Source organism: Myceligenerans indicum, from assembly GCF_016742955.1.
GTDB classification, from domain to species: domain Bacteria; phylum Actinomycetota; class Actinomycetes; order Actinomycetales; family Cellulomonadaceae; genus Myceligenerans; species Myceligenerans indicum.
This window is the reverse complement of sequence record NZ_JABBYC010000001.1, coordinates 230,686-286,882: the sequence shown is the minus strand read 5'-3', so window position 1 is coordinate 286,882 and position 56,197 is coordinate 230,686. Positions and strand designations below refer to the sequence as shown.

General features: G+C 72.4%; 51 protein-coding genes and 1 tRNA gene (1 of these 52 cut by a window edge). 23 read left to right on the top strand and 29 right to left on the bottom strand.

Annotation, left to right across the window (positions count from 1 at the left end):
• The first annotated feature begins 153 nt into the window (after positions 1-153).
• A tRNA-Arg gene (locus tag HGK34_RS01185) sits at positions 154-226 on the top strand.
• Between the two features lie 215 nt (positions 227-441).
• On the opposite strand, the gene HGK34_RS01180 is transcribed toward HGK34_RS01185, so the two are convergent.
• Entirely contained in the window at positions 442-1,122 is a 681-nt protein-coding gene (locus tag HGK34_RS01180; RefSeq protein ID WP_201844716.1) for a hypothetical protein, read from the bottom strand.
• A gap of 135 nt (positions 1,123-1,257) precedes the next feature.
• A complete protein-coding gene (locus HGK34_RS01175; protein WP_201844715.1) occupies positions 1,258-4,029 on the bottom strand; it encodes a winged helix-turn-helix domain-containing protein in 2,772 nt (923 codons plus the stop codon).
• Between the two features lie 293 nt (positions 4,030-4,322).
• Between HGK34_RS01175 and HGK34_RS01170 the strand changes: the two genes are divergently transcribed.
• Together HGK34_RS01170 and HGK34_RS01165 are read left to right on the top strand one after the other, a co-directional pair.
• Positions 4,323-4,922 carry an STM3941 family protein gene (locus tag HGK34_RS01170; protein ID WP_201844714.1) on the top strand — a complete coding sequence of 200 codons (600 nt, stop codon included), beginning with the start codon at positions 4,323-4,325 and terminating at the stop codon, positions 4,920-4,922.
• Between the two features lie 107 nt (positions 4,923-5,029).
• Positions 5,030-5,695, top strand: coding sequence for a CYTH domain-containing protein (locus HGK34_RS01165; protein ID WP_201844713.1), 666 nt, complete (start codon positions 5,030-5,032; stop codon positions 5,693-5,695).
• 105 nt (positions 5,696-5,800) lie between these two features.
• Here HGK34_RS01165 and HGK34_RS01160 read toward each other — a convergent pair whose 3' ends face one another.
• The 3 genes from HGK34_RS01160 to HGK34_RS01150 form a co-directional block, all read right to left on the bottom strand.
• Positions 5,801-6,664 (bottom strand): M15 family metallopeptidase, encoded by an 864-nt coding sequence (locus HGK34_RS01160; protein WP_307815630.1) that lies wholly within the window; start codon positions 6,662-6,664, stop codon positions 5,801-5,803.
• Between the two features lie 148 nt (positions 6,665-6,812).
• Positions 6,813-7,898, bottom strand: a complete 1,086-nt coding sequence (locus tag HGK34_RS01155) for a hemolysin family protein (protein ID WP_201844712.1) — start codon at positions 7,896-7,898, stop codon at positions 6,813-6,815.
• On the bottom strand, positions 7,895-9,307 hold the full coding sequence (locus HGK34_RS01150) for a hemolysin family protein (RefSeq protein WP_201844711.1): 1,413 nt from the start codon (positions 9,305-9,307) through the stop codon (positions 7,895-7,897). The genes HGK34_RS01155 and HGK34_RS01150 overlap by 4 nt, the downstream gene beginning before the upstream one ends.
• 164 nt (positions 9,308-9,471) lie before the next feature.
• Here HGK34_RS01150 and HGK34_RS01145 point away from each other — a divergent pair, with 164 nt between their 5' ends.
• The 3 genes from HGK34_RS01145 to HGK34_RS01135 all read left to right on the top strand — a co-directional run bounded on the left by HGK34_RS01145 (position 9,472) and on the right by HGK34_RS01135 (position 15,579).
• Positions 9,472-10,245: a response regulator transcription factor gene (locus HGK34_RS01145; RefSeq protein WP_244666257.1), complete on the top strand. Its 774-nt coding sequence runs from the start codon at positions 9,472-9,474 to the stop codon at positions 10,243-10,245.
• Positions 10,246-10,249: 4 nt separating this feature from the next.
• Positions 10,250-11,401, top strand: coding sequence for a sensor histidine kinase (locus HGK34_RS01140; RefSeq protein ID WP_201844710.1), 1,152 nt, complete (start codon positions 10,250-10,252; stop codon positions 11,399-11,401).
• Positions 11,402-11,841: 440 nt separating this feature from the next.
• Positions 11,842-15,579, top strand: coding sequence for a multifunctional oxoglutarate decarboxylase/oxoglutarate dehydrogenase thiamine pyrophosphate-binding subunit/dihydrolipoyllysine-residue succinyltransferase subunit (locus HGK34_RS01135; RefSeq protein WP_307815629.1), 3,738 nt, complete (start codon positions 11,842-11,844; stop codon positions 15,577-15,579).
• Positions 15,580-15,664: 85 nt separating this feature from the next.
• Here HGK34_RS01135 and HGK34_RS01130 read toward each other — a convergent pair whose 3' ends face one another.
• Both HGK34_RS01130 and HGK34_RS01125 read right to left on the bottom strand, forming a co-directional pair.
• Positions 15,665-16,267, bottom strand: a complete 603-nt coding sequence (locus tag HGK34_RS01130; protein WP_307815627.1) for a GDSL-type esterase/lipase family protein — start codon at positions 16,265-16,267, stop codon at positions 15,665-15,667.
• 179 nt (positions 16,268-16,446) lie between these two features.
• Positions 16,447-17,385 (bottom strand): aldose 1-epimerase family protein, encoded by a 939-nt coding sequence (locus HGK34_RS01125; RefSeq protein ID WP_201844709.1) that lies wholly within the window; start codon positions 17,383-17,385, stop codon positions 16,447-16,449.
• 173 nt (positions 17,386-17,558) lie between these two features.
• On the opposite strand from HGK34_RS01125, the gene HGK34_RS01120 reads away from it, so the two are divergent.
• Positions 17,559-18,554 carry an aldo/keto reductase gene (locus HGK34_RS01120; protein ID WP_201844708.1) on the top strand — a complete coding sequence of 332 codons (996 nt, stop codon included), beginning with the start codon at positions 17,559-17,561 and terminating at the stop codon, positions 18,552-18,554.
• A gap of 62 nt (positions 18,555-18,616) precedes the next feature.
• On the opposite strand, the gene HGK34_RS01115 is transcribed toward HGK34_RS01120, so the two are convergent.
• From HGK34_RS01115 to HGK34_RS01105, 3 genes are read right to left on the bottom strand one after another with little or no spacing between them, the layout of a single operon-like run.
• A complete protein-coding gene (locus tag HGK34_RS01115; protein ID WP_201844707.1) occupies positions 18,617-19,420 on the bottom strand; it encodes a DUF4097 family beta strand repeat-containing protein in 804 nt (267 codons plus the stop codon).
• Positions 19,417-20,154 carry a PadR family transcriptional regulator gene (locus HGK34_RS01110; protein ID WP_201844706.1) on the bottom strand — a complete coding sequence of 246 codons (738 nt, stop codon included), beginning with the start codon at positions 20,152-20,154 and terminating at the stop codon, positions 19,417-19,419. Before HGK34_RS01110 ends, HGK34_RS01115 begins: the two co-directional genes overlap by 4 nt.
• Positions 20,154-21,032 (bottom strand): DUF4097 family beta strand repeat-containing protein, encoded by an 879-nt coding sequence (locus tag HGK34_RS01105; protein ID WP_201844705.1) that lies wholly within the window; start codon positions 21,030-21,032, stop codon positions 20,154-20,156. Before HGK34_RS01105 ends, HGK34_RS01110 begins: the two co-directional genes overlap by 1 nt.
• 180 nt (positions 21,033-21,212) lie before the next feature.
• Here HGK34_RS01105 and HGK34_RS23700 point away from each other — a divergent pair, with 180 nt between their 5' ends.
• A complete protein-coding gene (locus HGK34_RS23700; protein ID WP_372433060.1) occupies positions 21,213-21,290 on the top strand; it encodes a 50S ribosomal protein bL37 in 78 nt (25 codons plus the stop codon).
• A gap of 158 nt (positions 21,291-21,448) precedes the next feature.
• Here HGK34_RS23700 and HGK34_RS01100 read toward each other — a convergent pair whose 3' ends face one another.
• Positions 21,449-22,003 (bottom strand): ferritin, encoded by a 555-nt coding sequence (locus HGK34_RS01100; protein ID WP_201844704.1) that lies wholly within the window; start codon positions 22,001-22,003, stop codon positions 21,449-21,451.
• Positions 22,004-22,094: 91 nt separating this feature from the next.
• On the opposite strand from HGK34_RS01100, the gene HGK34_RS01095 reads away from it, so the two are divergent.
• From HGK34_RS01095 to HGK34_RS01085, 3 genes are all read left to right on the top strand, one after another.
• A complete protein-coding gene (locus tag HGK34_RS01095; protein ID WP_280517828.1) occupies positions 22,095-22,922 on the top strand; it encodes a sigma-70 family RNA polymerase sigma factor in 828 nt (275 codons plus the stop codon).
• A 29-nt stretch (positions 22,923-22,951) separates the two neighbouring features.
• Complete coding sequence (gene rsrA / locus HGK34_RS01090; protein ID WP_201844702.1) at positions 22,952-23,209, top strand: mycothiol system anti-sigma-R factor; 258 nt, start codon at positions 22,952-22,954, stop codon at positions 23,207-23,209.
• A 122-nt stretch (positions 23,210-23,331) separates the two neighbouring features.
• The gene (locus HGK34_RS01085) at positions 23,332-23,814 is read left to right on the top strand and encodes a DoxX family protein (protein ID WP_201844701.1); all 483 of its coding nucleotides are present in this window, start codon (positions 23,332-23,334) and stop codon (positions 23,812-23,814) included.
• Between the two features lie 66 nt (positions 23,815-23,880).
• Here the strand turns inward: HGK34_RS01085 and rsgA are convergent, their stop codons facing one another.
• Together rsgA and aroA are read right to left on the bottom strand one after the other, a co-directional pair.
• Entirely contained in the window at positions 23,881-24,996 is a 1,116-nt protein-coding gene (gene rsgA, locus HGK34_RS01080) for a ribosome small subunit-dependent GTPase A (protein WP_201844700.1), read from the bottom strand.
• Between the two features lie 16 nt (positions 24,997-25,012).
• Positions 25,013-26,320, bottom strand: a complete 1,308-nt coding sequence (gene aroA / locus HGK34_RS01075; RefSeq protein ID WP_201844699.1) for a 3-phosphoshikimate 1-carboxyvinyltransferase — start codon at positions 26,318-26,320, stop codon at positions 25,013-25,015.
• Between the two features lie 168 nt (positions 26,321-26,488).
• Here aroA and hisN point away from each other — a divergent pair, with 168 nt between their 5' ends.
• Positions 26,489-27,283 (top strand): histidinol-phosphatase, encoded by a 795-nt coding sequence (gene hisN / locus HGK34_RS01070; RefSeq protein WP_372433059.1) that lies wholly within the window; start codon positions 26,489-26,491, stop codon positions 27,281-27,283.
• A gap of 31 nt (positions 27,284-27,314) precedes the next feature.
• Positions 27,315-27,821, top strand: a complete 507-nt coding sequence (locus HGK34_RS01065) for a DUF6912 family protein (protein ID WP_201844697.1) — start codon at positions 27,315-27,317, stop codon at positions 27,819-27,821.
• 62 nt (positions 27,822-27,883) lie between these two features.
• Here HGK34_RS01065 and HGK34_RS01060 read toward each other — a convergent pair whose 3' ends face one another.
• Positions 27,884-29,269 (bottom strand): CpaE/TadZ family protein, encoded by a 1,386-nt coding sequence (locus HGK34_RS01060; RefSeq protein ID WP_201844696.1) that lies wholly within the window; start codon positions 29,267-29,269, stop codon positions 27,884-27,886.
• Positions 29,266-30,045 (bottom strand): CpaB family protein, encoded by a 780-nt coding sequence (locus HGK34_RS01055; RefSeq protein ID WP_244666256.1) that lies wholly within the window; start codon positions 30,043-30,045, stop codon positions 29,266-29,268. Before HGK34_RS01055 ends, HGK34_RS01060 begins: the two co-directional genes overlap by 4 nt.
• A 58-nt stretch (positions 30,046-30,103) precedes the next feature.
• On the opposite strand from HGK34_RS01055, the gene HGK34_RS01050 reads away from it, so the two are divergent.
• Positions 30,104-30,313, top strand: a complete 210-nt coding sequence (locus HGK34_RS01050; RefSeq protein ID WP_123815499.1) for a helix-turn-helix transcriptional regulator — start codon at positions 30,104-30,106, stop codon at positions 30,311-30,313.
• Between the two features lie 170 nt (positions 30,314-30,483).
• Here HGK34_RS01050 and HGK34_RS01045 read toward each other — a convergent pair whose 3' ends face one another.
• Positions 30,484-31,041 (bottom strand): hypothetical protein, encoded by a 558-nt coding sequence (locus HGK34_RS01045; RefSeq protein WP_201844695.1) that lies wholly within the window; start codon positions 31,039-31,041, stop codon positions 30,484-30,486.
• A gap of 142 nt (positions 31,042-31,183) precedes the next feature.
• Here HGK34_RS01045 and HGK34_RS01040 point away from each other — a divergent pair, with 142 nt between their 5' ends.
• The gene (locus HGK34_RS01040; RefSeq protein ID WP_201844694.1) at positions 31,184-32,077 is read left to right on the top strand and encodes a LysM peptidoglycan-binding domain-containing protein; all 894 of its coding nucleotides are present in this window, start codon (positions 31,184-31,186) and stop codon (positions 32,075-32,077) included.
• A 104-nt stretch (positions 32,078-32,181) separates the two neighbouring features.
• Positions 32,182-32,607, top strand: a complete 426-nt coding sequence (locus HGK34_RS01035) for an Rv3235 family protein (RefSeq protein WP_307815676.1) — start codon at positions 32,182-32,184, stop codon at positions 32,605-32,607.
• A 47-nt stretch (positions 32,608-32,654) separates the two neighbouring features.
• On the opposite strand, the gene HGK34_RS23400 is transcribed toward HGK34_RS01035, so the two are convergent.
• Positions 32,655-34,322, bottom strand: a complete 1,668-nt coding sequence (locus tag HGK34_RS23400; RefSeq protein WP_307815625.1) for a nucleoside/nucleotide kinase family protein — start codon at positions 34,320-34,322, stop codon at positions 32,655-32,657.
• Positions 34,323-34,445: 123 nt separating this feature from the next.
• Here HGK34_RS23400 and HGK34_RS01020 point away from each other — a divergent pair, with 123 nt between their 5' ends.
• Both HGK34_RS01020 and HGK34_RS01015 read left to right on the top strand, forming a co-directional pair.
• Positions 34,446-34,874, top strand: a complete 429-nt coding sequence (locus HGK34_RS01020) for a hypothetical protein (protein ID WP_201844693.1) — start codon at positions 34,446-34,448, stop codon at positions 34,872-34,874.
• 245 nt (positions 34,875-35,119) lie between these two features.
• Positions 35,120-37,183, top strand: a complete 2,064-nt coding sequence (locus tag HGK34_RS01015; RefSeq protein WP_201844692.1) for a chorismate-binding protein — start codon at positions 35,120-35,122, stop codon at positions 37,181-37,183.
• 25 nt (positions 37,184-37,208) lie between these two features.
• Here the strand turns inward: HGK34_RS01015 and HGK34_RS01010 are convergent, their stop codons facing one another.
• From HGK34_RS01010 to eda, 5 genes are all read right to left on the bottom strand, one after another.
• Complete coding sequence (locus tag HGK34_RS01010) at positions 37,209-38,849, bottom strand: vWA domain-containing protein (protein ID WP_201844691.1); 1,641 nt, start codon at positions 38,847-38,849, stop codon at positions 37,209-37,211.
• A gap of 131 nt (positions 38,850-38,980) precedes the next feature.
• Positions 38,981-39,586: a hypothetical protein gene (locus tag HGK34_RS01005; protein WP_201844690.1), complete on the bottom strand. Its 606-nt coding sequence runs from the start codon at positions 39,584-39,586 to the stop codon at positions 38,981-38,983.
• 203 nt (positions 39,587-39,789) lie between these two features.
• Complete coding sequence (locus HGK34_RS01000) at positions 39,790-41,907, bottom strand: HelD family protein (RefSeq protein ID WP_307815624.1); 2,118 nt, start codon at positions 41,905-41,907, stop codon at positions 39,790-39,792.
• Between the two features lie 134 nt (positions 41,908-42,041).
• Positions 42,042-43,148: a sugar kinase gene (locus HGK34_RS00995; RefSeq protein ID WP_201844689.1), complete on the bottom strand. Its 1,107-nt coding sequence runs from the start codon at positions 43,146-43,148 to the stop codon at positions 42,042-42,044.
• Between the two features lie 97 nt (positions 43,149-43,245).
• On the bottom strand, positions 43,246-43,938 hold the full coding sequence (gene eda / locus HGK34_RS00990; protein WP_307815623.1) for a bifunctional 4-hydroxy-2-oxoglutarate aldolase/2-dehydro-3-deoxy-phosphogluconate aldolase: 693 nt from the start codon (positions 43,936-43,938) through the stop codon (positions 43,246-43,248).
• A 271-nt stretch (positions 43,939-44,209) separates the two neighbouring features.
• Here eda and HGK34_RS00985 point away from each other — a divergent pair, with 271 nt between their 5' ends.
• Together HGK34_RS00985 and HGK34_RS00980 are read left to right on the top strand one after the other, a co-directional pair.
• Positions 44,210-44,581: a universal stress protein gene (locus tag HGK34_RS00985; protein ID WP_307815621.1), complete on the top strand. Its 372-nt coding sequence runs from the start codon at positions 44,210-44,212 to the stop codon at positions 44,579-44,581.
• Positions 44,582-44,711: 130 nt separating this feature from the next.
• Positions 44,712-45,932, top strand: coding sequence for a GTP 3',8-cyclase MoaA (locus tag HGK34_RS00980; protein ID WP_201844687.1), 1,221 nt, complete (start codon positions 44,712-44,714; stop codon positions 45,930-45,932).
• 86 nt (positions 45,933-46,018) lie between these two features.
• Here HGK34_RS00980 and HGK34_RS00975 read toward each other — a convergent pair whose 3' ends face one another.
• Positions 46,019-46,438 carry a molybdenum cofactor biosynthesis protein MoaE gene (locus HGK34_RS00975; protein WP_201844686.1) on the bottom strand — a complete coding sequence of 140 codons (420 nt, stop codon included), beginning with the start codon at positions 46,436-46,438 and terminating at the stop codon, positions 46,019-46,021.
• A 146-nt stretch (positions 46,439-46,584) separates the two neighbouring features.
• Between HGK34_RS00975 and HGK34_RS00970 the strand changes: the two genes are divergently transcribed.
• Positions 46,585-47,361 carry a DUF899 family protein gene (locus tag HGK34_RS00970; RefSeq protein WP_201844685.1) on the top strand — a complete coding sequence of 259 codons (777 nt, stop codon included), beginning with the start codon at positions 46,585-46,587 and terminating at the stop codon, positions 47,359-47,361.
• A 34-nt stretch (positions 47,362-47,395) separates the two neighbouring features.
• Here the strand turns inward: HGK34_RS00970 and HGK34_RS00965 are convergent, their stop codons facing one another.
• The 4 genes from HGK34_RS00965 to HGK34_RS00950 all read right to left on the bottom strand — a co-directional run bounded on the left by HGK34_RS00965 (position 47,396) and on the right by HGK34_RS00950 (position 51,698).
• A complete protein-coding gene (locus HGK34_RS00965) occupies positions 47,396-48,811 on the bottom strand; it encodes a molybdopterin molybdotransferase MoeA (protein ID WP_307815620.1) in 1,416 nt (471 codons plus the stop codon).
• 102 nt (positions 48,812-48,913) lie between these two features.
• Positions 48,914-49,399: a dsRBD fold-containing protein gene (locus HGK34_RS00960; RefSeq protein ID WP_201844683.1), complete on the bottom strand. Its 486-nt coding sequence runs from the start codon at positions 49,397-49,399 to the stop codon at positions 48,914-48,916.
• 67 nt (positions 49,400-49,466) lie between these two features.
• The gene (locus tag HGK34_RS00955) at positions 49,467-50,630 is read right to left on the bottom strand and encodes a glycosyltransferase (protein ID WP_201844911.1); all 1,164 of its coding nucleotides are present in this window, start codon (positions 50,628-50,630) and stop codon (positions 49,467-49,469) included.
• 138 nt (positions 50,631-50,768) lie between these two features.
• A complete protein-coding gene (locus tag HGK34_RS00950) occupies positions 50,769-51,698 on the bottom strand; it encodes a hypothetical protein (RefSeq protein ID WP_201844682.1) in 930 nt (309 codons plus the stop codon).
• Between the two features lie 146 nt (positions 51,699-51,844).
• On the opposite strand from HGK34_RS00950, the gene HGK34_RS00945 reads away from it, so the two are divergent.
• Complete coding sequence (locus tag HGK34_RS00945) at positions 51,845-52,870, top strand: alpha/beta fold hydrolase (protein ID WP_201844681.1); 1,026 nt, start codon at positions 51,845-51,847, stop codon at positions 52,868-52,870.
• Positions 52,867-53,997: a glycosyltransferase family 4 protein gene (locus HGK34_RS00940; protein ID WP_201844680.1), complete on the top strand. Its 1,131-nt coding sequence runs from the start codon at positions 52,867-52,869 to the stop codon at positions 53,995-53,997. The genes HGK34_RS00945 and HGK34_RS00940 overlap by 4 nt, the downstream gene beginning before the upstream one ends.
• Here HGK34_RS00940 and HGK34_RS00935 read toward each other — a convergent pair.
• Entirely contained in the window at positions 53,994-55,223 is a 1,230-nt protein-coding gene (locus HGK34_RS00935; RefSeq protein WP_201844679.1) for a dihydrolipoamide acetyltransferase family protein, read from the bottom strand. The two genes, HGK34_RS00940 and HGK34_RS00935, sit on opposite strands and share 4 nt — an antisense overlap.
• 70 nt (positions 55,224-55,293) lie before the next feature.
• A protein-coding gene (locus tag HGK34_RS00930) for an alpha-ketoacid dehydrogenase subunit beta (RefSeq protein ID WP_201844678.1) crosses the window boundary here: on the bottom strand, positions 55,294-56,197 show its 3' portion. It continues 80 nt past the right edge of the window; the window shows 904 of its 984 coding nt (coding positions 81-984); its start codon lies beyond the right edge, outside the window; it ends in the stop codon at positions 55,294-55,296.

Genomic DNA, 56,197 nt, shown 5'->3' with positions numbered 1-56,197 from the left:
GAGGGAGCGTCGCCGTCACAGCCGGCCACGTGGACGACGACGGAGGCCGCCGTCGGGCTCGTCACAACTATCGATGCACGCCCGGGGCCTGTCACCTGGTAGTCTCATTCCGGCCGTTGCGGTTGCGAGGAATCGCCACCGACCCGCGGTCCCGCGCCTGTAGCTCAGTGGATAGAGCGTCTGCCTCCGGAGCAGAAGGTCGGGGGTTCGAATCCCTTCAGGCGCACCCGAGAAAACAGGCCGTGACCAGCGATTTCGCCGGTCACGGCCTGTTGCCTTGCCCGCTGGACGGCAGCTTCGGGGGCCTCTGCTGGGCCAACTGCTGGGTGATGCCCACGCCTTGGCGGCCCGAACTCGGAGTCGATCGCGGGCCGGCGACCGAGACATGTGGATGGTTGCGGGCGTGTCGTGGTCAGCGTAAGCGTCCGCCCCGTCCCGGGCTCACGACAAGGCAGCCCCGGCGTGGGCGTGCGGCTCCGCCGAGCCCGCCGCCCGCTCTGCCGGGCTGCGCCACAGCGAGACGCCCAGGGCGATGAGCGCCAGCCCGATCGGCACCGCCATCGGGCGGTTGAAGGACTCCGGCAGCACCGCGAGCGCCCCGGTACCGAGTACGCCGAGTCCCAGCAGCACCGACGCCCAGCGCCACAGCACCCCGGTGCGCACGAGCGCGATCGCGAGGATCAGCCCGCCGAGCAGGTACAACATGCCTGACAGTGCCAGGTAGGGCTCGAGGAGGCCGATGTCCGTCGCAGGGGTGCCACCCGCGGCGGTGACGAGCACCGCGTCGACATACGCGGGGTTCGTCCCTGCCAGCACGGGCAGGACCGTCAGCGCGATGACCTCGGTCGCCATGATCATGAGATACCCGACGGCGAAGGTCACGTACCCGACGAGCCCCAGCACACCCGCCTCGCGGTGCTGGCGCAGGTACATGCCGGTCAGCCCGAACACGGCGAGGGCGCCCATGAGCGCCTTGGCGGTGCTGCGCATCGCCCAGTCGAGAGTCTCGGTCGTTTCCGCGGTCATCGGCGGGTGGTTGATCTGGACCGCGACGAAGATCGCTCCTGCGGTCGCCGTGGCGACGGCTGCCGCCTTGGTCAGTCCGGTGGCGGTGATGGCCATGTCTGCTCCTGGGGTTCCGGCCGGAACCGTTCCGACCGCAGCGCGACGGTAGGAGGGGACATGGTGAGCGCGCCTCACACGATGATGTGACTGTGCGCGGATGTGACGGTGCGCGGCGCTTTCGGTGCGCGGATGTCAGAGCAGTCCGAGTTCGCGGGCGCGGGCGACCGCCGCGCGCCGCGTGGTGACCCCGAGCTTCAGGAAGGTGCTCTTGGTGTGCGTGCGGAACGTGTTGATCGAGACGTACAGCTCTTTCGAGATCTCCGGGCCGGACAGCTCCGAGTCCAGCAGTCGCAGCACCTCGCGCTCGCGCTCGCTCAGCGGCTCGATCGGCCCCTGCGGGGTCCGCCCCGGCGACCGTGGTGGCAGAGCCGAGCCCTGCCGGGCGACTGCGTGGAGTGCGAGGATCTCCCGGGCGCGTTTGCCGGCGGGGCCGCCGCGCTCGGCGACAGCGGCCAGGAGAGCCTGCATCGGCGGGCCGTCGTCCAGGAATGCGCGTGCGCTGCCGCCCGATGCGCTCCACAGCACAGCGGGCTCGAGGCGGTCGACGGCCGACTCCCGCGCCCCGCGGGCGTCCTCGGCGAGCGCCGCTGCGATCGCCGCGTCGATGCGGCCACGACCGCGCGAGGTGCCGTCGAGCTGCTCGGCGGCAGCCGCCAGCCAAGCGGCGAGCGCGGTGAGCGCGTGGTCGCCACTGTGTCGCTCCCGGATCTCCAGACGCGCCCAGGTGAGCATGTCGTATTCGGATGCGTAGTCCGGGAGGCCGTCGGCCGGCGGACCGGCGATGCTCTTCTGCCGCGCCCATTCACTCGCCTCGTCCAGTCTGCCCGCCGCGATCAGGACGCGGGCGCGGACGGCGGGGAGCGGCTGCACCTCCGGGAGGAAGCCCGGCAGGAAGGCGGACGTGGCGGCATCGAGCGCGTCGACCGCCTGGCCTGTCTCGCCGCGTGCGAGGGCGAGACGGGCCAGGACGACATGCCGACGGAAGTCGTTCTCCGGCAGACCGGCGCCAGCCCCGAGCCCCGCGGCCGTGTCGAGGTGGGCCGTCGCGCCCGCCACGTCGCCCTGTTCGACGAGGACCTCGGCGAGGCCGACGTGAAGGTCGCCGACCACCGATGCGGCGGCAGGGCTCTTCTCGGCCTCCTCCAGTGCGCGCTCGTACGCCCGCCGTGCCTGGCCGGTGCGTCCCGCCGCGAGTTGCATCGAGCCGATCACGACGGTGGATCCGAGTGCGCTCGCGAGCGTTCCGCCGGCCCGCAGGTTCCCGATCGCGGCGGAGAAGGACGTGATCGCCTCGTCGATGTCGCCCGAGGCCCATTGCGCGAGCGCGAGCAGTCCTCCGGCCGCCCCGCGCGTGTAGTGATCGTCCGTCGGAGCGAACTCGAGCGATCGCCGCGCATGCTTCACGGTGCCGACGACGTCGCCGGATGCCTGTGCGAGGACCGCTCGGTAGCTCTCGACCGTGGCCGGCAGCTCGTCGAGTTCACCGTCGAGCTCACGATGAAACGCGTCAGGGACGGCGGCGCCGAGCCCTGCCACCGGGGTACCGGCGCGTCTGTGTTCGACGCCGGTGCCGTGGAGCCACGGCCGTGCGCCCGCGAGGTCGCCGATCGACAGGCGCGCCCACCCGGCGAACGCCGCGAGCAGGGGGTGCCCGCGGATCAGGTCATCCGGCAGGCGATCCAGCGCGGCGCGCACGATCAGGTCCTGTCTCGAGCGTTTCAGTCGCGGCAGAGCGAGCTCGAGCAGTTCGGCGGCGTCCGTGGAGCTGCCGGCGTCGAGGGCGTGCCCGATCGCCTCGGGAAGCATCTCGTGGGCCGCGTACCACCGCGCCGCGGCCCGATGCAGCCCCGGCTCGTGCTCCGGCTGCCGGAGCGCCAACTGTGCGCGCAGCGCGTCGGCGAACAGCTGGTGGTACCTGAACCACTGGCGGCTGTCGTCGAGTCCGGTCACGAACAACCCGGAGCGTTCGAGCCGCTCGAGCATCCGCCGGCCGTCCTTCCGGCCGGTGACCGCATCGCAGAGTGATCCGGTGAGCTCGCCCAGGAGCGACGTCGTGAGCAGGAACTCGCGCACCTCAGCGGGCTGGCTGTCGAGCACCTCCTCGAGCAGGTAGTCGAGCACGTATCCGTGGCTTCCGGCGAAGGCGTCGACGAAGTCGGCGACCTCGGAAGGGCTGCGGCCCCGCACGCTGAGTCCGGCGAGTTGCAGACCCGCCGCCCAGCCCTCGGTCCGGGACTCGAGGGCGCGCAGCTCCGCGTCCGCCAGATCCAGGCCCATCGCTTCGTTGAGGAACGCACGCGCCTCGCCGAGCGTGAACTGCAGGTCGGCGGCCCTGATCTCGAGCAGTTCGCCGCGCGCCCGCAGCCGGGGAAGGCGCAGCGGAGGATCCACCCGTGTGGTCATCGCGACCATGACGTGAGGCGGAAGGTTCGCCGTCAGGAGGTCGACGGCGTCGTGGACGGCCTGCGACGTGACGAGGTGGTAGTCGTCCAGTGCGATCACGGTCGTGCCGTCGGCGGAGTCCAGTTCGTCGATCAGCCCGGCGATCACGGCATCGGACGCGATCCCGGCGCCGGACTCGAGAGCGCCTGCCGCCTCGGCGGCCATGAGCCCGTCGTGATCAGCCCTGGCCACGGCCATCACGAGGCCGGTGAGGAACCGATCGAGGTCATCGCCGGCCGCGATCGACAGCCACGCGACTCGACGCGGCTCCGCGCCGGCGGTCCTCGCCTTGGTCAGCCACTGCGTCAGCAGAGTCGTCTTGCCGAAGCCCGCAGGCGCGACCACGAGCAGCAGCCGCGGCATCGCGTCGTGCACGGAGTCCAGTCGCTCGGTCAGCCGCGGCCGACTCACCAGCGCACGTCGCGGCGCCGGGATGCTCAGCCGCGTGCCAGGGAACACCATGGGACCAAGGCTATGGGGGTGCGGGTCGGCACAGGTCGCGCTTCCGATTCGCCCGCACGGGAGTGGTGTCTCACGACGCCTGGAGCCGCAAGCCGGATGCGGCCGCGCCGGCAGGGACCCGAACGGCGCGCCGAACCGGCCACAGCCACTTGGCCACAGCCGCTCGGCGGGCTTGCGGAGAAGCCGCGCGACGCCACCCGTCGGCGTGCCCTGCAGGGCCCCGTCCAGCGCGACGCGGGCCGGCACCCGCGACGCGTTCCGCTGATGACCGAGTTGCCGGTATCGTCCGCCCCATGTCCGACGCGATGGCACCCGAACAGGCCACGGCAAGCACCTCAGAAGCATCCACCTCCCCCTCCGCCGGTGACGCCGTCGAGTTCTTCCCGTCACACGGCCACGTGACCTCGCTGACGGTCACGGCGCTCGTCCTGACGATCGTGTGCGGCGCTGCCGCCGTCATCGGGTTCGACACGGCACAGACCACCCCCTCACCGACAGCGCTGGTCGTCACCAGCGCGGGAGCGGTCGGCACGCTCATGGCGCTCGGTGCCGGCCTCATCGCGGTGCGGCGCATGCTGGTGGCGCGCTGGCCCGTCCTGATCGTCGACGACGAAGGCCTCACCGACTGGCTGCCCAACCTCGGCGTCGAACGCGTCGAGTGGTCCGAGGTCACCGGGATCCGGGACGCGAGCCTTGCTGGTCGTACCGTGGTCGCCGTCGACGTCATCGACCCCGACGCCGTCATCAGCCGGCAGCGCACCGCCATCCGGCGCCTCGCCGCCGGCACGAGCCTGCGGCTGGCAGGGACACCCGTCGTCCTGAAGCCGGGCAGCATCGACGCCTCCGCGCAGGAGATCCGGGCCGCCCTCGCTCCGCACGTCACCGGCCGGTAGCCGCGACCGGACCGGCGAACAGAGGGAGGCGGGCCGCATCACGCGGCCCGCCTCTGCTTGTGTAGACTTCCTTGCAAGCACCTGACATGGGCGACAGGGGACCTGCCATGAGCGACCTCGACAAGGCCGGGCACGATGTCGGCCCGGACACCGACTACCGCGACTTCGAGTTCGAGCGGCGCTTCTTCGTCCGTGATTTCCCCCAGGAGCTCCGCGACGCCCCGGCGCTGATCGTCCAGTCCTACTTCGTGGCCGACGACGGCTACGCCCTCCGCGTCCGCGTCCAGGCGAGCGATGTCGCCGTACCGCAGGAGCCCGGAACCACCCCGGACGACGTGCTGCGCGAGCACGCCACGGAGATCGACTTCGCCGCGGTCACCGTCAAGGGACCGGCCGTGGGAGGCACCCGGTACGAGGCCGAGCGCCCCCTCGACACGAGCATCGCCGTCGAACTGGTCCGGCGCGGCGGGAATCGCGTCGTCAAGACCCGGTACGCCGCCTGGCTGGGCGCCGACGGCTGGTCGATCGACGTGTTCGGCGGTGCGAACCATCCGCTGATCGTCGCCGAGTGCGAGCGGTCCCGACCGGTCACCGGGCTTCAGATCCCCGACTTCTGCGTCACCGAGATCACCGACGACGCGCGGTTCTCGAACGACTCGCTCGCCGTGAGGCCGTACGGTTCGTGGGCGGCGTCGTTCGACGCGGAACTCACGGAGCAGGGCCCGCGCTTCCGGCAGGACTTCGGCCCGAACTCCCGCCTCAGCACGAGCTGACGAGCCGGCCCGGACCAGCCGGGCGGAGCTACGCGGGCACCGGACCGCGACGATCACCCGTAGCCGGTGAGCCGCCACCGCGGCACCCGTGTACGAGGCGCGGGATCACCCCTTCCAGAGACCCAGTTCCCGCACTCCCTCGACGTACTCCCAGTGCCACGGCTCGTACTTCTCGCCACCCGCCTGGGCCCACGCCGGGTTCTGCCAGCCGTAGGCCGGAGCGTTCGCCCACAGCCAGGCGTAGATGTCGCTGTCGCTGGTCTCCTGCTTGCAGACGTCGACGGCGAGGCCCCAGCCGTGGTTCGAGGTGCCCGGTGAGGCCGCCCAGTAGCCGAGCCGCGCCTTCACGGCGTACTGCGTGTCCAGGTCGCGATAGCTGGCCACCAGGCACAGGTTCCGCCCGAACTGTGCGCGGAAGGCGCCGTTGAGGGCGGACAGACTGATCGCGGCGTCGGGTCGCAGCCACTCGTCGCCCTGCCACAGCTCGCACAGCGAGTGGTCGGCAAGCAGGCCGTTGCCGCCGTCCACAGGGGCGTCGAGGGAGCAGCCGGGCAGCGGGCTGCGCTCGGCCTCACGGCTGACGGCGTGTGTGTCACCGCGTTCGAGCTGCGGGGCCGCCATGACGTTGTCGGACGCGCGGGGCGCCGTGCTGGGGTCGGTGACCAGGTCGAGGGGCGACGGGCCGGTCGGATCGGCCGCGACCTCGAAGGGCGAGTCGCCACTCCGTTCGGCCTGCTGGGCAAAGGGCGCACCGATCGTCGCGGCCGCGAGAGTGCCCAGCACGGCGGTGCGGGACAGGAACCGCTGCGCGGGCCCGGTGCGGGCGTCGCCGGGCGAGGAGCCTCCCGTGGTGTCCGTCCGGTCGGGGCGTGGGCCACGCCGGACCGTCTGGCTCCGCTCCAGGGCTTCGCGCCGGGCGCGGCGGGTGGGGTACGCGGGCGATGCGCCCGGACCGGCCACTGGCTCCACTGCTCCTCCGATGTCGCAGCCGCTGCCCCCGCGCGGCGGATCGTCGTGTGGCCCCGACCCTAGCGTTCACCGACACCGGTGCCAAGCCGGGCACGACACACATAGGCGAAATGCCGTTCTCACCCGCGCGAGCCGGAGACGGTCCAGGTCACCGGCGCTGCATGGCGTCCCGCACCTCGCCGACGAGTTCCTCGAGCACGTCCTCCAGGAAGACGATGCCCAGCAGGCCACCACCCTCCTCGACCACACGTGCCAGATGCGCGCCCGACCGCTGCATCACGCGCAGCGCGTCCTCCACCTCGTCGCCCGGCCGCACGCTCGCCAGCGCGCGGACACGCCACAGCGCCACGGGCTCGTTCCGCTCCGCACCCGTCGCGTACAGCACGTCCTTGAGGTGCAGGTACCCGATCAGGCGCTCGTCGGCCGCCTCGCCCGGCGAGGCACCCGTGACCGTCTCCTCGGGAAGCTCGTCGGACAGGACGGGGAACCGCGAGAAGCCGTGCTCGGCGACGAGGCGTTCGACCTCGTCAGGAGTCACGCCCTCGGTCAGGGTGACCAGCCCGTCCACCGGGACCATCACGTCTCCGGCGGTCTTCCCGGAGAACTCGAGGGCACCGGCCAGCAGCCCCTGCTCGTCCTCCAGCACGCCCTCGGCCTGCGAGTGCTCCACGATCGACTGAACCTCCTCGGCGGTGAACGCCGAGGCGACCTCGTCACGCGGTTCGATGCCCACCGCCCGCACCGCATGGTTGGCGAGCCAGTTCAGGGCCGTGACGACGGGCCGCACCGCGCGCGCCAGCAGCACGAGCGCGGGCCCGAACCACAGCACCGCCTTCTCCGGTGCCGACACCGCCAGGTTCTTCGGCACCATCTCACCGAGCACCACGTGCAGGTACACGACGATCGCGAGGGCGATCGCGAGGGCGATCGGGTGCGCCAGCGCAGGGCTCGCACCGATCGCGTGCAACGGCTCCTCGAGCAGGTGCGCGAGCGCCGGCTCGGCCACCATGCCCAGCCCCGTGGAGCACACGGTCACCCCGAGCTGTGCGCATGCCAGCATGAGCGAGACGTGCTCCATGGCCCACAGCACGGTCTGTGCGCGGCGGTTGCCCGACGCGGCCAGCGGCTCGATCGCGGAGCGCTTCGCGGACAGCACGGCGAACTCCGCGCCGACGAAGAAGGCGTTCCCCGCCAGCAGCGCGAGAGCGACCATGATCGCGGTGGTGGTGCTCATCCGCGCACCTCCTTCTTCGGGCGCCGCGGGCCGACGACGGTCGCGGGCGGGTTGCCGCCGGCTTCGTCACCGGGCTCCGGGCTGACGCGGAGTCTCTCGATCCGGCGTCCGTCCATCGCCTCGACGCGAAGCGACGCACCAGGGACCGTCACCTCGTCACCGGTCCGGGGCACGCGTCCCAGCTCGGCCATCACGAGTCCACCGAGCGTCTCGTAGGCCGCCCCCTCCGGAACGACGACGCCCGTGTTCTCCTCCAGCTCGTCGGGTCGCAGAACGGCGGGCACGACCCATTCACCGCCGGGAGCCCGCACGACGCCGGCGCGACGCCGGTCGTGCTCGTCGGCGACCTCACCGACGAGCTCCTCCACGACGTCCTCCAGGGTGACCACGCCGGACGTCCCGCCGTACTCGTCGACCACGACGGCCATCTGCAGCCCCAGGTCCCGCAGCTCCACCAGCAGCGGGCCGAGGCCCACCGTCTCCGGGACGCGCGGGGCGTCGACCATCAGCGCCGCTGCCGGGACCTCGCCGCGGCGGTCGTGCGGCACCCCGACGGCGCGGCGCAGGTGCACGAGGCCGACGACGTCGTCCCGGTCCTGCCCGATCACCGGGAAGCGGGAGTGTCCGGTGCGCACGGCGAGCTGTACGACGTCGGCCGCGGTGGCGTCGCGCTCGACCACGACCATGCGCATACGGTCCGTCATGACGTCGTTGGCGCTCAGCTCGTGCAGCTCGATCGAGTTGGTCAGGAGCTGCGCGACGGACTTCTCGAGCGTGCCCTCCTCCGCCGAGCGGCGCACCAGGGAGGCGAGCTCCGTGGCGGACCGGGCCCCGGAGAGCTCCTCGCGCGGCTCGATGCCGACACGTCGCAGGAGGGCGTTGGCCGACCCGTTGAGCACGAGGATGACGGGCTTGAAGAGGATGGTGAACACCCGCTGGAGCGGGATGACGGTGCGGGCGGCGCCGAGGGGCGCCGAGAGCGCGAAGTTCTTGGGGATCAGCTCACCGAACAGCATCGAGAAGCCGTTCACCAGGATGAGGGCGAGCACGGTCGCGGTGGCCAGGGCGACGGCGTCGGACAGCGGGAAGCTGCCGAACATCGAGCCCAGGAGCTCGACCAGCGCAGGCTGTGCCGTGTAGCCGAGCAGGATCGTGGTGACCGTGATGCCGACCTGGGCGGAGGAGAGCTCGGTGGAGAGGCTCTTCAGCGCCGCACGAACGGCACGGTCACGGCGCCTCGGACGGGCGGGGGATGCGGAGCCGGTTGACGAGCCGGGTCTGTCGCCCTCCTCGTCGTCCCCGACCACAGCTGGGTCGAGGGTGACGAGCGAGAACTCGCCGGCAACGAAAATGGCGGTACCTGCGGTGAGGAGCACCCCGACGGCGACCATGATCCAGTCGGCGGTCATCGAGGGCTCCTGGGATGGTGCGCTTCGTTCATCGTGTGCCGATCGTAGCGCCTGGGGTCTTCGATGACGAAGCATCCGCGGCGGCTTTCGCATCCGGGACACGACTGGCCCGCTCGCGGCCCGGGTTCAGCATCCTTTCAGGCTCAGGGGTGCAAGATGGACCCATGTCTTCAGGTACCCCGCAGCAGCCGGGCAGCTCCGCCCGCCCCGACCCCGCGTCGTCGGGCGCCACCGGTACTGGCCAGCAGAGCGCCACGATCCTCGTCGTCGAGGACGAGCCGACCATCGCGACGGCGATCGCCCAGAGGCTGTCCGCGGAGGGCTGGCGGGTGGAGGTCGCGCGTGACGGTTTGTCCGGGGTCGACGCAGCCATGCGGCTGCGCCCCGACGCCATCGTGCTGGACGTGATGCTTCCGGGCATCGACGGGCTCGAGGTGACACGGCGCATCCAGGCCGAGCAGCCGGTGCCGATCCTCATGCTCACGGCCCGTGACGACGAGACGGACATGCTCGTGGGTCTCGGCGTCGGCGCCGACGACTACATGACCAAGCCCTTCTCCATGCGCGAACTCGTCGCCCGGCTCAAGGCCCTGCTGCGACGGGTGGACCGCGCCGTCCAGGCCGCCGCCTCGACCCCCTCGGAGCCGCCGATGGCGATGGGGGACGTCACGGTCGATCGCGCGCAGCGGCGCGTCTACCGCGGCAGCGAGGAGATCCACCTGACTCCCACCGAGTTCGAGCTGCTCGTGATGCTGGCCTCCTCCCCCAAGACCGTTCTCACCCGCGAGCGGCTGCTGGCCGAGGTCTGGGACTGGGCGGACGCCAGCGGCACCCGCACGGTGGACTCGCACATCAAGGCGCTGCGCAGGAAGCTGGGCTCGGACCTGATCAGGACCGTCCACGGTGTGGGGTACGCGTTCGAACCTCCGACGGCCTGAACCGATGAACCGGAAGCTGCCCGGCGTCGCGCGCACCCTGCGCGACGTCCGCCCCCTCGACCCGCTGCGTTCCATCAAGATCAAGCTCGGCATCCTCGTCGCGGCGACGGTGACGCTCGCGGTGCTGATCACGTGGCTCGGCCTGCAGCTGGAGATGGGCCCGAGCCGGACGTTCCCCGTGGCGATCCTCCTGTCGCTCGTGCTGACCCAGTTCCTGGCGCGCGGCATGACGTCCCCGCTGCGGGAGATGACTCACGCCGTCCAGGCGATGGCCGACGGCGACTACACCACTCGCGTGCGCGCGACCAGCCGGGACGAGGTGGGCCAGCTGGCCGCCGCGTTCAATCAGATGTCGGAGGACCTGGCGTCGGTCGAGCAGACCCGGCGGGACCTGATCGCGAACGTGTCCCACGAGCTGCGCACCCCCGTGGCCGCGCTTCAGGCGCAGCTGGAGAACATGGTCGACGGCGTGGTCCCGGCCACGCCCGCGATGCTCGAACAGGCGCACGCGCAGACCGAGCGGCTGACGCGCCTGGTCACCTATCTGCTGGACCTGTCGCGCCTCGAGGCGGGTGCGTCGGCCCTGTCGGTCTCGGAGTTCGACGTCGGTGATCTCATGGAGGAGTGCGCCGACGGCCTCCAGATGGTCGATGCCGCCAAGGACCTGCACTACATCATCGACGTGACCCCTCCGAACCTCACGATCGAGGCCGACCGCGAGCGGCTGCACCAGGTTCTGACGAACCTGCTGCAGAACGCCATCCGGCACTCGCCTCAAGGCGGCGACGTCCGCATGGATGCCTACCCTGTCGGCGACACCGTGGTCCTGGAGGTCAGCGACCAGGGGCCGGGAATCGCACCGCAGGACCGGGAGCGGATCTTCCAGCGGTTCGCACGCGGCACGGCGTCCGTCCCCGGTTCGGCGGCGTCCGCCGTCGGCGCCGCCACGGAGAGTGGGGCGGGCGTCTTCGGGGGGACACCGCCTGCGAGCGGTGGCACCGGGATCGGCCTGGCGATCGTCCGCTGGGCGGTGGAGCTCCACGGCGGCCACGTCGAGGTGGCGGACTCGAGCGAGGGCGCCACGATGCGGGTCACGCTCCCGGCGAGCGCGCACCCCGCCCCCGGCGTGAGCGCCGAGCACCTCGGCGCGGAGTGACGCCGCCACCGGCCCTGACGGAAATGCCCTGGTGCCGCTCCAGGGCATTTCCCGTGGCGAAGCGGAGCGGGAGGTGTAGAGACATCGAGCGTGCAGGACAACCCCATAAAGGGGTGATCTCTGTCACACAGACCAGGGATTGTCTGCCGCTATCGCGCGGTGGAAACATGGCGTTGACGGGTTCGAGAACGAATGTTGCCTGCATTTTGCCTGCCCAGCAGAATCCATGACGAAGCATCGGCGATGGCGCGTCAGGACGGCGAAAACCTGTGGACGTCACACCCGCCTCCGGGCCCGCAAGGCATACCCTTGTGCTGTCCGAAACCATCGGGCTGAGGGCGTGACCGGTCCAACGCCGGCCGCCTCACAGAGCGCAGAATCTATGGGTGAAGGTGGGCGATCCGCGCGTGTCCCCTAAGGCTGGTTCAGAGTCGATCAGCGTGGCGAGCTCGTCGTTCGGAGCCAATGAGTGGCTCGTCGACGAGCTCTACCAGCAGTATCTGAAGGACAAGAACGCCGTCGACCCCGCGTGGTGGGAGTTCTTCGAGGACTACACGCCATCACCGGACAATGCGCGTAAGGCGGTTGACACGCAGTCGGCTCCCCCGGAGGCAGCGGCACCGCCCGCGCCCGCGCCCGCGCAGCCGAAGACGCCGTCGGGCGCTCACGGCACCGCGGCCGCCGAGGCCGCGCAGGAGCCGGCCGAGAAGGCCCTCCCGGCGGACCCCAAGGTCACCGCCGCGGCTCCGCCCGTCGCGACGCCGGCGGTGCAGGACTACGGACAGTCCCTCCTGCAGCCCAAGCCCCACCACGACGACGCCGTCGACGACGTGCAGAAGCTGCGCGGGCCCGCCGCGCGCGTCGTGACGAACATGGAGTCGTCGCTGGAGGTCCCCACCGCGACGTCGGTGCGCGCGGTGCCCGCCAAGCTCATGGTGGACAACCGGATCGTCATCAACAACCATCTCAAGCGCGGGCGCGGTGGCAAGATCTCGTTCACCCACCTGATCGGCTACGCGCTGGTCGAGGCGCTGAGCGACATCCGGGTGATGAACTCGCACTACGAGATGGTCGACGGGAAGCCGGGCGTGAACCACCCCGCGCACGTGGGCTTCGGGCTCGCCATCGACCTCGCCAAGCCGGACGGCTCCCGCCAGCTCCTGGTGCCGAGCATCAAGAAGGCCGAGGAGCTCGACTTCGCGGAGTTCGTCGCCGCCTACGAGGACCTGGTCCGCAAGGCGCGGGGCGGCAAGCTCGGCGTCACCGACTTCCAGGGCACCACCGTCTCCCTGACCAACCCGGGCGGGATCGGCACGGTGCACTCCGTGCCGCGCCTCATGCAGGGCCAGGGCACCATCGTCGGCGTCGGCGCCATGGACTACCCGGCGGAGTTCGCGGGGGCGTCGGACGAGCAGCTCGCGCGCATGGGCGTCTCGAAGGTCATGACGCTCACCTCGACGTACGACCACCGCATCATCCAGGGCGCCCAGTCCGGCGAGTTCCTGAAGATCATCGCCGGGAAGCTGCTCGGCCTCGACGGCTTCTACGACCGCGTCTTCGCGGCCCTCCGCGTCCCGTACGAGCCGGTTCGCTGGGTGCGCGACAACACCGTCGACTCCGACGTCGAAGCCGCCAAGCCGGCCAAGATCGCGGAGATCATCCAGTCGTTCCGCTCGCGCGGGCACCTCATGGCGGACACCGACCCGCTCGCCTACCGCCAGCGCCGGCACCCGGACCTGGACATCCAGAACCACGGCATGACGCTGTGGGACCTGGACCGTGTCTTCCCCACCGCCGGCTTCGGCCCGAAGGCCAAGATGAAGCTGCGCGACATCCTGGGCCTGTTGCGCGACTCCTACTGCCGCTCCATCGGCGTGGAGTACATGCACATCGCCGACGTGGCGCAGCGCAAGTGGCTCCAGGAGCGCCTGGAGTCCAGCTACGCCAAGACCCCGCGAGAGGACCAGCTGCGCATCCTGCGCCGCCTGAACTCCGCCGAGGCGTTCGAGACGTTCCTGCAGACCAAGTACGTCGGCCAGAAGCGCTTCTCCCTGGAGGGCGGCGAGTCTCTCATCCCGCTGCTCGACGCGATCCTCTCGCGGGCCGCGGAGGGCGGCCTGGACGAGGTGGGGCTCGGCATGGCCCACCGCGGTCGGCTCAACGTGCTGGCGAACATCGCCGGCAAGAGCTACGCCCAGATCTTCAAGGAGTTCGAGGGCCAGATCGACCCGAAGTCCGTGCAGGGCTCCGGCGACGTGAAGTACCACCTGGGCACCGAGGGCACGTTCACCGCGGAGTCCGGCGCGACCACCAAGGTGTACCTCGCCGCCAACCCGTCCCACCTCGAAGCGGTGGACCCGGTGCTCGAGGGCATCGTGCGCGCCAAGCAGGACCGCATCGACCTGGGCGCCGACGGCTTCTCCGTGCTGCCGATCCTGGTGCACGGTGACGCCGCGTTCGCCGGCCAGGGTGTCGTGCCCGAGGTTCTGAACCTCGCGCAGCTTCGCGGGTACCGCACCGGCGGCACCATCCACGTCATCGTGAACAACCAGGTGGGCTTCACCACCGGTCCGCAGTCGTCGCGGTCGACGACCTACGCGACCGACGTCGCCAAGGGCTACCAGGTCCCCGTCTTCCACGTGAACGGTGACGACCCCGAAGCCGTCGTGCGGGTGGCCGAGCTGGCCTTCGCGTTCCGTGAGCAGTTCAGCCAGGACGTGATCGTCGACCTGATCTGCTACCGCCGCCGCGGCCACAACGAGGGCGACGACCCCTCGATGACCCAGCCGATGATGTACAACCTCATCGAGGCGAAGCGGTCCGTGCGCAAGCTGTACACGGAGAACCTGGTCGCACGTGGCGACATCACGGTCGAAGAGGCCGAGGCCGCGCTGCAGGACTACCAGAAGCAGCTCGAACGGGTCTTCACCGAGACCAAGGCCGACTTCACCCCGGCGCCGCAGTCGGAGCTCATCGCCGGCCTGGAGCGCCCCGAGGCGCAGCTCGAGGACGCCGGCACGATGGTGGGCTGGCAGACCGCGATCAGTCACGACGTGCTGCAGCGCATCGGCTCGGTGCACACCGCGCCCCCGGAGGGCTTCAGCGTCCACCCGAAGCTGGCCAAGCTGCTCGAGACCCGCGAGATCATGTCCAAGGACGGCGGCATCGACTGGGGCTTCGGTGAGCTCGCGGCATTCGGTTCGCTGCTGATCGAGGGCACGCCGGTCCGCCTGGCGGGCCAGGACTCCCGCCGCGGCACGTTCGTGCAGCGGCACGCGGTCCTGCACGACCGTGAGACGGGCGCCGAGTGGACGCCGCTGCTGTACCTCACACCGGACCAGGCGAAGTTCTGGGTGTACGACTCCTCGCTCAGCGAGTACGCGGCCCTCGGGTTCGAGTACGGCTACTCCGTCGAGCGCCCCGACGCCCTGGTGCTCTGGGAGGCGCAGTTCGGCGACTTCGTCAACGGCGCCCAGACCGTGATCGACGAGTTCATCTCGTCGGCGGAGCAGAAGTGGGGCCAGTCGTCGTCGGCGGTCATGCTCCTGCCGCACGGCTACGAGGGCCAGGGCCCGGACCACTCCTCGGCCCGCATCGAGCGCTTCCTGCAGCTCGGCGCGGAGCACAACATGACGATCGCGCAGCCCAGCACGCCGGCGTCGTACTTCCACCTGCTGCGCCGCCAGGCGTACGCACGCCCGCGCCGGCCGCTCGTGGTGTTCACCCCCAAGCAGCTGCTGCGGCTCAAGGCCGCGGCGTCGGCCGTCGAGGACTTCACGTCGGGCACGTTCCAGCCCGTGCTGGGCGATCCCACCGCGGACCCGGCGAAGGTCGAACGGGTGATCCTGTGCACGGGCCGCCTGTACTACGACCTCCTCGCCGAGCGCACGAAGCGCGGCGACGAGGGCGTGAGCCTGGTCCGCCTGGAGCAGCTCTACCCGTTCCCGGAGGAGCAGATCCGCGCGGAGATCGCGAAGTACCCGAACGCCGAGGTCGTGTGGATGCAGGACGAGCCGCAGAACCAGGGCGCGTGGTCCTACATCCACCTGGCCCTGCCGACGGACCTGCCCTACGTCAAGGTGATCAGCCGTGGCGCCTCCGCCTCCACGGCCGCCGGCACCGCCAAGCTCCACCAGGCCCAGCAGAAGTACCTCATCGAGGAAGCCTTCACCCGCTAGGCCGACCGGCTCGGGCCATCGCTTGCCGTGGCCGCGAGAGACTCAGGCCGGCTGTTCGACGGATCCCGTTCCGTCGAACAGCCGGTCACTCGTCCTGGGGGACGCCCAGCCAGGAGTGCCAGCCCGTGTGCAGGACGAGCCACGCCATGAGGCCGTACCCAGCCTGGCCCGGGTAGGTGGTCCCGTTCTGCGCGAGGTCCGCCAGCCACTGCTCGTGCGAGGCCAGCGGGGCGTACGTGTCCACGTACGGCACGCGGCGCCGGCTCGCGACGTCGGCGAACGCATCCGACAGCTCGGCGATCCGGTCGCCCTGGTCGGGCGTCCCGGGGGGCGGTCCGACGACGAACGTGGGTGTCCGGTTCGCCTCCGCCACGTCGAGGATGTTGGCGAGGTTCAACCGCGACCGCGCGACCGACAGACCGGCAGCCACGTCGTGCCGCCCGAGCGCGACGACAAGCCGGTTGTCGACCTCGTGCTCCAGGCCGAAGCGCGCGCCGGTCTCCGCCTCCCAGCGGCTGCTGAGCTGGGTCGACGTCTCTCCGGGGACGGCAAGGGTGAAGACCATCGCGGGCCGGCCGAAGCTCGTCCGCGCCACGACGCGACCGGTCCAGCCGAGCGCTCTCGCGTCACCGACACCGGTGGCCAGCTCGTCGCCGACGACACAGATGCGCACCTGGCGTTCCTGCACGGGGACCTCTCCTTGCCTCAGCACTCATCCTGCCGCTCCGGGGACAACGTCGCGCCGGCACCTCGATCCTCGGTCCTCGCGCAGCGCTCCGCCCCTCGTCGCGTCAGTGGGCCGGTTCGCACGTCGCCCGGCCGACTCCATTGTCGGTCAACCGGGATGGACCGCCTGGGATTTCGCGCTCAGGCGCGCCGTTCGCCGACAAGCGCGACCCCCCAGCGCGCCCGGTGGGTGTCCCCCGGGGCGAGCCGGACGAGCCGATCACCGGTGACAAAGGCGTCCGCGTAGCAGGTCATCGGCTCCGCCGCCAGGCCCATCCTGCGGTAGCCCTCTCCGACATGGTCGCCGGAGCACGCCTGCCACACGTCCATGGAACCGTCCATCCACAACGCGGCCGTCCGTCCGTCCGTCCCCGTGAGCCGGATCCAGGCCAGGCCGTCGTCGTCCCGCAGCACGTCGATGAACGCGTCGTCCAGATCGCGCCCTGCCATGGAGACCGGTTCGCGCATGTCGAACGCGCCGGCAACAGGCTCCGTCCCGACAGGCAGGAGACGGTCGTCGGTGGTGACCCGGGTCGCGGCATCGAGCCGGACCGTGCAGTCGTCGAGGTCCGCCCCGCCGGTCGAGAGCCACGGGTGGAACCCCGCGCCGTACGGCGCGGTCCCGGTACCGACGTTCGTCGTGGTCAACGTCACGGTCAGACCGCCGTCGGACAGGGCGTACGTGATCTGGGCGGTGAGCTGGAACGGGTATCCGGGTTGCGGCACGACGTCGAGCCCCAGCGTGACCGACACATCGGTGCGGTCGACCAGGCTCCAGCGCTCCCAGGCCGCGAGCCCGTGCAGCGCCGTGCCGCGTGCCGGCTCGGTCACGGGAAGCGAGTAGGAGACACCGTCCGCCTCGTAGCGACCGTCGCGCAGGCGGTTGGGCCAGGGCAGGAGCACGGCGCCGTTGAAGACGGGGTTGACCTCGTCGGCCGCGAAGGGAACGACGACGTCTCGGCCACCCACCGTGTACTCGCGCAGGGCAGCGCCCACCTCGGTGACGGTGACATGCTGTTCGCCGTACGAAATGCTGTGCTGGGTGCCGGACGGCGCGGGTACCGTCTGTGGGTCTGTCATCACCCTCACACCTTAGAGGCTGCGTGGAACCGGGAAGTTTCCGCGCCGTGCGGATAGCGTGGGACAGAGAACAACCGACGCGGCGCGCGCCCCGGGGCGCGCTGCGTTCCCCACACGGCCCGAGGACGGGCCACGCGGGCTCTGAAGCGCCCGCGTCATGAGCAGGAGGATCAATGGAACAGCAGGTACTCGGACGGTCGGGCCGCCTCGTCTCGGCGGTTGGCCTGGGCACCTGGCAGCTCGGGGCGGACTGGGGTGACGTCTCGGAGACGGAAGCCCGCGATGCCCTGGAAGCCTCCCTCGAGGCGGGCGTGACGTTCTTCGACACGGCCGACGTGTACGGCGACGGCCGCAGCGAGCAGATGATCGGTGCGTTCCTCAAGGATCACGCGGACGCCGGCATCACCGTGGCCACCAAGATGGGCCGCCGGATGGACCAGGTGCCCGAGAACTACGTCCTGGACAACTTCCGTGCCTGGACGGACCGGTCCCGGAAGAACCTCGGCACGGAGCGGCTCGACCTCGTGCAGCTCCACTGCCCGCCCACGCCCGTGTACTCGTCGGACGAGGTGTACGACGCGCTCGACACCCTCGTGGACGAGGGCGTCATGGCGAACTACGGGGTGAGCGTCGAGACGACGGCGGAGGCGCTCACGGCCATCGCCCGCCCGGGCGTGGCCACCGTGCAGATCATCCTCAACGCCTTCCGGCTCAAGCCGTTGGACGAGGTCCTCCCGGCGGCCTCCGCGGCCGGCGTGGGCGTCATCGCACGCGTCCCCCTCGCGTCCGGCCTGCTGTCCGGCAAATACACCGCGGACACGACGTTCGCCGAGAACGACCACCGCAGCTTCAACCGGGAAGGTGCCGCCTTCGACGTCGGCGAGACGTTCTCCGGCGTGCCCTACGAGGTGGGCCTGGAAGCCGCCGCGCGCTTCTCGGAACTGACCGCCCAGTGCTTCGACGGAGACCTGACCCCGGCGCAGGCCGCGATCGCGTGGGTCTGGCAGCAGCCGGGCGTCTCCACGGTGATCCCGGGCGCTCGCAACGCCGACCAGGCTCGGACGAACGCCGCAGCCGGCGATGCGGCGACCCTCGGGCCGTTGTTCACGTCCGGTGTGCGGGAGATCTACGACGAGCTCATCAAGGAGCATGTCGCCGACAAGTGGTGAGTCGGGGACCGGCGGTGGGCGACAGGCAGCCCACCGCCGGTCCTCGCCGCGTCACCTGCGGCTCAGGCGCGGATGACGGCCGTGGTGCCCGAGACGGTGTTCGTCGACAGGTAGCAGGTGGCGCCCGTCTCCGGGTGGTCCACGACGACGGTGCGCTGAGCGCTGGAGGACAGCAGCTCGCCGTCCAGGACGACCTTGCCCGTGACACTCCGTGCGCGGAGATTCACCGGCGTGCCGGCGTCGAGCCGGATCGTGACGGCGCCCGCCACCGTCTTGGCCGACACCATCGGCGTCGTACCCGTCGACGACACGTCCACGGGGCCCGAGACCCCGTTCACGGTCACCCGGCCGAGGCCGCCGGAGACCGTCGCCGGCCCGGACGCCTGGTTCACGGTGACGTCGCCCGTGTGCCCGGTCACGACGATCGCCCCCGACACCGACTTCACGGACAGGGGCCCGGAGGTCCCCGTCGCGGTGACCGCGCCGGTGACACTCTTGACGTTCACGCGCGCCCGGCTTCCGGTGACGCTCGCCTCCGCACCCACCGTGGCGAGGTCGAGGGGCGCGGCCGCCGGAACGGTGATCCGCACGACGGCGGAATCCTGGTCGCGCAGACCGCGGAAACGGTCCACGAACCCTTCGATCCCGGGGAAGTCGTAGGCGACCCGGAGGATGCCGTGCTCGGCCAGTACCTGCAGCGGGCGGGACGAGACCTCCAGCACCTCGATGGTGGCGCCGGAGGTCCGGTCCGGGTCCGCGACGATCTCCGCCCGGCCGTTGGTCAGCCGGACGGTCAGGGAGGTCGTGTCCGCTACCTCGATGGTCTGTGGTGCGGCGACGCTCCAGGACTCGGTGGTCATGGTCATGCTCCGTTCGTTCGGCGGGGGCTCGTGCCGGGATCTTCGGTCGGTGTACCGGTCGAAGGCTGTTCGGACGTCGACGCCGACTGTCCGGAGGTCATTCTGGTCGGTTTCGGAACCGGGGGCAGCGTGGCGGCGACGGCTGTGCGCGCGCTGTCGAGCACTGTTCGCAGGGTCTCGAGCGTGAGTGGGCCGACCGCACCGGCCGCGTCGGCCTCCCGCAGGTCCGCGAGGACGTCCCGGCGGAACTTCTGCAGGGCGGCCTCCGCCTCGTGCCGGAACGTGTTCGACGTCGCACGCCGGGGATCGGCGGGGGCATGGGGCGCCGGCCGGGGCCGGGCACGGGCCGCCGCGGCCGCCGCGGCGAGCTCCGCCCGCACACCGCGCATCGTCTCCTTGATGTCGGCACGCACCTCGTCCGCGCGGGACCGCACGGTCTCGGCCACCGAGGACTCCAGGCGGACGACGTCGGACCAGCGCGCCTCCACCTCGGCCCGGCCTGCCGGCGTCAGCTCGTAGGGCGCCTTCCGTCCGGAGGCCTCGGCCGCCGGGACGCGACGGACCAGGCCCTCCTCCTCCAGCCGTGCGAGCCGCGGGTAGATCGTGCCGGCGCTCGGCTTGTACGTGCCGCCGAAGCGGTCCGCGAGCTCGGTCATGAGCTCGTAGCCGTGCCGGGAACCCTCGACGAGCAGCGCCAGGAGGTACAGGCGCAGCTCACCGTGGGCGAAGACAGGAGGCATCAGGCGAATCCCGGTGTCGCCGGGGTGTCCCCGGACGCCGCGGGCCGCCGGGCCGGCCCTGCCGTGTCGTCTGCCGCGGCCTGGTCGGCACCGAGCACCGTGACATCACCCGAGACCGACGAGACGCGCAGGTGGGTCCGCCCCTCGCTCGCGGGACGCACGACGGCACCCCCGCGGCCGCTGACCTGCATACCGCCGACACTGATCCGTCCGCTGACCGCCGACGAGTGCACCTCGAGGGCGGACTCGTCCGGGACGCGCAGCAGCAGGTTGCCGGACACGGTGTTCGCCTTGATCCATTCGGGCTGCGAGGTCAGATCCATGGTCACGTCTCCGGACACCGTAGTGGACGTCAGGTGATCGACGGCACCGCTCAGCACGACGTCGCCCGAGACGGTGGTGCTGTTGATGGAGCCCGTGTGGTCGCGGACGGTGGCATCGCCCGACACGTTGGCCAGGGTCAGCGGGCCCCGGGTGCGAGACACGAGGAGATTGCCCGAGGCCGTGGACACCTTGGCGGCGCCTTCGGTACCGGACAGCAGAGCCTCCCCGCGGACCGTGCCGACCTTGACGTCCACCCTGGCGGGGACGGCGATGTGGATGTCGGCCCGCGCCGCGCCGACGGCGACGTCGGTCCACTTCTTCAGGAAGCCGGCGAGCCCGCCGGACGGGTTCGACTCGTGCCCGACGACGAGGCGGCCGCCACGGAACGCCACCTCGACCGGGCGGCCGTCCACGGAGTGCACCTCCACACGGGTCACGGGCTCCTCGTGAGCGACGACGTCCAGCCGGCCGTCGACGACGTGCGCGTGCAACGAGGTCACGTCGTCGACCTCGATGGTCTGCGGACCGGTGACGGTCCAGCTCTGCTCGGTCATACCTGCCTCCTGACGATTGCGGGACTCATCCGGCGTTCTGGTGCGTCCCGAACGCCGACGGCGGAGCGGAACGCGATATATCGCGTTGCCCACTCACGATATATCGCGTTCGAGCAGCGGGCAAGGGGCCTCCCGTGGGATCATGTCCCGAGTCAGTTCGCCATCCGTCAGGAGACACCAATGAGCAAGCGCGGCCGCAAGCGCAAGGACCGCAAGAAGAAGTCCGCCAACCACGGCAAGCGCCCCAACGGCGGCTGAATCGCCGAGCGGACGTCTGACACGACGGACGGCGTCGCGCGGATCACGGGCCGAGGCACCGTGGTGGCCGGCGAGGTCCGGGTACCGTCAGGACGGGGCACGAGAGGGCCGGAACCCGCAGGTTCCGGCCCTTCGTCATGCCCCGCCACGGAGACCGGTCAGAGCGCTCCGCCGGCGGCCTCCGGCACGTCGGAGGACGCTCCCGCGTCGCCGATGGTCTCGCGCGCGACGAAGTTCTCCAGGTCGAACAGGTTGTCCTTGGCACGCTGGGCAACCGTGAGCAGCGTGTTCGCGCCGGCCACCTCTTCGACCTGCTCCTTCAGGAACCACAGCAGGAACTGCTCGCCGAGCATGTCGGCCTCGTCGCGCGCGGCACGGAAGATCGCCTTGACCTGGGAGGTGACCTGTTCCTCCTGGTCGAGGGCGAGCTGCAGCGGCTCGGTGACGTCGGCGAAGTCGTTGCGGACCGCGCCCGTTCCCGGGATCACCACCGGAACATCCCGGTCGAGGTGGTACTGGACGATCATCATCGCGTGGTTCCGCTCCTCGACCGCCTGCCGGTAGAAGTGCGCGGCAAGCTGCGGAAGGTCATGGCCGTCGAACCAGACGGCGATCGCGATGTACTGCTGGTGCGCGGAGAGCTCGTGGCCGATCTGCTCGCCGAGCAGCCGCCAGAACTCGGAGTCCTGCGGGGTCTGCGTGGTGGAAGTCATGGCAACAACGTAGCCCCGCGGGAATGTATCGGCCGGGAGGATCGTTTTCGCAGTCGTGATCTCGTCCCCCACCGCTCCGATCGTGCCAGGCATGCCGGCCGGCTCCGTGACCGGCCCGTTGGCCGGCTCCGTGACCGATGTGGCCGGGCCACCGCGGCCGGCTCCCGGCTTCCTCGGCGCCCCTGAGCGACCTCGGCGCGCGGTCGTGCGGCTCGGCAACGAGACCGACGCCACAGGAAAGGATCGCGTGACGCAACTAGGCTCGGCGTTGATGACGGACCACCCGCAGACAAGCACGCCCGACGAGGCGTCAGACCGCACCCCCGAGGGCGAGGACAACGCGGCCCGCGCCGCGCGGTTCGAACGTGACGCGCTCCAGTACCTCGACCAGCTGTACTCGGCGGCGTTGCGGATGACTCGCAACCCCGCGGACGCGGAGGACCTGGTGCAGGAGACGTTCGCCAAGGCGTTCGCGGCGTTCCACCAGTACCGGCCGGGCACCAACCTGAAGGCCTGGCTGTACCGGATCCTGACGAACACGTTCATCAATAGCTATCGCAAGAAGCAGCGTCAGCCGCAGCAGTCGCAGGCCGAGGAGATCGAGGACTGGCAGATCGCCCGTGCGGCGTCGCACACGTCCCAGGGGCTGCGATCCGCCGAGGTCGAGGCGCTGGACCGCCTTCCCGACAGCGACGTGAAGCGCGCCCTCGCCGCACTGCCGGAGGACCGCCGGATGGTCGTGTACTACGCGGACGTGGAAGGCTTCCCCTACAAGGAGATCGCGGAGATCATGGGTACACCGATCGGCACGGTGATGTCCAGGCTGCACCGTGGTCGCCGGCAGCTGCGAGAGCTCCTCGCCGACTATGCGGCGGAGCGTGGACTGGTGAAGACAGAGGCACCCGGAGGCGCGAAGTGAAGGACCAAGAGCGGGACGGCCAACCGGCCGTGAAACCGATCCCGCACGACACCCCGGGCTCCGAGTGCGAACACGCGCTCCAGCACCTGTACGAGTACCTGGACTCCGAGATGACACCGCAGGACGAACAGAGGATGCGGGCTCACGTCGCACACTGTTCGCCGTGCCTCGCGGAGCTGAGCGTCGAGGACCTGGTGAAGCAGCTCGTGAAGCGTTCCTGCTCCGAGCGCGCCCCCGAGACGCTGCGGCTGCGGATCCACGAGCAGATCCGGATCGAGGCGCGCTGAGGCGACGCGCCCCGAGGCCCGAAGACCTTCCGGGCACCCGCCCGACGCAGGACGGGGACCTCCGACACGCCGTCGCCGTCCTGCCGTGGACGGAACGGCAGACCTTTGACATGGTGGACCGCATGGTGCTGCGACACATCGCTCGACCCCTTCTGGCCTCCTGGTTCGTCGCGTCGGGGGTGCAGGCGGCGAGCAAGCCGGCCGAGCACGTCCAGGCGGCGCGACGTGGCTCAGGCCTCGTGGCGAAGGCGCTCGGCGCCGAACCCCTGAGCGAGAAGCAGGTGACCACCATCATCCGCGTGCACGGCGTCGCCGTCGCCACGGCAGGCGGTCTTCTCGCCCTCGGCAAGGCTCCTCGCACGGCGGCCGTGACGCTCGCCCTGCTCACGGTGCCGCTCGCCGTCGTCAACCAGCCGTTCGGCCGGTCCGACGGCGACCGGGAGGCCCGCGCCCAGCGGTTCGTCGGCAACCTCGGCGCCATCGGTGCCGCTCTCATCGCAGGCGCCGACACCGAGGGTAGGCCCGGGCTGAACTGGCGCGTGCAGCAGGCGCGAGCGGCTCGTGCGGCTGCCCGGGCTGCGAAGGCCGCCGCCAAGGAGGGCTGAGGCCCGGCGACGGGATCTCCTCGCCGGGACTGGCCTGGTGGCGCGCGTGAACTGCGGGACCGCTGCTCAGCTCTCCTTGAGGACGGCGCCGGTGCGGCTCGCGAGGAGACGGCGGAACGAGGTGAGCCGGAGCGCGCGTGTCGTGCGGGTCTCGTCGTCGGGCGACCCCGCAACCCAGTCGTCCAGCGCGCAGTCCGGAGCGTCCGCCTGGTGGGTACACCCACGCGGGCAGTCGAGGGCGGCCTCGGCCAGGTCGTCGAACGCGTGCAGCAGGTGGGCGATCTGGACGTGAGCCAGTCCGAACGACCGCACCCCTGGTGTGTCGATCACCCAGCCGTCCGGGTCCGCGTCCGTGCCGGCCTCCCCCGGCCCGGGTGGCAGCGGCAGGGCGATGGCCGACGTCGAGGTGTGACGTCCGCGGCCGGTGACGTCGTTGACGCCCCCGGTCGCGCGGTCCGCCGTCGGCACCAGGGCGTTGATCAGCGTGGACTTGCCCACACCCGAGTGCCCCACCAGGACCGACGTCTTCCCCCGCAGCCGCTCACGCACCTCTTCGACCGAGGCGGCCTCCAGGGCGAGAATCTCGTCGCGTGGTTCCGCCTCTTCCGCGGCAGCGTGAGCCGCCTGGGCGCGGGTCACCACCACCTCGACGCCGAGAGGCTCGTACAGCCCCCGTAATTCTTCGGGCGAGGCCAGATCCGCCTTGGTGAGACACAGGAGCACATCCATCCCGGCGTCGTAGGCCGCGACCACGCACCTGTCGATCATGCCGGTGCGGGGCGGTGGATCCGCGAGCGCGGTCACGATGACGAGCCGGTCGGCGTTGGCGACGACGATCCGTTCGTACGGGTCGTCGTCGTCCGCGGTCCGGCGCAGCACGGAGCTTCGCTCCGCGATCCGAACGATGCGCGCCAGCGTCCCCTCGTCACCGCTGACGTCGCCGACCACCTCGACCCGGTCGCCGACCACGACCCGGGTACGCACGAGCTCGCGGGCCCTCATGGCCAGCACGATGGCACCGGACCCTGGCACGAGCAGGGTGTAGCGCCCCCGGTCCACGCCCGTGACCAGCGCGGTCACGGCATCCTCGTGGCTCGGCCGGCGCTTGGTGCGCGGCCGCGAGCCGTGCTTGGACGGCCGGGACCGGAAGTCCGACTCGTCGCGCGCGCCACGCCGTGCCATCAGCGCCGGCCTCCCCTCATACGCCCGCTCCGAGCATTCGCTGCCAGAGGGACGGGAACTCCGGCATCGTCTTGCCGGTCGTCGCGATGTCCTCCACCTCGACCCCGGGCACCCGCAACCCGATCAGCGCGCCAGACGTCGCCATCCGGTGGTCCTCGTACGTGCGGAAGGTCTCGGCGTGAAGCGGGCGCGGAGTGATGACCAGGCCGTCCCGGGTCTCCTCCGCCTGTCCGCCCAGCCGCGTGATCTCGCGGGCCAGGGCCGCGAGGCGGTCCGTCTCGTGCCCGCGCAGGTGCGCGATGCCGCGCAGCCGCGTCGGGGAGTCCGCGAGCGCGGCGAGCACGGCGACGGTCGGGGCGAGTTCACCGGCGGCGTGCAGGTCGAGGTCGACGCCGCGCACCTGTCCGGTACCTGTCACGGTCAGGATGTCGCCGGAGACCTCGGCGGTGCCTCCCATGCGGGTCAGGATGCCGGGCAGGAGGGCGCCGGGCTGCGTCGTCCGGGCGGGCCAGCCGGGGATGCGCACGGTACCGCCCGCGACGAGAGCGGCGGCGAGGAACGGGGCAGCGTTGGACAGGTCGGGCTCGACGCGCACGTCACGGGCGCTGATCGGGCCCGGTTCGACGCGCCACAGACCGTCGCGGGTGTCGTCGACGGTGACCCCGACGTCGCGCAGGGTGGCGACGGTCATCTCGATGTGCGGCAGGCTCGGCAGCGTCGTGCCGATGTGCCGCAGCGTCAGGCCCTGCTGGTACCGGGGCGCGGCCAGCAGGAGCCCCGAGACGAACTGCGACGACGCGGAGGCGTCGATGTCCACGGTTCCGCCCCGGACGGAGCCGGTCCCGGTGACGGTGAACGGGAGATGTGTCGGGAAGTCGTCGCCGGGTCCGGTCACGGACACACCGAGCGCATGCAGGGCGGTCAGGACCGGCGCCATCGGCCGGACTCGTGCCGCACGATCGCCGTCGAACCGGACGGGGCCTGCCGCGAGGGCGGCGACCGACGGCAGGAAGCGCATCACGGTGCCCGCGAGGCCGCAGTCGATCTCGGCGCCGGTGACGGGAGCCGGACCAGGAGTGACGTGCAGGGTTCCGGGAACATCGCTCTCGGTGATGCCGGTCCCGAGGGCGCGCAGGCCGGCGATCATGAGATCGGCGTCGCGGCTGCGCAACGCCCCGCGGAGCACGCCCGGTCCGTCGGCGAGCGCGGCGAGGACGAGCAGGCGGTTGGTCAGGGACTTGCTGCCCGGCACCTCGACGGTCGAGTCCAGTGGCCCGACGGCGGTCGGGGCGGCCCAGGTCGGTGCGGTGGGGGCATTCGTCATGCCCCGAGGTTATCCGAGCGGGTCAGCGAGGGCCCGGTCGTCTCGACGTCGTCCCGGCTGTCCCGGCGGACACGGCGTGCTTGTCCGTGCGGCGTGTCGTGCGGTGCGCCTGTCCACGCCATGCTGCATTTCGCCCTGGAACGCCGATTTGGCGCTACGGTGGCGGACGTGGCCGCCGTGACCAAGACCAGCTATGACGATGACCTGCGTCTCGCCCACGTCATCGCCGACCAGGTGGACGCGCACACCATGTCGCGCTTCCGCTCCCTCGACCTGCACGTCGAGACGAAGCCGGACAACACGCCGGTGTCCGATGCCGACCGGGCGGCCGAGGAGATGATCCGCGCCCAGCTCCAGCGGGCCCGTACCCGCGACGCGATCGTCGGCGAGGAGTACGGCGCGGCCGGCAGCGGTGCGCGGCGCTGGATCATCGACCCGATCGACGGCACCAAGAACTTCGTGCGTGGTGTACCCGTCTGGGCAACGCTCATCGCGCTTGCCGACGGGGAGGACGTCGTGGTCGGGCTGGTCAGCGCGCCGGCCCTGGGGCGGCGCTGGTGGGCCGCCCAAGGCTCCGGCGCCTGGACCGGCAAGGGGTTGCACTCGGCGACCCGGATGAACGTCTCGGGTGTCCGGGAGCTCGGTGACGCCTCGCTCAGCTTCGCGTCGCTCAGCGGCTGGGAGTCGCGCGGCCTGCTGGAAGCGTTCCTCGACCTCACGCGGCGGTGCTATCGCACTCGCGGCTACGGGGACTTCTGGTCGTACATGCTGGTGGCGGAAGGCGCGGTGGACATCGCACCCGAACCCGAGCTGGAGGTGTACGACATGGCGGCGCTCGTGCCCATCGTCCAGGAGGCCGGCGGACGGTTCACCTCACTGGACGGGGAGCCGGGCCCGTGGGGCCGGAACGGTCTGGCCACGAACGGCCTGCTGCACGACCAGGTCCTCGATCTGCTGGGGTGAGCTGCCGCCACGGAGCAGGCACACTTTTCCCATGCGCATCTACGTGCCCGCCACGCTCGACGAGCTCGACATCGTCGACGTCGGCCGCACCTCCGCCCGCTGGTCCCTCACACCGCGCCTGGTGCACGGCGTCACCAAGGCGCTGACGGCCGAGCTGCCCAACGAGGACACCGAAGGACTGGAGTACTCCGCCTTCCTCGACGCCGCCGCGGCGTCACTCACGCTGCTTGCCGCGCGTCGAGACGCACCGCCTCTGCGCGCCGTCGTCACCGTCGAGGTGCCCGACACCGTGCTCGTGCCGGTGGAGGGCCAGGGAGCCGAGTCCGCAGCCTCCACCCTTCGCCTGACCGACGTCGTGCAGGACGTGCCGATCGTGTGCGTGCATGCCGACGAGCCCGAGGCTGCCCCGGACGTGGCAGCGCTCCGTACCGCCGCCGACGCCGACGACGAGGACGCGCTCGCCGGCGCGGTCCAGCGCGCCACCGACCGCGACCTGCTCTGGTACGACTGGTCGGAGGTCTCCGGAATTCCGCGCTGATCCTGCGGCCGTGGCCTCCTCACCTGCGCCGGGCGGCCGCGGCCCGGATCCGGTGGGTCGTGTCACGCGTGGCGCCGGTTCGGGATGCCGACCCACGGGGAGGCCTCGGCGCGGGGCGACATCCGCTCCCGTACGATCCGCCGCACCTGGTCCGCGAGGTCTCCGAATGCCGTACGGGCCGGTGAGCCGGGCGCGCACTCGGAGAGCGCCCGGCCGGTCAGGAGCCCCGCGTCCAGTCCGGCCGGGTCATCGGGAACCAGAAAAGGGTCGACGCCGGCGAAGCGGGCGAGCGCGGTGCGAACCGCGCCCCGGGGGCCGTCGCCGACCGTCGCCGCGCGGACCCGGTTGACCACGACCAGCCGGTCCGGGGTGAGCGGCACGGGAAGAGCGGCCAGGTCATCGAGCCCTCGGACGAGACGGTGCAGGCCGATCGGGTCCCCTCCTCCGACGACCACCACGACGTCCGCGGCGGCGAGCGCCCCGAGGGTCGCCCCGTTTCGCTGCGGGGCCCGCGTGTCGTAGGAGAGGAGTTCGTCGGTCTCCAGCACCGGACCGGTGTCCACCACGACCCAGTCGGCCAGGTCCCGGGACCGGTCCCAGACGGCGTCGAGCGCTGCGCCGGACAGCTCTGCCCACCGTGCCGGCCGCACGATGCCCCCGAGCACCCGCACCCCGGGGAGCGTCACGGGCGCATGGCGAGCGAGGCTCTCGACCTCGAGCGGCCCGGCTGCGGCGGCACGCACCGCGCCGGCCAGCCCCGCGGAGTCGTCGAGCAGTCCGAGGCGGGGCGCGACAGACGGTCCGTAGGTGTCGGCATCGGCGAGCACCACCTGCTCGCGCGGGCCGCCCCGCCGTGCGCGGCGGCTCGCACGCCCAGCTCGTGAGAGCCTGCCGCGCAAGCTCCCGCGCCCGCTCCGGCGCGGCGGCCCGGTCCGGTCCGGCGCCGGCGGCCCCTCGGCCAGGGCCACGGACAGCTCGATGGCGGTGGTCGTCCGTCCGGGTGCACCGACCGGCCCCCAGACCGCGATGAGCCTGCCACGGCCTGTCCGGGCTCTTGGGCGCGTGAGGTCCGCGTCCGGCGCCGTCGGCGGGCGCGTGTGCTCGTCCCGCACGGCAGCCGGCAGCTCGTGCACGGAACGCGCGACAGCGTCCACCCCGATCGCGCCCAGGCGCTCGGTACTCGGTTCAGGCGCGTCGTCGAGCGCGATCACGCGAACTCCTGCCTGGTGCAGTCTCGCCACCGGCTCGCGCCCGAGGCCGGGCAGCGTCGCCGATACCACGGCCGCCCGTCCGGATCCGGCCTCCGCCGCAGCGAGCAGCTCGGTGAGGTCGGCACACCGGCGGGTGACCGTCACGGCCGCGCCCGCCTCGCCGAGCCGCCGCACCACGGTGCTCTCCACGGGTCCCAGCACCGCGCAGAGCACCGTGATCGTGCCCGCCGCGGTCACCGGACCGCTCCTCCGACCGGAACGACCGCGAGGCTTCCCGGCTCGGTCAGGGCACCCAGCACGCGCGGCAGCGCCTCTTGCTCCACCAGGACATGCAGTGTCGTCGTGCCGGCCACCACGAGCGCTCCGGCGGGCTCCTCGACCTGTTCGACGATCACGCCCTCGGCGAGGGTTGCAGGCTCGGTCCCGGCCCCACGGGACGCCGCTCCGGGCGTGCCCGCGGTCTCGGAGCGGGATCCGTGCTCGGGCACGAACCAGAGGTCGGCGATCGCGCCGGGCCGGATGCGCTCGGACACGCCACCCGTGATCGGGAGGGCGACGGAGCGCATCGTGCTGCCGTCGCCCAGGCCGGACCTGGAGACCAGCTCACCGTCCGCCACCACGCGCTGTGCCACGAGGCCCGGTGGCAGGTCCGCGTCCGCACGGAGGTACCGATCCAGTCCGGCGCTCAGCCGAACGTCCACGACGCGGAGCGCGTCCCGGGTCACGGGCTCACCGGGTGTCAGCGCGCCGTCGGCGACGAACACAGGTACTGTTCGGCCCGCGGAGGCGACCAGCCAGGAGCCGAGCGCGACGGACATCGCCACCAGCACGATCCCGCTCAGGAGGCGAGGATCTCGCCAACCGGGCGGGCGCAACCTGGCGGCAGAGCGACTCTCCCCCGGTGTGGGCGGTGCGTCGATCATGTAGGTCCTCTCGGTGTTCGGGTCGAAGGCGGTGAACGTCCCCCAGACATGGTGAGCGAACGTCCGGGATCCGGCATCCGATGAAGTCATTCTGTGGATAACTGTGAATTTCCGCGCCAGTGTCGAGGGCCTGTGCCATAGTGGCGTCATGGATAAGCGGTTTCTCTCTCTGGCTGACGTGGTCGAGACCCTGAACATCTCCATGGCGCAGGGCTACGCGCTCGTGCGCACCGGTGACCTGCCGGCCATTCAGGTGGGTCCGAAGAAGGTCTGGCGCATCGAGGCGGCGGAACTCGAGTCCTACATCGAGCGGCAGTACGCCAAGAGCCGTGAACGCCTCAAGGCAGGCGAGGGCTGAGGATCACCGCCGACAGCACGAACGGCGAGGCGGCACATCCACGAGGATGGGCCGCCTCTCGTGATTCCGGAACCTGACCCCGGCGTCGGCGGCCCTACAGGGCGCGAAGCCCGGGCAGAGTGCTTGTGCGGCGGGAACGGGCACGGCAGCGCGGCTCCCGGCCGCCGCCGTCACGAACGCTCCACACCCGGCGGCGCGTGGCTCACGCAGAGCAGCGCGGCGAACGGCACCACCCGCCCATCCCGGTAGCCGCCGTCCAGCACCTCCAGGTCCAGGTGGTCGGCGCCCACCCGAGCGATGCGGCCGCGGGACTCCCGCCCCCGGGTCCGCACGAGCACGATCCGCCGGTCACGCTGCATGCCGCGCAGCAGGGTCGTGATCGCCGGCTCCCGGTGAACTGCCGGGACAGAGCCCGGCCCCAACCCCGAGAGACCGTCGATCGCGGCAAGCGGGACCAGGTGTCGCGCGGGAGTTCTCGCCGCCCCCTGCAGGAGAAGCCACGTGGCCGCGGCCTCACGCACGACGCCACGCACCGGCTCGCCGTCCGCGAGGTCAACCACCACGGCCCCACCCACGGCCGCCCGCAGCCGATCGGCGAGGGAGATCGTCGCATGCTCGGCGCGCGTCAGCTCGGCGACCATGGCATCCGACTCGGCGGCGTCATGCGCATCGGCAAGGGCATCGAGGTCGGCCGCGAGATTCGACCAGCGGGCATCCGACGGATTCATGGGCTCACTCTGCGCTATCCACAGCCTCTCCGCCCATCGGTGGACGGCCTTTGCGCCCTGATGTTCAATACCAACATCAAGAGCCATCCATAGGGTGCTGATTCAGATTTTGATCCGCCCTTGGGCTGACAGGGGGTACTTCATGGCGTTGACAGAGGTTGACCTGCGGCCAGGAACGCATCCGGCCGCACTGGGTGCGATCGCACTGGGAGCGCTGACCGCCGCGAGTACGCTCGCGGTCCGTGCCACGCACGTCTGGCGAGAGGGAGTGGTCACGATCGATGGCAGCCTCGAACTCGTGATCGAGGCAGGGGCCTCACTCTGCGCCGCATGGGTGGCACTCGCAGCCGTCGTCGGGCTGTTGTACGCGGTGAGCCGCGGAGCGGGACGGGACTGGCGTTCCGGACGAGCCTTCCTCTCCCGCTGCGCTCCCCGGCTCGTGCGCCGGATGGCCGGTGCGGTCATCACGGCAGGCGTCGGTGTCGGCATCGCGGCGCCGGGCGCCCTCGCGGCGACGACAGCCGGGGCCGGGCCGGATCCGGCACCGCCCGGAGTCGTACTCGACCTCGGCTGGCAGCCGACAACGGACCACCCGGCCACGGACCACCCGGCCACAAGCCGGACGGCCACAGGCGGGCCGGCCGGAAGTGGCACCGACCCTGCTGCCACGGACCTGTCCCGGCCCGGGCAACCGGCCGCGAACACCCGCCACGTGGGCACGCGGCCGCTCGGCTCCGGCCGCGCGCGGGACCCGGAACGCACCCGCCGGGTCGACCGGAGCGCGCAGGACGGCGGCACGCGGAACGGCGCGGCTCCGGTGATCGTGGAGGTGGGCGACACCCTGTGGTGGATCGCGGCCGCGCACCTCCGATCGGAGAGCCCGGCATCGGACTCGCCCGATGCCGCACGTGTCGCCGTCGAGGTCGCGGCCTGGCACACCGCGAACCGGAAGACGATCGGCCCCGACCCTGACCTCATCCAGCCGGGAACGGTGCTGCACGCACCGGACCCGCGGTCCCTGGGGGCACGGTCATGACGGCCGTCGCGGGCCCTCCGCAGCAGGTACGTACGCGAGGTGTACCCCGTCCCCGCCGGCCCGCCGCACCCGTCATCGAGGAGCCTCGTCGCACCTTGCGGAAGGTGCAGCTCGGCGGCTCCGACCCCGACATCGCGCGCGCCACCGAGCTGCTGAGCCAGATCGACGACCGCCGCGTCCCGGAACCGCAGCCCGATCTGCCCGACCCCACCGCGCTCGTCTGCCGCGTCGCCCGCGCCGCGATCGAGGTGCTGCGTGGCGAGCGGCCCGCGAACCAGCTCGCGCGATGGACCTCGGCCCAGGTCTACGACCAGCTCGTGGCCCGAGAACGGCTGATGAGTGGCGCGCGGACCGGACGGCGGCCCGCGTCACGGCGCGTGGGGGTCCGCCGAGTGCGTCTCGTCCGGCTCGGGACGGCGTCGGCAGAAGCCACGGTCGTGCTGCACGACGGCGAACGGGTCCGCGCCGCCGCCGTCCGCCTGGAAGGCCGGCATGGTGCCTGGAGAGTCACCTGTCTCGAACTCGGCTGAGGCCGATGTGCGCCGGGATCCGCGGCGAACGGCCCTGCGGCCACTGCTCACTCGAGCGTGACGCACAGGTCCGCATTGCGCCGTGTCGCCGCAACCACCTCGGCGTTGCGCTGGTCCGAGCCGTGAGCCCAGGCACGCGCCGCCTCCTGCGTCTTGCCGTGGGAGTGGTGCCTGGCGGTCAGGCGCTCCAGCCGGACGTCGTCGGGCAGATCCACGTACCAGACCTCGGTCAGGTGCGCACGGGCTCGGGGCCATTGCCCGGTTTCCGCGAGGAGGTAGTTCCCCTCGGTGATCACGAGCGGCACCTCGGGGGGCACGACGACGGCACCCGCGATCGGCTCCTCGAGCTCCCTCCGGAACTCCGGAGCCAGGATCGGGGCATCGCCCGCGCGCGCGGTCGCGAGGCGCCGGATCAGGTCGGCGTACCCGGCGTCGTCGAAGGTGTCGATGGCCCCTTTGCGCTCCCGGCTCCCCCGCGCCTCCAGCACGGAGTTGGCGAGGTGGAACCCGTCCATCCCCACCACCACGGCGCGCTCCGGGCCCAGCGCGGCGGCCAGCCCGGCGGCGAGCGTCGACTTCCCGGCGCCCGGCGGACCGGTGACGCCAAGGACGGCACGGCCCTCACCCGCGACGCCGTCCACCAGGCGGCGCGCCCGCTCGACGAGGTGCTCGGGCACCTGCCACCCGGCACCGGCTGCCCGAGGCCCCTCTGCGGAGGAGCCTTCGGCGGCCGGTGTCGGGCCTACCGCCGCAGGGACCGGCCCCCGTGCCGCGGCGGCCGGGCCGGCGACGCCGCCCGGCGTCTCGTGGTCCGTGCCGGTCCGCCCCGTCCCACCGAGAAGGCTCAGCCACTCGCGCGGCCCGAGGTGTTGCACGCGCAACGAGGCCACCCGCACCGCGTCCGCGCACGCCTCGGGGAGCCGTGCGCCCTGAGCCAGCGTGACCGCGAGAGCACCGTGGAAGGCATCGCCCGCGCCGAGTGTGTCCACGGACGCCACCGTCGGCACCTCGACCACCCCGTCCACCCCGCCGCAGCGCCAGTCGACGGGTGCCGGACCATGCGTCACCACCGTCGCCCCACGCAGGCCCGCGTACCAGCCCTCCTGACCGTCGGGGACGCGGAAGGCCGCCGAGCACGCGATGACGTCGGCCTCGGGCAGCAGATCCTCGAACACCGGCCGCCACCTGCCCGCGTCGAGCAGGATCAGGGGCCGCGGCCGAAGCTGCCGGGCGTGGGCGAGCACCGTCCGGGCGATGCTGGGGTGGTGCCCGTCGAGCAACACCACGTCGGGTGCCGGAAGGCCGGCAAGAACCTCTGGTTCCGGCCCGGGGACCTGCGCCAGGGCACCGTCGGCGGAGACGACGGACCGCTCGCCGGTGTCGTCGTCCACCAGAACCGCGGACACCGCCAGGTCGTGGCCGGCCCGGGCGACGTCATGCACCTCCACACCCTGCTGCTCCAGGTCCGCCCGCGCCGCCCTGCCCACGGCACTGTTTCCCAGGGCCGTGACCAGGACGGCCCGCACTCCCAGTGCGGCCGCCGTCACCGCCGCGTTCGCCGCGGGCCCACCTGCGGCGACGTCCTGACGTGAAGCGGTCACTTTCTGATCGCGCTCGGGCCGGGGCGCTCGATGGATCACATCCAGCGTGGCAAGACCGGCGAACCAGCAGGTCAAAGGTTTCCGGCCAGGCTGATACGGGGTCTCTCGCGCCATGCCATGAGGCTACGACACACTCCGGCATCTCAGGCGTCGAAGACACGGTTAGCAATCCGGACACACTCACAACCTGTGGATAAACAGTCTCACTGATGATCACATCGCTTCATCATGGATTGCATGACATTCATCGCTCCCATCAAGCCCGGAACGTGCCTGAACGACGACGAGTCGCTGCTCGCGCTCGCCGAGTTCCTGCACCAGGACGTCCTCCCGCGCGAAAGATCGCTCTGGTTCGCCATGCTGGACTCCGAGCGCCGTATGCTGCCCGCCGTCGTCCCCTTCCACGACCTGCCCGCCGACCCGGAGCTACCGTTCGTCGCCCGCCTCGGCTATCTCTGGGCCACGGTCCTCGGCGCCGTCAGCGGAGCGAGCACGGTTCTCATGCTGGAGCGGCCAGGAGCCGAGGCGGTCAGAGACTCCGACCGGGCGTGGCATGCTGCACTGCACGCCGCCGCTGCCGAGGTGAGGATCGGCGTCGCCGGGTTCTTCCTCGCCACGGCCGACGGCGTCCGTCCCCTCGCCCAGGACGATCTGAGGCGCCGGTGAGGCCGGCACACCTCGGCGACACGGCGTCTCGCGCATCGGACCCCCGGTGGACACCCCCAACGCCTGCGGCTAACGTTCCGGCCATGACGTCGCATCTGACCTGCCAGGACTGGTGGCCCGCCGACTAGGCGGGCTCGCGACGCATCACCCACACGTCCACGACCGCCTCGCTCCGGGGCGGTCGTCGCGTGTTCCCACGACGTTTCCCGGGCCGGGGCGGGCATCCCGACCCGAGAGGCCCACGCATGTCCCACATCTCCGTCCCCACACCCGCCGGCGCCACCCGGCACCCTCTCCTCGACCGTGTCCTCGCCTCGGACGGGTCGCTCCCGTTCGCCCTCCTGCGCCGGCACGGCAGCACCGAGGTCGAGGTACTCACCGGCGAGGTGGTCGACGCGGAACTGCTCCACGACATCCCGCTCGACGGCGCCCCGGTGCTCGCCGTCGTCCCGTTCCGCCAGGCCCACGAGCGCGGCTTCACGGTGCACGACGACGGTGCCCCGCTTCGCTGCCTCGTCGTCCGCGAGTCGGAACGGGTGGCGCTGCCCGACGCCGTCGCCGCCCTCCCACCCGAGCCCGTCCAGGCCGAACCGCGCGGCTTCGACATCGACGACGAGGAGTACGCGACCATCGTGCGGCACGTGATCGACGACGAGATCGGTCAGGGCGCGGGCGCCAACTTCGTCGTGATGCGCCGGTTCGAGGCCCGCACCGGCGCGGCGCCCGTCCCCGCGCTGGCCTCGTGGTTCCGCGCTCTGCTCACCCACGAGGTCGGTTCGTACTGGACCTTCGCCGTGCACGCCCCCGCGCCCGCAGGAGGCACGAAGCCCGGGGACTCCACCGCCGGTGCCTCGGCCACGGACACCGGTACCTCCACCGCGGCCCGCGACAGGACGGACCCCGGTGCCGTGACGGTCTCCCTGGCCGGAGCCACCCCCGAACGGCACCTGACCATACGCGGCGGCGTGGCCCGCATGAACCCGATCAGCGGCACCTACCGGCACCCCCTGACGGGCCCGACCCGGGACGGCGTCCTGGAGTTCCTGCGCGACACCAAGGAGAACGAGGAACTCTTCATGGTGGTCGACGAGGAGATGAAGATGATGAGTGCGCTCTGCCCCGAGGGCGGGCGCATCATCGGCCCGTACCTCAAGCAGATGGCCCGGCTCAGCCACACCGAGTACCTGCTGGAGGGCCGCACCTCCCTCGACCCTCGCGAGGCCCTGCGCCTGACGATGTTCGCACCCACAGTGACCGGATCCCCCATGGAGAACGCCTGCTCGGTGATCACTCGCCACGAGACGCGTCCACGCGGGTACTACTCGGGGTTCCTCGCGCTGTTCGAGCCGGACAGGTCGGCGAGGACGCCATCGGCTCCCACGCGCTACTCGCTCGACGCACCGATCCTCATCCGCACGGCCTACCTGCACGACGGCGGACGCGTGTCCGTACCGGCGGGCGCCACGCTCGTGCGCCACTCCGTGCCCGAGCACGAGGTCGCGGAGACCCGCGCCAAGGCGTCGGGCGTGCTGGCCTCGCTCGGGCTGGTCGCTCGCGGTGCCGGGCCCGGCACGGTCGTCGACCTGAACGCCCAGCCGGGCGTGCCCGAAGCCCTGGCAGCCCGCAATCGCCAGCTGGCGGACTTCTGGGTCCGTCCGCAGGCGGGAACACTGCCGCCTTCCTCGCGGTCGTCACTCCTGAGCGGACGGGACGTGCTGGTCGTCGATCACGAGGACCAGTTCACGACCATGCTCGCCCACCAGCTGCGTCACCTCGGCGCGGACGTGCGCGTGGTCCGGTGGGACGCGGTGGAGGATCCGCCCGCCGAGGATCTCGTCGTCCTCGGCCCGGGCCCGGGCGACCCCCGCGACCACGCGGACCCGCGCATCGCGGCCATCGCCCGCAGGATCCACGAGCGCGTCGCCGCCGGACTGCCGCTGCTCGCGGTCTGCCTGAGCCACCAGGTGCTCGCGGGTCTCGCGGGCTTCCCGGTCAGCGCGCTGCCCGCACCGCGCCAGGGAGTACGGCTCGACGCCGACGTGTTCGGCACCACGTCCGCCGTCGGCTACTACAACACCTTCGGTGCGCGGCTCGCGACCCTCGACGCGTCGAAGGCCGGCAACCCCGTGGCCCGCCTGGGCCTCGAACCCTCCTTCGGCCCGGACGGCGTGCTCACGGCCCTGCGCGGCTCCCGGGTGGCGTCGGTGCAGGGCCACCTGGAGTCGGTTCTCTCGGCCGACGGCCTCACGGTCCTGGAGTCCCTCGCGCGCCACGTCCTCGGTGTCCCGGTGGAGCCGTCCCCGACATGACCCGAACCGGCGCCCGGGACTTGGTTCAGGCTCGCAGCTCGCGATACCTGCCCAGCAACGCGACGAACTCGCCCCGGAGGCCGTACGGGTCCGCGCCCAGGGCGGCGGCGGCGCGGGCCTGCGCCGACTCCAGGCTCGCGCCCGCCGCGTACCCCGAGCCCCGGGCGACGAGTCCCGCCTCGGCCACCGCCGACGCGAACCGGAAGTCCGTGGACGGCTCTCGGGTGTACGCGGCGGCGCCGACGGGGTACTCCTGCTCGGCGCTGCGGCTCGCCCCCGGCTCCTTCCAGCGCACGTGCACGGTCAGGAAGTCGTCCGAGCCGGACGGCGTCGCGTCCTGGTACTCGAGACCGTTGCCGGCGGTGGCCTCCCCCGACGCGGGGACGATCTCGTAGAAGGCCGTCACGGAGTGGCCCGCACCCACATCGCCGGCGTCCTTGGTGTCGTCCGCGAAGTCCTCGTCCTCCAGACGGCGGTTGTCGTAGCCGATCAGCCGGTACCCGGACACCACCGCCGGGTTGAACTCCACCTGCACCTTGAGGTCCTGGGCGACCACGAACATCGTCGAGTCGAACTCGTCCACCAGCACCTTGCGCGCCTCGTCGATCGTGTCGATGTACGCGTAGTTGCCGTTCCCGTGGTCGGCGATGGCCTCCATCATGTTGTCCTTGAGGTTGTACATCCCGAAGCCGAGCACCGAGACGTACACACCGGACTCGCGGGCCTCCTCGACCATCGCGGTGAGCTCCTGGGGTGTGGACGGCCCCACGTTGAAGTCCCCGTCGGTCGCCAGGATCACGCGGTTGTTGCCGCCGTCGACGAAGTTCTTCGCGGCGAGCTCGTAGGCCGTCTCCAGCCCAGCCGCACCTCCCGTGGAACCGCCCGCGGAGAGCGAGGTCAGCGCATCGGTGATCACGCCCTCCTCGGACCCGGGAACCGAGTCGAGCAGCACCCGGTTGTCACCGGCGTAGGTGACGATCGAGACGACGTCGCGGGGGCCGAGGCGCGAGGCGAGCAGTGCGAACGACTCGGCCAGCAGCGGGAGCTTGTCCGGTTCGTTCATCGAGCCCGAGACGTCCAGCAGGAACACGATGTTGTTGCCCTCGTGCGTGGGTACGGCCTCGGTGGCCTGCACCCCGATCATCGCCAGGTCGTGGTCCGGCGCCCACGGCGCCTCGGCCACCTCCGTGGAGACCGCGAACGGCGCCTCGTCGCCCGGACCGGGGGCGGCGTGGTCGTAGTCGAAGTAGTTGACGAGCTCCTCGATCCGTACGCCCGCGGGCTCCTGCCCCTGGGCGATCTGGCGGCGCAGGTTGCTGTAGGACGCCGTGTCGACGTCGGCGGCGAAGGTGGACAGCGGGCTCGTGGCGACCTTCTGGAACGGCTGCTCGAGCGCGTCGTCGTATTCCTCCTGGGACGGCGCCGGCCGCTCACGGGTCTCGGGGGCGAAGCCCTCGGGCGCCCCGGGTGCCATGGCCTCGGGTGCGCCGGCCAGGCCGTCGGGTGCGGCACCCTCGCCATACAGTTGGGCGTCGGCGCGGACCGGTGCTCCCCGGCCGGTGTCCGACGTGCTCTCGTCCGCGCTGCCGCAGGCGGACAGCAGCAGCCCGACGGTGACCGCGGTCGCGAGCGCCGCAAGGTTTCGCCGGCTGGTGGTGCGGGTCATGGTGCTCCCTCTCGTCCGGAAGACTGGGCACGGGATCCCGGTGTCCGGACGGCGGTGGCGTCACCAGCGCGAACCGGTCACGGTCCCGCACCGTCTGTGTCACGACCAGCAGCGGCGTTGCGCCGACGGGGTCACGGTCCCGCAACGGCCACGAAGATGCCCCGCTGTTCGTCCTGGGCCGCGGGTCGGGGCGCCGGGGACCGGGGGTCTCCCGTGCTGAGGCGGACCCGGTCGACGGCGGTCCGCAGGTCGGTGGTGGCCAGCGTGAGTGACTCCTCCACGAGCCCGGCCTGCTCCACGAGCATCTCGGCCTGAGGCACCGTGGCAGGCTCCTGCGTCGTCACGCGCTGGCCGACGACTCCCTCCGCGGAGCGGATCGCCGCGTCGAGCATCGCGCGCGCGTCAGGATCGGCTCCCGCGGAGTCCGCCTGGACGTTCCGGGCCACGACGATCACCGTGGCCAGGCGCTCCGCCCCCGTCCGTCCTGCGGTGACACGCACGTCGATCTGCTCGGTCAGGGCTTCGAGGCGATCGGTCGTGGCGGCCCTGGCCTGGTTGACCCAGCCGACGAGCAGAGCCGTCACGATCGCGAGGATCGCCGCCCCGGCCAGGAAGCGGCCGAGGACGCGGCCACGTACGAAGACGCCGACGGTGGTGACGGAAGTGGTGACGGCATCGGTACGGACAGCTGGTGCTCCGATTCCGGAAGGCTCCGGTGCAGCGGCCTGCGTGGTCATTCGTCTCCCCCTGAGAACGTCACTGACAACGAACGGTGCACTCGCGGTCGCGCCTTCTTGACAGCGCGACGATGCGCTGTTTCCGAGGCCGACCGACCGCTTGAGAGTAGGACCGCCGGGGGTGGTTTGCCCACTCAGGTCGTGATCTGTGGAAAACCGCGCATCACAGGTGTAAGAATACTCACTGACCTCGTGAAACGCGTTTACCCGAGGTCCTTCTCGGTGGACTTCTCGACCACGACCAGACGGTGTGTCGGACGGGTCAGCGCGACGTACAGATCGCGCTGACCGCCGAGCCGTTCGGCGACGATCTCGTCCGGCGCGACGACGACCACGGCGTCGAACTCCAGTCCTCGCGCCGCAGCCGCCGGGAGCACCTGCGCGACCCCTTCGACCCGCCCCGTCAGCTCGCCGACGCGCCGCTCGGCACAGATCACGGCGACCTGGCCTCCCGGATGCGCCGCGACGTCGTCGGACACGGCCGCCGCGACGGCGGACGCGACGGCGCCGGAACCGGACCGCGGGTGGACGACGACAGTCCGCGGCTCCTCGCCGTGTCGTACCGCCGTGCTCGGTTCCTGGTCCGGTGCGATCCGCGCGAGCAGGTCACGCGTGGCACCGAGAATCTCGGCGGTGGTGCGGTAGGAGACCGTCAGGGTCCAGGCCTGCGTGCGCCCCTCGTCGGCGACGTCGGCCAGGGCCTCACCCCAGCTCCGCACGGTGGAGACCTGCCCTGCCTGAGCGAAGTCGCCCACCACCGTCATCGACCGGGACGGGCAGCGGCGCGCCACCATGCGCCACTGCATGGGTGTGAGCTCCTGCGCCTCGTCGACGACGATGTGCCCGAACGTCCGCTCCGGCAAACCGTCCACCAGGGCCGACGCCTCGTCCAGCAACGGCACGTCCGCCTCGGTCCAGCGATCGGACGCACCGCGGCCGGCACCTGTCCGGCCGCCCGTTCCCCGGCCGCCCGTTCCCCAGCCGTCCGCCTCCCAGCCGTCCGCCTCCAGGACCTCGCGCACCAGTTCCTCGGGATCCAGTCGCGGCCACAGCACGTCCACCGCGCCGTCGAGGCCGCGGTCGGCGGCGAGCTCCGCGCGCACCGCGTCAGGGTCGAAGTCCTCACGCGCGTCACCGACGGCGGCGCCGTCGTGGCCGAGGCGCACCAGATCGGCGGCGGCGATCCGGTCGAGGAAGGAGACGTCACGCCCCATGACGGCGGCGACCTCCTGGTCGACCTGCTCCAGGGCGTCCGCGGCCTCCCGTTCGAGGGCGTCCGTGAGCGTGTCGACGACATGCTCCTTGAAGATCGCGCGGGCGGGGTTGTGCGCGAGCCCGCCGCCGGCTGCCCGGGCCCTCGCGGCCGCCACCTCGGCCGCGGAGAGGTCGGGCAGGTCTCCCGGCGTACGGAGCGGGCCGGACGGGGCCTGCCGCCGCCGGACCGTGTCGGCGAGGGCCTCGGCCATCCGCGCCTCGCCCTTGGACCTCGCCTCTCCTTCGGACGCCGGCGCCGCGCTCCGCCCGGTCAGCGTGGCGCAGGTGGCCAGCAGCACGTCGTTCTCCCCGAGCGAGGGCAGCACGTGGGAGATGTAGTCGAGGAACCGCGGGTTGGGGCCGAGCACCAGGACGCCCTCGGCGGCGGCGCGCTCGTGCGCGTACAGCACGTAGGCCGCCCGGTGCAGGGCGACGACGGTCTTCCCCGTGCCGGGCCCGCCCTGCACGACGGTGACGCCGCGATGCGGGGACCTGACGATCCGGTCCTGCTCGAACCGGAGCGTGGACACGGCCGCGCGCATGTGTCCGGTGCGCCGCGCGCTGAGTGCCTCGACCAGCGGCCCGTCCCCGACGACATCCTGCGAGCCGGGCCTCGAGCCGTCCAGGATCTCGTCGCTGACCTCGGTGATCGTGCGGCCCGCCGCCTTGAGGTGGCGGCGTCGGCGCAGGCCGTCGGGCGCCAGGGCGGTCGCGGTGTAGAACGGGCGGGCCGCGTCGGCGCGCCAGTCGACCAGGAGCGGGTCGGCGTCGGCGCGCGGCCGCAGGCCGATGCGCCCCACGTGCAGCCAGGTTCCGTCGGCGCGGTCGATCCGCCCGAAGCACAGGGCGTGGTCGGCCGTCTCCAGGGCATGAGCGCGCCTGCGCAGCCGGGAGGCGACCACCTCACGCTCGGCCGCCTCGGCGGCCCCGGACGGACGCTCGCGCAGCACGCGCGACAGCTCGGCGCGTGCCGCGGCGGCCTGTTCGTCGAGGAGGCCGTACATTCCGGTGACATGTTCCTGCTCGGCGGCGGTCTGGTCGGGACGCGGTGCGGAGGTCCGGGGCACGTGACTCCTCTGGTCGGCGGCCCCGGCTCAACGTGCGGGACGCGGCGAATGTTCCGCGTCCCGCCGCGCCCGGAGATGCCCCGCCCGCGCCCGGCACGGTGCCCGGCGCCGATGCCCCGGCGGCAGCCACCGCCTCAGCGCTGCACCCGGGCGCTGCCTCCTCCCGCCAGCTTGGCCACCTCGGCCAGGGTCGCCGTCGTCGTGTCGCCCGGGGTCGTCATGGCCAGCGCCCCGTGGGCGGCGCCGTACTCGACGGCCTCCGCCAGGGACCCGAGCTCCATGAGGCCGTACGCCAGCCCGGACGCGAAGGAGTCGCCGCCACCGACACGGTCGAGGATCTCCAGGCCGGCCCGGTGCGTCGCCTCGGCGAAGCCCTCCGCCCGCGACCAGGCGATCGCGCCCCAGTCGTTGACGGAGGCGGACTTCACGCCCCGCAGGGTCGTGGCGATCACCCGGAAGTTGCCGTACTCGGCCGACGCCCGCTCGATCATGGCCCGGAACGCGCCCGTGTCCAGGTCCGTCAGGTCTTCGGAGACGCCCTCCACCTCGAAGCCGAGCGAGGCGGTGAAGTCCTCCTCGTTGCCGATCATGACGTCCACGTGCCGGGCCAGGCGACGGTTCACCTCACGTGCCCGTTCCACCCCGCCGATGCCCTTCCACAGCGAGGGCCGGTAGTTCAGGTCGTAGGACACGACCGTGCCGTGCCGCCGTGCGGCCGCCATCGCGGCCTCGGCCACGTCCGCGGCCCGTTCCGACAGCGCGGCGAAGATCCCGCCGGTGTGCAGCCAGCGCACGCCCGCACCGAACAGCGCGTCCCAGTCGACGTCGTCGGGCCGCAGCTGGGAGATCGCGGTGTGGCCGCGGTCGCTCACCCCGAGGGCACCGCGCACGCCGAAGCCGCGCTCGGTGAAGTTCAGGCCGTTGCGCACCTCACGCCCGATGCCGTCGAAGTCCCGCCACTGCACCCAGGACGTGTCCAGCCCGCCCGTGAGCATGAGGTCCTCGACGAGGCGGCCGACGTCGTTGTTCGCCAGCGCCGTGACGATCGCGCCGCGCAGGCCGAAGCACCGGCGCAGGCCGCGCGCGACGTTGTACTCGCCACCGCCCTCCCACACGTCGAAGCTGCGGGCGTTGCGCACCCGCCGCTCGCCGGGGTCGAGGCGGAGCATGACCTCGCCGAGCGCGACGACGTCGTACCGGCACTCGGCGGCGGGGCGGACTGACAGCGAGGGGTTGGTCATCTTCGGACTCCTTCGGGAAGATCGGCCGCGACCGGCGCGGCCTCGACGGCGGGACGCGCTGTGGGCGCGGCAGGTGAACGGGGGCCCGGGCGGGGGCTCAACCGCCCGGCCGGGCGCCGGCGGCGATCGCCACGGCCTCGGCGGTGCGGCGTGTGATCGCGGCGAGGTCGCCGGCAGCCACGAGCTTCTTGTCCACCATCCACGACCCGCCCACGGCGAGCACGGACGGCAGGCCGAGATACTCGGGCAGGTTCGCCGCACTCACGCCACCGGTCGGTACGAACCGCACCTGCCCGAACGGCGCGGACAGCGCCTTGATCGCCGCGGGGCCGCCGACGACGCCCGCCGGGAACAGCTTGACGGTCGTGATGCCGAGGTCGAGCGCCGCCATGATGTCCGACGCCGTCGCGACGCCCGGCACGATCGGCACGCCCGCGTCCTGCGCCGCCCGCACCACGGGCACGCTCAGCCCCGGGGACACCAGGAACGCGGCGCCCGCCGTGACGGCCTCCTCGACCTGCCGTGGGTCGACCACGGTGCCGGCCCCGACCAGCATTCCGGGGTGCCGGTCGGTGATCGCCTCGATCGCGGCCCGCGCGCCGGACGTGCGGAAGGTGACCTCGGCGACGGGGAGGCCGCCGTCGTCCAGCGCGCGTGCGACGCCGAGGCCCTGCTCGGCGTCGTCCACGACGACGACGGGGACCACGCGAGCGGCTCCGAGCCGTTCGAGGACACCTCGCTCCGGGCCGGACCCGGAAGGCTCCGCGGGGGCCGATGACTTCAGTGACACCGTGATGCTCCGAACTTCGTCGTTGACGGGTACGACGGCAGCCTAGGCGATCCACGAGCCCCTTGGGAATGCGCTTACCTCGCTCGTCCGCCCCACGGGGACGACCGCCGGGAGCCGCGCGCCCGCCGCACCCGCCGCGACACGCCGGTGCGCGACGTTGCGCGACGCGCAGCACATGCGGCCTCCGCTTGCCGGATGTGAGAGAGTTCAACCGGCGGCAGTTCCCCAGCTGAGCCGCGTCCCGGAGGTGTTCAGAGGAATGACGGTCCTCGTGGCATACAACGCATCGCCCCAGGGCGAATCCGCCCTGCGAGCGGCCACCGCGGAGGCGGAACGACGGCGGCAGGACCTTTCCGTCCTGGTCCTGACCCCGCAGGAGAGCCCGGACGTCCCGTCCGACCTGGCACACCTGCTCGACGGCGTGCCGCCCTCGGTGAAGGTGAAGCCCGTGGCGTACCGCGCGGAGTCCGAGGAGGTCGCGGACTCGATCATCGACGCGGCCGAGCGCGTCGCGGCCTCGCTCGTGGTGATCGGCGCCCGCAAGCACTCGACGGTGGGCACGTTCCTGGTCGGTTCGACCACCCAGCAGGTGCTCCTGGACTCACCGGCGCCGGTGCTCGTGGTCAAGGCGGGATACGCCTGAGCGACGGACCCCCGGATCGGGGCCCTGATGCCGTTCCCGGCCGCATCCCGTCGCAGGACCGGCCGATGTGAGTTCTTCGTAACCTGGAACGCCTGGACATCTGGCACGGGCGGCCGGTTAGGCTCGTGAGATGGCAGCCGTCTCGCTCGGAATCCCCACGCTGCGGCGTGAGCCGCGCCTGGACGCCCTCCCGCCGCGCCCCCAGGACGCGCGGCTGGTGGACCGCTACGGCCGTGTCGCGCGAGACCTGCGCGTGTCCCTGACCACGGCCTGCAACCTGCGCTGCACCTACTGCATGCCGGCCGAGGGGCTCCCCGTCATCCCTCGCGACGAACTGCTCACGCCTGGCGAGATCGCCCGCCTGGTCGGGATCGGTGTGCGCATGGGGATCCGGGACGTGCGGTTCACGGGCGGCGAACCGCTCATGCGGCGGGACCTGGAGGACATCCTCGCCGCGTCACGCGATGCGGCGGACCGGGCACTGCGGAGCATCGCCGACCGGACCGCCACGGACCGACACGGCTCCGCACACCCTTCCCGCACCGACGAGGAGCAGGGGGCACCGGGCTCGGGTCCCGGACCGGCGCACCGTACCGGTGACGGGCTGTCGCCGTCGGACCCCGTGCGCTTCGCCATCACGACCAACGCCCTCGGCCTCGACAAGCGCGCGGAGGCGCTGGTCGGGGCCGGGCTCGACCGGATCAACGTCAGCCTGGACACCGTGGACCACGCGGCGTTCGCCGCGCTCACGCGCCGCGACCGGCTCGACGACGTGCTCGCCGGGATCCGTGGCGCGATCGCGGCCGGCCTGTCGCCGGTGAAGATCAACGCCGTGCTGCTCCCCGAGGTCCTGACCGGTGCGCCCGACCTGCTCGCCTGGGCCCTGGAGCACGGCTGCCGGCTGCGGTTCATCGAGGAGATGCCGCTGGACGCGGACGGGAACTGGACCCGGAACGACGTCGTCTCCGCCGCGGACCTGCTCGCCCGGCTCGGCACCCGCTTCACGCTCACGCCGGCCGGGCGCGAGGACCCGTCCGCCCCTGCCGAGGAGTGGCTGGTCGACGACGGTCCGGGAACGGTGGGAATCATCGCCTCGGTGACGCGCTCGTTCTGCCGGGACTGCGACCGCACCCGGCTCACGGCCGAGGGAACCGTGCGTTCCTGCCTGTTCGGCAACGAGGAGACGGACCTGCGCGGGCTGCTGCGCTCCGACGCGCCGGACGAGGAGATCGCCGACGCCTGGCGCGGCGCCATGTGGGCCAAGCCGCGCGCCCACGGCTCGGACGCTCCCGAACTGGCGAGCGACGCCTTCGCCGACACGACCCGCTCGATGGGCGCCATCGGGGGCTGAGCCGGCGACCGGGCGGCCTCCCGCCGTCCCCGTCTGCCCACGGGGAGCCGCCGCGGGCATCGCCCGCGGCCGCCGGGATCAGCGCCCTACAACCCCACCCACTCCGACTCCCCGTCGGTGAACTGCTGCTTCTTCCAGATCGGGACCTCGGCCTTGATGCGCTCGACCAGCAGCGAGCACGCCTCGAAGGCCTCCTTGCGGTGACCGGCGGACGCGGCCGCGACCAGGGCGACGTCCCCGACCTCGAGGTGGCCGTACCTGTGCACCGCCGCGACGCGCAGCCCGGTCTCGGTCCCCACGGCTTGGCACACTTTTCTCAGGACCGCGGCGGCGTCGGGGTGTGCCTCGTAGTCGAGGCCGGTCACCGCGCGTCCACCGTCGTCGTCCCGGACGACGCCGCGGAACGTCACGACGGCCCCGCACTCGGGCGCGGCCACAGCCTCCTCGACGGCGCGCGTCACGCTCTCGGCGAGGACGGTATCGGTCACGGTGCTCACGTCTGTCACACCCCCACCCTATGCACCCGCGCCTCGCGCCGAGCACACCGTTCACCGCGGTCGGACGGGACCGCGCGGAACCCGGCCGATGAGTCGAGGGAGGGTGCGTCGTCCAACCACGTGTACATCCGTTCGACCCGAACCCGGAGGACCTCATGACCGCCACGCACGATGCCACCGTCCTGCCCGGACGCCCGCCCGTCGTCGACCACGCCACCTGGCTGGCGGCCCGTGACGACCTGCTCGTCCGGGAGAAGGCGCACACCCGGGAGGGTGACGCGATCGCCGCAGCGCGGCGCCGCCTGCCGATGGTGGAGCTCGACGGCAGCACGCCCGTGGCCGGCCCCAACGGCCCCGTACCGTTCACCGATCTGTTCCAGGGCCGCGACGAGCTGCTGGTCTACAAGCACATGTGGCACGACGGCGCCCCGTTCGAGGGCCAGTGCGCGGGCTGCACCGTCCCGGCCTGGCACATGCGGGACGCGGTCTATCTGAACGCCCGGGGTGTCTCGTTCGCCGTCCTCACCGAGGGCCCGTGGGACGAGGTGGCGCCCTACCTCGAGTTCATGGGCTACGCCCAGCCCTGGTACTCGGTGCGCGGGCTCGACGAGCCGATCGGGGGCGAGATGGGGCACATCACCTGCTTCCTCCGCGACGGCGACCGCACCTTCCTCACCTACGACACCACGGGTCGTGGCACCGAGCAGCTGAGCGGGTCGTTCGCACTGCTCGACCTCACGGTGTACGGCCGCGGCGAGGCCTGGCAGGACACGCCGGACGGCTGGCCCGAGGGCCATCACCCCTGCTGGTACTGGTGTTCCGACGCCGAGGGCGCGAGCGGCTGGGGCCCGGCGAGCCGTCCCGCACCGCAGTGGACCCGCCCGGGCGCCACGCCCGTGGACCCCGCGGCCGGCCACACGCACCACCACTGACCCGGGCCGCGCCGGCACGGACCCGGAGGCGGCCTCACAGCGGCAGCACGGTGACCTCGTCGCCCACGCCGAGCCGGGTGACGTCGGCGGGCACGTCGATCAGCACGTCGGCCGCGGCCATGGACGCGACCAGGTGCGAACCGGGCCCGCCGACGACGTCGACCACCGGCCGCCGCGCGCCACCCGGCGAGGTGCCGGCCGCGGGCGCCGGCCGGCCCGCGGCCCCGTCGCCCGCCACCCCGTCGGAGACCCGTCCCCGCAAGAACTGCCGCCTGCCACCGGGGGACGTGAGACCGGCGGCGGGCACACCCTCCGGTCCGAGGGTCGCGCGTGGCTCCCCGACCGGCGGCAGCCCGCCGGCCCGGCGCAGCACGTCCCGCAGGAACACGACGAACGACACCTGGGTGCTCACCGGGTTCCCCGGGAACGTCAGCACCGGCGTCCCGTCGAGCCGCCCGAGCCCCTGCGGCCCGCCGGGCTGCATCGCCACGGGCCGGAAGACGACGTCGGTCAGGACGTCCTTGACCACCTCGTGCGCGCCCTGACTCACCCCGCCCGAGGTGATCACCAGGTCCGCGGACGCCGCGGCCCGGCGCAGGGCCTCACGCGCGGCGTCCTCGTCGTCCCCGACGCGCTCGGCGACCACCACGACACCACCCGCGGACCTCACCGCCGCGGCGAGCGCCACGGCGTTGGCGTCCCAGATCTGCCCGGGGCCGGCGGGCTCGCCGGGCGCGACGAGCTCGCTGCCGGTGGACACGATCGACACCCTGACCCGCCGCCGCACCGGGAGCTCCCCGATCCCGCAGGCCGCCGCGGCGGCGAGATGGTGCGGCGCCAGGACCGTCCCGGCGCGCAGGACGAGGTCGGCGGTGGCGACGTCCGACCCTGCCTCCCGGACGAAGTCCCCCGCCGCACGCGGCACGCGGATGCGGACGGTGTCCGTCGCCACGCTTTCGTCACCCGGACCGGCGCCTGCCGTGACCAGCGGGCTCTCCCGCCCGGTGCGGGCTGTCGGGGGCCGTCCGCCGGTGCGGTTGAAGGTACCGAGGTCGGTGTCCTCGACGGGGACGACGGCGTCCGCCCCCTCGGGCACGGGTGCGCCGGTCATGATCCGTACCGCGGTGCCGGGCGCGAGTGGTTCGGGCCGGCCCGGCCGGGCGGCGACCTCACCGGCGACGGGCAGCATGACGGGCGTGCCGGCGGATGCCTCGGCCACGTCCGCGGCCCGCACGGCGAAGCCGTCCATCTGGGAGTTCCGGAACCGCGGCAGGGGTCCTGGTGCGGCCACGTCGGCGGCCAGGACGCGGCCGAGTGCCTCCGCGACGGTCACCGCCTCGGCGTGCGCCCCGGTGGGCCGGGAAGGCCCGCCGTCCGCCCCGTCCCCGGGCGAACCGCTGCCGACCAGCCCCGCCAGCAGGCGTTCGACGTCGTCCCTGTGCTGCTCCACACTCACCCGGGTACCCACACCCCGAACCTACCCCGCCGGACGCGCACGCGGGCGCACGGCCCGCACCGCCACCCGGCGGGCGGGTGCGGACGCCGCGACCGGTCAGGCGTGCACGTGCGCCTTGTGGCCCACCGCGGCCGAGACGTCGTCCTCCGCGACCGCGAGCAGGCGATCCGCGAGCCGGCGCAGCGCGCGGGCGGCCGCGATCTCGTCGCCGATCTGGGGCACCTCCGCGTCCTGCGGGTCCTTGCGCGCGTGCCCGACGGCGCGCACCTCCGGGATGCCCCGGACGGTCGCCTCGGCCGTGGTGCTTCCGGAGGACTCGTTGAGCGTGATCTCCACCTGCCAGGTGAGGGTACGGGCGGTGTCCGCGCCACCGGTGGCGCCGGCGACGAAGACCGGCTCCGCGTGATCGACGACCGTGTCGCTGCCCGGGAAGACGAGCGTCTCCTCCCCGCTGTCCGCCCAGCGCACACGGTACGGAGGTGTTCCGTCGCCGTGCGGGCACTCGATCACGACGCCGTCCCGGGTGGCGCCGCCGACCACGCCCGAGGCCGTCACGATACGGTCTCCCACTGATGCCTTCATGGTGCCCTCCTCGCCGAGCGGTCCTCACTTTCCATGATGCGCCCGCCGGTGCGCACTCCGCACCCGCTCAGGCGGCGACGGGGAGCACGCCCATGACCTTCTCGTAGAGGGTCTCGAAGACGCCCAGGGTGGCGCCCATCGTGTGCGCCTGGACCAGTTCGTGGCCCGCGGAGCCGTATCGCTCGCGGAGGGCGGCGTCGGCCAGCAGCGTCCGCAGGTGGCCGGCAAGCTCACCGACGTCGCCGGGCCGGAACAGCTCACCGTTGATGCCGGGGCGTACCAGGTGCGGGAGCGCCATCGCGTCGGCGGCGACCACGGGGAGCCGGGCCGCCATGGCCTCCATCGTCACGATGCTCTGCAGCTCGGCGACGCCCGGCATGCAGAACAGGTCCGCGGCGGCGTAGGCGGCCAGCAGGTCCTCGTCGGACACGCGCCCGCGGAACCGCACGCGTCCCGCGACGCCGAGCCGCCGCGCGAGGGACTCCCAGGTGGCGCGGGACGCGCCGTCGCCCACGATCTCGACGTGCCCGGACGTGTCCGGAGCGATCCGTGCGAAGGCCCGGATGAGTTCGTCGACCCGCTTCTCCTGGTCCAGCCGTCCCACGAACAGGATCTTCGGCCCGTCGGTCCCGGGCTCCTGCCGGGCCGCCTCGTACGCCTCCGCGTCGATCCCGTTCGAGACGGCGAACGCGCCGGACAGCCCGGTGCGGCGGGTGAGCAGGTCGACCGCCCTCGGTGTCGGCGCCGTGACCGCGTCGGCGAGTCCGTACACGCGGCCGATGTCGCGGTACATCCACTCGGCGAACAGGTCGCGCATCGGTGCGGGGAGCGGGAGGTATCCGACGATGTTCTCCGGCATGAGATGGTTCGTCGCCACCAGCGGCGCCCCGGCCCGGTGCGCGGCACGTACGACGGCACGGCCGAGGGACATGCTTCCGTTCGTGTGGACGACGTCGGGGCGTACCCGCGTGAACACCGTCCGCACCTCGGGAGCCGCCTCCCACGGCAGGCACACCCGCATCGCGTCCAGCCCGGGCATGTGCCGGGAGGTGACGCGGTGGACGACGACGCCGTCACGTTCCTCGGTGCCGGACGGCCCGCTGGGCGAGGGAGCCACGACGTGGACGTCGTGGCCGCGTGCCGCGAGTCCGGCCGAGAACCGGTCCACGAAGCGCGCGGCACCGTTGACGTCGGGGGCGAGCGTCTCGGCGCCGATGAGGATCCGGAGCATGTTCACGATGGTTCTCCTGAGGTTCCGCCCTGAGAGGGCTGAGTCGTAGAACTGTCACGAAACGCATCAGGCCGGCAGGGGCCTGTGCTTGACGAAGGGGGGGCGGCGATGTCGGGGGCGCCGGGCGTCCCGGCCGGGTCAGGCACGGGAGACGGGAGCCGGGTCGCGTCCGGCCCGTGCGGACACGGCCTCGGGATGCTGGTGGGCGAGCATGAGGACGCCCGCGGCGGCGGCCGCCGCCGCGACCCCGAGACCGACCCACTCCGTGACCGACGTCGTGCTCCCCTCTCCGAGCAGGGCCGCACCGAGCCCCACGGCCACCAGGGGGTCCCCGACCGTCAGGCAGGCGATGACGATCTCGGGCGCGCCGGCGTGATAGGCGTGCTGCACGAGCCACGCCCCGGCGAGGAAGGCCAGGAGCGCGCCGGCTGCGCACCCGAGTACCAGGGGCGAGAGGATCCCGGCACCCGCAGCGGCTCGCGCCGCGACACGCACCAGCGCGGACAGCAGCCCGTAGGCGACCGCCCCGGCCGCGGCGAGAGCGAGGCAGCGCAGAGGTCCGCGGCCATGCCGTGCCAGGCCGGCGGCGGAGAGCAGGACGACGACGCCGCCTGCGAGGAGTCCCGCCACGAGTGTCCCGGTGGCGGTCGGCGTGCGGGTCGTCGCCGAGCCCGCCGAGACGGCGACGAACGCCACGACGCCCGCCATGGTGACCGCCGACCCCAGGAGCACCCCGGACGACGGCCGCTCGCGTGCCCTTCCCGCCGAGAGCAGCACGGCCAGCGGGACGGCGAGCACACCGATCGGCTGGACCACCCGCAACGGAGCGAGCAGCAGCGCCACGGCGTGCAGGAGGGAACCGGCCGCCGCGATGCCCGCTCCCTGCAGCCAGCGACGGCGCCGCACGATCGCCAGCAGGTGACGTCCGGCCAGGACGCGCGAGGACGCCGTGCCGGCCGGGTGCGCGGCCGGGTCCTCGGTGGTGGTCACGGCGTGGTGCTGGAGCACCGAGGCCGCCGCGAAGCACACGGCGCCGAGAAGCGTCAGGCCGACGGCGAGGTAGGTCATGCGCCCATCCTGTATGCCCGTTCGCACCCGAACCATGGGGGTCTCCCCCTATTCATCGGGGGTTCACCCTTAACTTGTCCTGAGGTTTCCCGAAGGTCCCACGATGCTCACCGAAATCGGACGGGCACTGGCTAGGCTTCGGCGCGATGGCACACGACGACCTCCCCTCCCCCTACGCGGCGCTGGTCGCCGAGACTCCGGTGACGCGTTCCGCGCTCATGGTCCGGGGCGGCAGGACGCGCCTGTGGCACTACGGCTCCCGCGACGCGCCCGAACACCTGGTGGTGCTGCACGGCTTCCGGGGCGACCACCACGGACTCGCGCCGATCGTGGCCCATCTCCTCCGAGACCGCCCTGAGCTGCGGGTGACGGTTCCCGACCTGCCGGGCTTCGGCGCGTCACCACCGCTGCCCGGAACGCGGCACGACATCGCCGGCTACGCCGCATGGGCGCGCGTCCTGGTGCGGAAGCTCGCTCCCCGGGGCGACGCCGTCCTGGCGGGCCACTCGTTCGGGTCGGTCGTCGCGGCCGCGGCCATGACGGCCTCGCCGATCGCCCGCCGCCTGGTCCTGGTCAACCCGATCCCGCGGCGTCCGCTGAGCGGGTGGGGCATCCTGCCGGTGGGCGCGACCGCCGCCCTGCACGCGATGGCCCGGATCCTGCCCGAGGACGCCGGCACGTCGCTGCTGCGGCATCCCTTGCTCACGCGAGTGGCGAGCCTCTCCATGGTGCGCACCTCGGACCGGGCACTGCGCCGCTGGATCCACGAGGAGCACGACCGGTACTTCGCCGGGTTCGCGACGCGGTCCTCCCTCCTGGAGTCGTTCCGGGCATCGATCACGGGCAGCGTGCGCGAAGCAGCGGCGGGGATCGAGACCCCGACCCTGCTGATCGGAGGCGCGAAGGACGATCTGGCGCGCGTCCCGGACCAGAAGGCGCTGGCCGACCGCTTCCCGAACGCCCGGCTCGTCCTGCTGGACGGCGTCGGGCACCTCACGCACTACGAGACGCCCGCGGAGGTGGCGCGGGAGATCGGCGCGTTCCTCGCTCAGGCGGGTCACGTACCCCAGGCCGGCACTGCGGGGATCGGCCCGGTCGTTCCCGGCCTCCTGGACGCTCCGGCGCCGGAGGCCCCCGTCGTGGCGGCCGCCCCTTCGGAGGAGGAACGATGAGAGTGCTCGTGGACTGCCGCTACGTGCGGACCGGACGGCACGACGGGATCAGCAGGTACACCGCCGGGATCGTGCGTGAGCTCGCCCGTCTCCTGCCCGTGGAACTGCTGATCCACGACGAGCGGCAGCTCGCACACCTGCCCGACCTGCCGTGGCACCGGATCAGCGCACCGACGAGCTGGCGCGAGCCGTTCGTCGCGCTCCAGGTGCGGCGGCTGCGGCCCGACGTCGTCTTCAGCCCCATGCAGACCATGGGGTCATGGGGGCGGAACTACCGGCTGGTGCTCACCCTCCATGACCTCATCTACTACCGGAACCCCACGCCGCCGCGCGATCTGTCCTGGCCGGTGCGGGTCCTGTGGCGGCTGTTCCATCTGGCGTGGTGGCCGCAGCGGGTGCTGCTGAACCGCGCCGACGCCGTCGTGACGGTGTCCCGCACGACGGCGGAACTGATCGCCGCGCGGCATCTCACACGGCGGCAGGTCACCGTGGTGCCGAACGCCGCGGATCCGGTGCCCGACGACGAGTCGGGCACGGAGCGCGGCCCACGGACCAGAACCCTGCTGTACATGGGCTCGTTCATGCCCTACAAGAACGTCGAGACGCTGGCCCGGGCCGCCGCCCTGCTCCCCGACCACGAGCTGCACCTGCTGTCGCGCACCCCGGCCGGAGTGCGTGAGCGCCTCACCGCGCTGGCAGGGCCCGGGCGGCTCGTGTTCCACGACGGCGTGTCCGACAGGGAGTACCGGCACCTGCTGCGGGAGGCAACGGCGCTGGTGTCGGCCTCGCGGGACGAAGGGTTCGGGATCCCGCTGGTCGAGGCGATGCTGCTGGGCACCCCGGTCGTGGTGAGCGACATCCCGGTGTTCCGCGAGGTCGCCGGGGACGCGGGCGCGTTCGTCCCGCCCGGGGATGCCGAGGGCTTCGCGTCCGCGGTACTGGCCCTGGAGGATCCCGGCGTCTGGGACGAGCGTTCCGCGGCGTCACGCGAACAGGCGAGCCTCTTCAGCTGGCCTCGCTCGGCCGCCACGCTCGCCGAGCTCCTGCGCGATCCGCGGCCCGCGCCCGCCGCCGCGTCGCCGGAACGGGGACACGGCGGCGGGCGCGCCACTGTCCGGGCCGGCTAGAGGCGCTCGATCACCGACAGCGGGTCCTCCACCGCGCCGGTCACGGCGCGCAGGAACGCCGCCGCCTCGACGCCGTCGCACACCCGGTGGTCGAAGACGAAGCTCACCTGCGCGATCTTGCGCGGCTCCACCATGTCGTCCACCACCCACGGCCGGTCGATGATCCGCCCGACACCCAGCATCGCCACCTGCGGGTGGTTGATGATGGGCGCACTGCCGTCCACCCCGAGGCCGCCGTAGTTGTTGAGCGTGAACGTCCCTGCGGTGAGCTCCTCACTCGTGGCACCGCCCTCGCGGGTCCGCGTGACCAGGTCTCGGATCGCGGTGTCGAGGCGCGCGGCCGTCATCCGCTCCGCGCCGAGCACCGCCGGGGCGACCAGCCCCCGGCTGCCCTGCACCGCCAGACCCAGGTTCACGCGGTCGAGCTGCACGATCTCGTCACGCCCGGTGTCGACGCGCGCGTTGAGCACGGGATGCTCGGCGAGCGCCGCGGTGACGAAGCGGGCCAGGTACGCGAGCAGCCCCGGCCCGTCAGGCCGCGTGGCGCGCAGCTCGGTCAGGGCGGTGAAGTCGACGTCGACCCAGATCGTCGCCTCGGGGATCTCACGCCGGCTGCGCGACATCGCCGTGGCGGCGGCCTTCTGGAACCCGGTCAGCGGGATCCGGACCTCGCCGCCGACTCCTCGCCCGCCCGAGGCACCGCCGTGTCGCGAAGGGCGCGAGCCGTGTGCGAGCTGGTCGGGACTCCTGGGACGACGGCGGCGCCGCGGCCCTGCCGGCTCCGGCGCGTCGCCCCGGGTCCCGTACCCGACCAGGACGTTGCCGGAGCCGGCACGTTCCTCCTCGCGATACGCCTCCGCGTCCGCGTCCGTGTCGGGCGCCGCGTCCGCGTCCGTCTCCGGGTCCGCGTCCGTGTCGGGCGCCGTCGTCCCTGGTCCGGCAGCAAGAGTCCCAGCCTCGGGGGCGCCGCCGCCGGACGCTCGCGCGTCCGGGTCCGCGACCTCCAGCAGAGGGAGCCCGACCTCGAGGGTTTCGCCCTCGCCCGCGCACAGCCGCTCCACCACGCCGGCGTACGGCGTCGGCACCTCCACGACGGACTTCGCCGTCTCGACCTCGGCGACGGCCTGGTCGACGACGACGACGTCTCCCTCGGCGACCAGCCACGTCACGATCTCGGCCTCGGTCAGTCCCTCGCCCAGGTCGGGCAAGGTGAACGTCCTGGTCATGCGGTCTCCTTCAGCTCGCGGCCGCTCCGCACCCGGCCAGGCGTCACGATCGGGGCTCCGCCGTTCCGGCTCATGCGCCCTCCCATCGCAGGTCGTCGACGGCGTCGAGGACGCGGTCGACATCCGGAAGATGCAGGTGCTCCAGCTTGGGCGGCGGGTACGGGATGTCGAGTCCCGTCACGCGCGCCACCGGCGCGGCGAGCGCGTCCCAGCAGCGCTCGGTCACCCGCGCCGCGATCTCGGAGGCGACGCTCACGAACCCCGGCGCTTCCGCCACCACGACGGCCCGCCCGGTGGAGCGGACGGCGCGGCTCACCGTCTCGTCGTCGAACGGCTGCAGCGAGCGCACGTCGACCACCTGCAGGCTCCGTCCCTCGGCGGCCGCGGCGGCAGCAGCGTCCAGCGCGACCGGCACGCTCGGCCCGTACGCGATCAGCGTCGCATCGGTGCCGGGGCGGCGCACCACCGCACGGCCGATCGGTGCCACGGGCAGGTCGAGGTCCACCTCGTCGGCGCCGAAGTAGAGCTTCTTCGGCTCCAGGAACACGACGGGGTCGTCGGACGCGATCGCCGCCCGCAGGAGGCCGTAGGCGTCCGCCGGCTCCGACGGCGTCACCACGTGCAGCCCCGGCGTGTGCGCGAAGTACGCCTCGGAGGAGTCGCTGTGGTGCTCGACCCCGCCGATCCCGCCCGCGAAGGGCACGCGGATCACCATCGGCATCGGCACCTGGCCGCGCGTCCGGTTGCGCATCTTCGCGACGTGGCTGGTGATCTGCTCGAACGCCGGGTAGGAGAAGGCGTCGAACTGCATCTCGACCACGGGGCGCATCCCGTTCATCGCCATGCCGACCGCGAGACCGACGATCCCCGCCTCGGCCAGCGGCGTGTCGAAGCAGCGGTCCTCGCCGAACTCGGCCGTGAGGCCGTCGGTGATGCGGAAGACGCCGCCCAGGCGGCCGACGTCCTCCCCGAAC

Excerpts from the sequence above, each read along its gene's own strand:
- HGK34_RS01105 (WP_201844705.1), bottom strand. The coding sequence starts at position 21,032 with ATGACCGAGCAGAGCTGGACCGTCACCGGTCCGCAGACCATCGAGGTC.
- HGK34_RS00955 (WP_201844911.1), bottom strand. The coding sequence starts at position 50,630 with ATGCTCCGGATCCTCATCGGCGCCGAGACGCTCGCCCCCGACGTCAAC.
- HGK34_RS23700 (WP_372433060.1), top strand. The coding sequence starts at position 21,213 with ATGAGCAAGCGCGGCCGCAAGCGCAAGGACCGCAAGAAGAAGTCCGCC.
- HGK34_RS00940 (WP_201844680.1), top strand. The coding sequence starts at position 52,867 with ATGAGAGTGCTCGTGGACTGCCGCTACGTGCGGACCGGACGGCACGAC.
- HGK34_RS01020 (WP_201844693.1), top strand. The coding sequence starts at position 34,446 with ATGACATTCATCGCTCCCATCAAGCCCGGAACGTGCCTGAACGACGAC.
- HGK34_RS01045 (WP_201844695.1), bottom strand. The coding sequence starts at position 31,041 with ATGAATCCGTCGGATGCCCGCTGGTCGAATCTCGCGGCCGACCTCGAT.
- HGK34_RS00950 (WP_201844682.1), bottom strand. The coding sequence starts at position 51,698 with ATGACCTACCTCGCCGTCGGCCTGACGCTTCTCGGCGCCGTGTGCTTC.
- HGK34_RS01125 (WP_201844709.1), bottom strand. The coding sequence starts at position 17,385 with ATGACAGACCCACAGACGGTACCCGCGCCGTCCGGCACCCAGCACAGC.
- HGK34_RS01115 (WP_201844707.1), bottom strand. The coding sequence starts at position 19,420 with ATGACCATGACCACCGAGTCCTGGAGCGTCGCCGCACCACAGACCATC.
- HGK34_RS01015 (WP_201844692.1), top strand. The coding sequence starts at position 35,120 with ATGTCCCACATCTCCGTCCCCACACCCGCCGGCGCCACCCGGCACCCT.
- HGK34_RS01145 (WP_244666257.1), top strand. The coding sequence starts at position 9,472 with ATGTCTTCAGGTACCCCGCAGCAGCCGGGCAGCTCCGCCCGCCCCGAC.
- HGK34_RS01140 (WP_201844710.1), top strand. The coding sequence starts at position 10,250 with ATGAACCGGAAGCTGCCCGGCGTCGCGCGCACCCTGCGCGACGTCCGC.
- HGK34_RS01120 (WP_201844708.1), top strand. The coding sequence starts at position 17,559 with ATGGAACAGCAGGTACTCGGACGGTCGGGCCGCCTCGTCTCGGCGGTT.
- HGK34_RS01180 (WP_201844716.1), bottom strand. The coding sequence starts at position 1,122 with ATGGCCATCACCGCCACCGGACTGACCAAGGCGGCAGCCGTCGCCACG.
- HGK34_RS01055 (WP_244666256.1), bottom strand. The coding sequence starts at position 30,045 with ATGACTTCATCGGATGCCGGATCCCGGACGTTCGCTCACCATGTCTGG.
- HGK34_RS01165 (WP_201844713.1), top strand. The coding sequence starts at position 5,030 with ATGAGCGACCTCGACAAGGCCGGGCACGATGTCGGCCCGGACACCGAC.
- HGK34_RS01095 (WP_280517828.1), top strand. The coding sequence starts at position 22,095 with ATGCCGGCCGGCTCCGTGACCGGCCCGTTGGCCGGCTCCGTGACCGAT.
- HGK34_RS00945 (WP_201844681.1), top strand. The coding sequence starts at position 51,845 with ATGGCACACGACGACCTCCCCTCCCCCTACGCGGCGCTGGTCGCCGAG.
- HGK34_RS00995 (WP_201844689.1), bottom strand. The coding sequence starts at position 43,148 with ATGACCAACCCCTCGCTGTCAGTCCGCCCCGCCGCCGAGTGCCGGTAC.
- HGK34_RS00980 (WP_201844687.1), top strand. The coding sequence starts at position 44,712 with ATGGCAGCCGTCTCGCTCGGAATCCCCACGCTGCGGCGTGAGCCGCGC.
- aroA (WP_201844699.1), bottom strand. The coding sequence starts at position 26,320 with ATGACGAATGCCCCCACCGCACCGACCTGGGCCGCCCCGACCGCCGTC.
- HGK34_RS01065 (WP_201844697.1), top strand. The coding sequence starts at position 27,315 with ATGCGCATCTACGTGCCCGCCACGCTCGACGAGCTCGACATCGTCGAC.
- HGK34_RS23400 (WP_307815625.1), bottom strand. The coding sequence starts at position 34,322 with ATGGCGCGAGAGACCCCGTATCAGCCTGGCCGGAAACCTTTGACCTGC.
- HGK34_RS01150 (WP_201844711.1), bottom strand. The coding sequence starts at position 9,307 with ATGACCGCCGACTGGATCATGGTCGCCGTCGGGGTGCTCCTCACCGCA.
- HGK34_RS01005 (WP_201844690.1), bottom strand. The coding sequence starts at position 39,586 with ATGACCACGCAGGCCGCTGCACCGGAGCCTTCCGGAATCGGAGCACCA.
- HGK34_RS01100 (WP_201844704.1), bottom strand. The coding sequence starts at position 22,003 with ATGACTTCCACCACGCAGACCCCGCAGGACTCCGAGTTCTGGCGGCTG.
- rsgA (WP_201844700.1), bottom strand. The coding sequence starts at position 24,996 with ATGGCACGGCGTGGCGCGCGCGACGAGTCGGACTTCCGGTCCCGGCCG.
- HGK34_RS01170 (WP_201844714.1), top strand. The coding sequence starts at position 4,323 with ATGTCCGACGCGATGGCACCCGAACAGGCCACGGCAAGCACCTCAGAA.
- HGK34_RS01110 (WP_201844706.1), bottom strand. The coding sequence starts at position 20,154 with ATGCCTCCTGTCTTCGCCCACGGTGAGCTGCGCCTGTACCTCCTGGCG.
- HGK34_RS01085 (WP_201844701.1), top strand. The coding sequence starts at position 23,332 with ATGGTGCTGCGACACATCGCTCGACCCCTTCTGGCCTCCTGGTTCGTC.
- HGK34_RS00960 (WP_201844683.1), bottom strand. The coding sequence starts at position 49,399 with ATGAAGGCATCAGTGGGAGACCGTATCGTGACGGCCTCGGGCGTGGTC.
- HGK34_RS01050 (WP_123815499.1), top strand. The coding sequence starts at position 30,104 with ATGGATAAGCGGTTTCTCTCTCTGGCTGACGTGGTCGAGACCCTGAAC.
- HGK34_RS01040 (WP_201844694.1), top strand. The coding sequence starts at position 31,184 with ATGGCGTTGACAGAGGTTGACCTGCGGCCAGGAACGCATCCGGCCGCA.
- HGK34_RS00970 (WP_201844685.1), top strand. The coding sequence starts at position 46,585 with ATGACCGCCACGCACGATGCCACCGTCCTGCCCGGACGCCCGCCCGTC.
- HGK34_RS01155 (WP_201844712.1), bottom strand. The coding sequence starts at position 7,898 with ATGAGCACCACCACCGCGATCATGGTCGCTCTCGCGCTGCTGGCGGGG.
- HGK34_RS01175 (WP_201844715.1), bottom strand. The coding sequence starts at position 4,029 with ATGGTGTTCCCTGGCACGCGGCTGAGCATCCCGGCGCCGCGACGTGCG.
- HGK34_RS00935 (WP_201844679.1), bottom strand. The coding sequence starts at position 55,223 with ATGACCAGGACGTTCACCTTGCCCGACCTGGGCGAGGGACTGACCGAG.
- HGK34_RS01010 (WP_201844691.1), bottom strand. The coding sequence starts at position 38,849 with ATGACCCGCACCACCAGCCGGCGAAACCTTGCGGCGCTCGCGACCGCG.